Raw genomic sequence first — 54,292 nt, 5'->3', positions numbered from 1 at the left:
CACCGAGATCCTGCGGCGCATCGAAGAGCACGGCGTGACGATCCTGTGCGCCGCGCCGGCGGTGGTGACGGCCGCCCTCGACGGCGCCGCGACCTGGGACGGCGAGATCCCGGGCCGCGACCGCGTCCGGATCGTCGTGGCCGGCGCGCCGCCGCCGACGCGCACGATCGAGCGGGTGCGGGCGGAGCTGGGCTGGGAGTTCATCCAGATCTACGGGCTCACCGAGACCGCGCCGCTGCTGACGGTCAACCGGATGCGCAGCGAGTGGGCGGACCTCGACCCGCACGAGCAGGCCCGGCTGCTGGGCCGGGCGGGAACGCCCGCGCTGGGCGTGCGGATCGCCGTCGACACGGACGGCGAGGTGCTCGCGCAGTCGAACCACAACTTGGACGGTTACTGGGAGAACCCTTCGGAAACCGCGCGGGTCCAGGACGGCGGCTGGTTCCACACGGGTGACGGCGGGACCTTCTCGGAGGGCTACCTGACGATCGCGGACCGCAAGAAGGACGTGATCATCTCGGGCGGCGAGAACGTGTCGTCGATCGAGGTGGAGGACGCGCTCAGCTCCCACCCGGCGGTCCGCGAGGCCGCGGTGATCGGCATCCCGGACGAGAAGTGGGGCGAGCTGGTGACGGCGCTGGTCGTCACGTCGTCGTCGGTCACCTCGGAGGAGCTGATCCAGCACTGCCGCTCGTACCTGGCGGGGTACAAGTGCCCGAAGCGGGTGGAGTTCCTGGACGAGCTCCCCCGGACGGCGACGGGGAAGATCCAGAAGTTCAAGCTCCGGGAGCCGTTCTGGAAGGGCCAGTCGAGGCAGGTGAACTAGCGGACCAGGCGGAAGAACGTCCGCACCTCCTCGACGAACAGCTCCGGCTGTTCATAAGCCGCGAAGTGCCCTCCCCGCTCCAGCTCGTTCCAGTGCCGGATGTCCGTGTACCGCCGCGAAGCCCACCGACGCGATGGCCGTGGCATCTCCGCCGGGAAGATCGAACAGCCCGTCGGGACGTCCACCGTGTCGTCCGTGGCCTCCGCGAACCACTTCTGCACCTTCCGGATGCTCTCCCAGTACAGCCGCGCCGACGACGCCGCCGTGCCCGTGAGCCAGTACAGCGTGATGTCGTCCAGGAGCTGGTCGCGGGTGAACGGGAAGCCGTCCGACCAGGCGTGGAACTTCTCCACCAGCCAGCCGCACAGGCCGGCCGGGGAGTCGAGCAGGCCGTAACCCACCGTCTGGGGGCGGGTCGACTGCAGCACCGAATACCCGTCCTCCCAGCGCTGCGCGTGCTCCAACGCCGCCAGCGAAGCCCGCTCTGCCGGAGTCAGGTCGTCGAACGTCGCCGGGTCCGGGGCCGCGATCGGCGGGTTCAGGTGGATGCCCGCCAGGTGCGCCGCGTCCTGCTGGGCGAGGGACGTCGTGATCGACGTTCCCCAGTCACCGCCCTGGGCGCCGTAGCGTGAGTAGCCGAGGCGGGCCATCAGCACCGCCCACGCCGCCGCGATGCGCTCGATGCCCCAGCCCGGCGACGCCGGCTTGTCGCTGAAACCGTAACCCGGCAGCGAGGGGATCACCAGGTGGAACTCGCGCGACAGCGGCTCGATCACCGGCAGGAACTCGAACACCGAGCCCGGCCAGCCGTGCGTCAGGATCAGCGGCAGCGCGTCGGACCGGGCCGAGCGCACGTGCAGGAAGTGGATGCCCAGGCCGTCGATTTCCGTGCGGTACTGCGGAAACCCGTTGAGCCGCGCCTCCGCGCGCCGCCAGTCGTACCCGGACGCCCAGTACTCGCACAACGAGCGCAGGTAGCCCAGCGGCGTGCCCTGGCTCCAGTCGTCCACCGGCTCGGCCTCCGGCCAGCGGGTCCGGCGCAACCGCGCACGCAGATCGTCGAGGTCGGCCTCGGGCACCTCGACGCGGAACGGCGTGATCACGCCGGGACGTAGGTCAGCTGGACGACGCCGTTGGCGAACGTCGCCGACTTCGTGAGTTCCAGCGGGAAACTCGCGCCCTCCTGGGGGAACAGCCGCTTCCCGTGGCCGACGACGATCGGGTACAGCAGCAGGTTCAGCTCGTCGACCAGGCCTTCGGACAGCAGCCACCGCACCGCCGTGGTGCTGCCGCTGGTCATGATGTCGCCGCCGGGCCCGGCCTTCAGCGCGCGGACGGCTTCGGCCGGGTCGCCGGTCAGCAGCGTCGAGTTGTGCCAGCCGACCTCGGACAACGTCGACGACAGCACGTACTTGCGCACGTTGTTCATGAACTCGGCGCCTTCGTCGTCCTCGACGGTCCGGCCCGGCCACGCCTCGGCGAACCCCTCGTAGGTCACCCGCCCGAGCAGCATCGCGTCGGCCGCGGCCATCCCGCCGCCGACGGCCTGCCCGATTTCGTCGCTCCAGTACCGGAGTGACCACTTGTCCGGCGCCTCGACCACGCCGTCGAGCGAGATGAACAGGTTCGAAACGATCTTGCGCATGGGCCCCCTTCGGTCAGGGTCCCACTATAAACCGGCGAAACGCTACGACCGTCCACTTGCGACGGTTTCCCGCACGCGCGCGCTGTCCGCCTCGGCCCGGGCGCGTTCCTCCTCCGTCGCCGGCTCGAGCCGCGCCGGGACGTCCTTGTGGTGCGGGGTGCCCGCGATCGGGTCGCGGTCCAGTGCGTCCGTGAGCAGGTTGATCCGCGGGCCGCTGACCACCCGGCGGCCGTGCGCGTCCGGGTGCGCCATGCCGTAGCCGTGCGGCAGCGCGAGCTGGCCCGGCCGCAGCCCGGGATCGGCCTCCGCCCGGACCACCACCCGGCCCGACGCCGTCACGACCGCCACCCAGTCGCCCGGTGCCGCACCGATCGACGCCAGTTCCTCGGGACGCGCGCGCAGGGCGCCGTCCGGATCGGTGCGGCGCCAGCGCGGGTCACGCAGGATCTGGTTCGCGTTGTGCGCCCGCCGCTGCCCGTTGACCAGCGAAAACGGGTACGCCGGGTCCGGGCGTTCGGCGTCCGGGTCGAGCGCACCGAGCCAGTCCAGCAGTTCCGGCACGGCCAGCCGGACGCGCTCGCGGCGCATCAGGCTCCACACCTCGTCCTGCTCGTGGGTGGAGAACGGCGTCGGGCCCGACAGCACCCGCGAGAACAGCTCCTCGCCGAGCCGCGCCCCGGTGGCGTCGCTGCCCAGCGCGCGCTGCACCGGCACGGTCATCGACTTCGCCGCGCGGTGGCAGCCCGCCCACAGCGGCGCGATCGACGCCGCGCCGCCGGGCAGCGACGCGCCCAGCGTGCGGTAGAGCAGCACGGGCAGGATCGCCGCGCGTTCGGGCATCGCCTGGACCAGCGCCGCGATCCCGGGCTGCAGCTCCGAACGCGGCCGCGAGGCCAGCGACGCGAGGACGTCCGGCGCCGGCAGCACGCCGAGGGCGTCGAACAGCCGCGTGTAGATCTCGGCTTCGACGAGCGTGCCCGGCAGCGGGTCCAGCAACGGCGGCCGCAGCTGGAAGTAGTTCGTCGGCCACTCGAAGGTGAAGAGCGTGAACTCCCACTTCTCGTGCTGGGACGCCGCGGGGAGCACGTAGTCCGCCAGCGCGGCCGTCTCGGTGTAGGCGACGTCGACAACCACGGACAGCTCCGCCGCCCGCAGAGCGCGTTCGACGTCCCGCGTGCCCGCGAAGGTGTTGGCCGGGTTCGACGACTCCACCCACACCGCGCGGACGCGGTTCGGGTGGTCGGTGAGGATCTCCTCGGCCAGGGTGTTCGCCGGCAGCAGGCCGCCGATGTACTCGAACCCGGTGACCTCCGACCGCTGCCCGGTGGTCGAGCCCCACAGCGGCAGCAGCCACGAGTGCAGGTTGTTCGTGCCGCGGCGGCCGAAGTGCCCGGTGAGCAGGTACAGCAGCTTCTCGAGGTAGCTGTTGAGCGTCGAGTGCCTGCCCTGCTGGATGCCCAGCTCGACGCGCACGGTCATCGCGCGCGAGGCCAGGATCAGGTCGACCGCCCGCTCGACGTCCACACGGGACACTTCGGCGTGCGCGATCCACTCGTCCACCGGCACTTTCGCCAGCACGGCGGCGACCTCGTCGAACCCTTCGGTTCGGGTGGCGAGGAACTCCTCGTCGGCGCCGCCGCGCTCGAGCAGCAGCGCCAGCACCGCGCCCAGCAGGTAGGCGTCGGTGCCCGGGCGCAGCGGGAGGTGCAGGTCGGCGATCTCCGCGGTCTCGGTGCGCCGCGGGTCGATCACGATCATCTTGCGCGAGGGGTCGTTCTTGATCGTGTTGAGCGCGTGCCGGGCGTTGCTGAACCCGTGGGCCTGCCAGGGGTTGCAGCCCAGGACGAGCAGCAGGTCGCAGTGCTCGACGTCCTCGGCGGTGTGGACGAGCGTCGAGCCGAACATCTGCCCGTTGACCCAGAAGTCGCCGGTCTTCTCCTGCGACAGCGCGTTGAAGTGGCGCGTCGAGTTCATCCACTTCAGCAGCGACGCGCCGTACGCGCCGCCGGAGTGGTTGCCCTGACCACCGCCGCCGACGTAGGCGAACGAGCCGGGCCGCCCGGCCGCGGTGTCGGCGTCCCGGATCGCGCGCAGCTTGGCGGCGATCTCGGTGAGCGCGGTGTCCCAGTCGATCGGCTCGTGCGTGCCGTCGGGGCGTCGGCGCAGCGGCGTCGTCAGCCGGTCGTCGTGGTCGCCGTACCAAGTCAGGCGCTGGGCCTTCTGGCAGAGGTACCCCGCCGACCGCGGGTGCGCCTTGTCGCCGCGGACGCGGGTGATCTGCCGGCCGTCGAGCTGCACCTCCAGCCCGCAGTTGAGGTAGCAGAGGCTGCACGCGGTGCGGTGCCACTCGCTCATGGCGTTCCCCTTCACAGCAGGTCCAGCGCGCGGCCGAGGGTGGTCAAGCGCGCTTCGAGCGTTTCGCCGGCCGGGTACAGCCGGACGGTGTCGATCCCGGTGGCGCGCCAGACGCGCAACCGCTCGCGGACCATCTCTTCGGTGCCGATCAGCGTCGTGCCGAGCACCATTTCGTCGGTGACGAGCGCGGTGGCGCCGTCGCGGTCGCCGGCCTGCCAGCGCTCGCGGACCTCGGCGGCGACGTCCGCCCAGCCCTGGCGGCTGTAGGCGTTGTTGTAGAAGTTCGTGGTGGCCGAGCCCATCCCGCCGAGGCTGAAGGCGAGTTCCTTCTTGCGGCCGCCGACCATGACGCGCAGTTCGTCCTCGTTGTCGGCGAAGGCGACTTCGGCGCCCTGGCAGACGTCGATGTCCTTGCGCGTGCGGCCCGCCTTCGCGAGCCCGGCGTCGAGGTGGCTGAAATACGCGTCGGCGCCTTCGGGGACGAAGCTGGTGCCGAGCCAGCCGTCCGCGACCTCGCCGGTGAGCTCCAGCAGCTTCGGCGACAGCGTCGCGAGGTAGATCGGGATGTCCGGGTTCGCCGCGGTGGACAGCCGCATCGGCCGGGTCTCGCCGGGCAGCGGGATTTCGAACGCCTGGCCGGAGAACGAAATCTTCTCCCCGGCGAAGGCCTGGCGGATGATCTCGACCGTCTCCCGCATCCGCGTCAGCGGCTTCGCGAAGCCGACGCCGTGCAGGCCTTCGATCACCTGCGGCCCGGACGGGCCGAGGCCGAGCGCGAACCGGCCGCCGGACAGGTCGGCGAGGGTGAGCGCGGCCTGCGCGATCGCGACGGGCGTGCGCGTGCCGAGCTGGATGATCCCGGAGCCGAGCCGGATCCGGTCGGTGCGGGCGGCGAGGTAGCCGAGCGCGGACGGCGCGTCCGAGCCCCACGCTTCGGCGACCCAGCAGACGTCGAGGCCGAGTTTCTCCGCCTCCAGCACGAAGTCCAGCGTCGTGCGGGTGTCCTTGGAGAACTCGACGGTGGTCGCGGTCCTCATCGGCGTTCGATCCGGTCCTTGATCGCGGCGAGGTTGCCGGTCATCGCCGTTTCGAACTCCCGCATGCGGACGAAGACGATCTTCTGTTCCTTCTCCGGCATCCGGTCGATGGCGAACGACAGCCCGGACCGGCCGGGGCCCATCCGCATCCACTGCGAAAGCCGCGTGCCGCCGTCCTCGGGTTCGAGGGTGAACTTCCAGACCGCGCTGGGCTCGTCCGGGTCCGCGACGGCCCACGCGAACACGCGCGGCGCTTCGCACTCGACGACGTACGACGTCGTCTCCCACTCGCCGAACGCGTCGTGCTTGCTGCGGCCGACGAACTTGCGGCCGACCGCGCCGTCGCACCACGCGACGGACTGCAGTTCGGCGCTCATCTCGGGCATCAGCCCGATGTCGGCGACCACCGGCCAGACGTCCTCGGGAGCGGCGTCGATCCACGTCGACACCTCGGCCGTCGGCAGGTCGGCGTACCTCGCCCCGGTCCACTCCATCGTGGTCGCACCCCTTTCGAAGAGCCGCTTGACCACGATAGTTGCGTAGATAGACCTACCCTGTCAACGTCACTCCTGCTGCGCGAACCGCGCTTCGACGTCCGGGCGCTGCGCCAGCCGGGGCGGGAAGCCGGGGCCGCGGCGCATCCGCGTGTCGTCCGGCGACATCGGTTCGCCGCACTCCGCGCAGGTGATTTCGGCGTGGGTGTCGTGCCCGCAGGCGAGGTGGTGCACGGTGATCGGCGGGCCGGCCTCGGTGGCGAGCCACTTGTCGCCCCAGCGGGTCATCGCGAGCAGCACCGGGTAGAAGTCGCGGCCCTTTTCGGTGAGCACGTAGTCGTAGCGCACCGGCTCGGTCTGGTAGGCGACCTTCTCCAGCAACCCCTCGTCGACCAGCCGCTTGAGCCGGTCGGCGAGGGTGTTGCGCGCGATGCCGAGCGCCTGCTGGAACTCGTCGAAGCGGCGCACGCCGTAGAACGCGTCGCGCAGCACCAGCGGGGTCCACCAGTCCCCCAGCAGATCCATGGTGCGCGCGATCGAGCACGGCCACTGCGCGAACGATGTCCGTTTCATGCGGCCGAGAGTACGCCGTTTCGGAGAAAGACTCAGCAGGTCAGCCGCATGACGGCCCGACGCGCGGTCGGACGGCTCACCTCGGCGAACCCCGCGGCGGCGAAGATCCCGGTGGTCCCGACGAACAGTTCGCCGGGCCACGCGAGCTTCTGCCCCGGCTCGACGACCATCGGGTAGCCCTCGACCGCCCGGGCACCGCGGTCGCGGGCGAAGTCCACGGCCGCCTTCGCCAGGGCCGTGCTCACCCCGCGGCGCCGGAACCCCTTGCGGGTGACGAAGCACGTCACGGCCCAGACGCCGTCGTCCGCCGGGTCCTCGTCACGGCCGGCCCAGACCAGCCGGCTGCCGAGGAGCCGCCGGTACTCGGTGCGCGGCTCGACCGCGCACCAGCCGGCGGGCTCGTCGTCGAGGAAGGCGACGAGCCCGGTGGCGTGGTCGGCGGTCTGGGCGCGCAGCCGCCCGGCGCGTTCCTCCGCGGTACCGGAACGCCATTCGGCGGGCGTGTCCTTGAAGTACTGGCACCGGCAGCGGGCCGGATCGCCGCGGTCGCCGAAGATCGCCTGCAGGTCCGCCCAGGACGCCTGGTCCACGGGTACGACAGTGAGCCCCATACCCCCGACGCTAGACCAGGTGGCCGGTGGTCACGTCCACGTGGTCGGGGACGTCGTCGTGCGCGTCGCCGACCGAGAGCGTCCCCGCCGGTTCGACGAGGAGCACGCTCGCGCCCGTCTTCGACGACGGCTTGTGGAACGTGCCCTTCGGCACGACGAACACCTGCCCGCGCGCCAGCGTCACCACCCGCTCCTCCGGGTCGCGCACGCCGATCTCGATCTCGCCGTCGAGGACCAGGAAGAACTCGTCGGTGTCCTCGTGGACGTGCCAGACGTGCTCGCCGTCGAACCGGGCGAGCCGGATGTCGTAGTCGTTGACGCGGGTGACGATCCGCGGGCTCCAGGCGGCGTCGAAGGTGGCCAGGACTTCGTTGAGGTCGATCGGGTTCATGCAGACCATCGTCGACCTGGCGTTTCGGCGGCGCGAGTGCTAGGAATCGCACATGCCGCAAGAATTCTCGCACCGGGTCGTCGCCCTCGTCACCGAGCAGTCGAACCCGTTCGAGATGGGCGTGGCGACCGAGCTGTTCGGGCTGCGGCGGCCCGAGCTGGAGCGGCCCTGGTACGACTTCACGCTGTGCTCCGCGACCCCGGACGTGCGGATGAACCTCGGCATGTTCACGCTCACCGGCGTCGCCGGGATCGAGGCCGCGGACACGGCGGACACGCTGATCGCGCCGGCCCGGCCGGACACCGGCGTCCCGACGGACCCGGCGGTGATCGCGGCGATCCGCCGGGCCGCGGCCCGGGGCGCCCGGCTGGTCAGCTTCTGCACCGGCGCGTTCGCCCTCGCCGAGGCCGGCGTGCTCGACGGCAGGCGCGCGACCACCCACTGGCAGTGGGCCGCCGAGTTCGCCTCGCGGTTCCCGGCGGTGCGCTGGGAGCCGGACGTGCTGTTCGTCGACGAAGGCGACGTCCTCACCGCGGCCGGCAGCGCGGCCTCGCTCGACCTCGGCCTGCACCTCATCCGGCGCGACCACGGCGCGGAGGTCGTCAACGCGGTCAGCCGCCGGCTGGTGTTCACCGGCCACCGCGACGGCGGGCAGCAGCAGTTCATCGCCCGGCCGGTGCCGTCGGTACCGGACACCTCGCTCGCGCCGGTGCTCGCGTGGGCCCTGAGCCGCCTGGACCGGCCCCTGACGGTCGCCGACCTCGCCGCGCACGCGGCGACCAGCCCGGCGACGCTGCACCGGAAGTTCCGCGCCGAACTCGGCACGACCCCGCTGGCGTGGCTGACGACGGAACGCGTGACGCTGGCCTGCCGCCTGATCGAACGCGGTGAGCTGCGCCTCGACCGGGTAGCCGAGGCGAGCGGCTTCGGCACGGCGGCCAACCTGCGGCTGCAGCTGCGCCGCCACACCGGCCTCAGCCCGAGCGCCTACCGCCGCCGCTTCGGCCCGGCCGCCTAGGCGGCTTCGGGCCTCCGCCTTCGCCGGGTAACTCCGCCGTCAGGACGCGCCGTGGCCGGGTTTCAGCTCGGTGAGCGCCTTCACCAGCGCGTCCTGCTGCAACCGCGCGGGATAGCCGTCCGGGTCGGCCGCCGCCAGCACGTTCAGGCCCTCGACCAGCGCTACGAGGCTCTTCGTCGTCAACTCGAGCCGTTCGTCCGTCCACTCCGGACAGCAGGCCGCGACCAGGCGGCGGATCCGCGCCACGAACGAGTGGTTCGCCGCGCGGTGGCGTTCGGCCAGTGCGTCGTCGGCCAGTGCCGCCGCGAGGAAGCCCACCCAGACGCGGGACTCCTCGTGGTGGCCGTGCGGCAGGTCGACCGCCTGGCCGAGGACCGCCGCCAGGGCGCCGAACGCGTCCCCGCTCGCGGCTTCGGCGGCATCGGCGCGGACGGCCGTGCGCTCGTAGAGGAGGTCGCGCGCGTGCAGCAGCAAGGCCTTCTTGGTGGGGAAGGCGTGCATCACCAAGCCGGTCGTGCAGCCGGCGCGCTCGGCGACCGCGCGCAGCGTCAGCCCCGGCAAGCCGTCGTCGGCGAGCACCTGCCACGTCGCGTTCGACAGCCGTTCCCGCTGCGCCTGCACGTCACGCTGCTTCGGCATCACGCCTCCCTTCCCCGGAAGCGTAACAGGTGCTACGGTAACGCTTGTTACGGAAAGGGGTGCACCGTGGCGACCGACCACCGCACGATCGAAATCACGCCCGTCACCTGGGACGATCCCGACGCCGTCCGCCTGCGCGCGGCCCAGCGCGTCGAACTCGACGCCCGCTACGGCACCGACGACCACGAGCCCGGCGCGGTCCCGACCGCCGAGACCGTCGCGGTGTTCCTCCTCGCGCGGGACGCCGGCGGGACGGCCGTCGGCTGCGGCGGGCTCCGGCTGCTCGGCCCGGGTTCGGGCGAGATCAAGCGCATGTACGTCGAACCGGCGGCCCGCGGCACCGGCGTCGCGGCCGCCCTGCTGCGCGCGCTCGAGGACCACGCGCGGGACCTCGGGATCACGAGGCTGCTGCTGGAGACCGGCACCGGCCAGCCGGACGCGATCCGCTTCTACCAGCGCGAAGGCTACGAGCCAATCGAGGCCTACGGGCCGTACGTCGGTGAACCGCTCTCGCGCTGCTTCGCGCGCAACCTGTGATCGGATTTCCGATGGCCACGCCAGCCTGAGCTATTGGCGGCCGGGGGCGCGGCGGGCCTACCGTCGGGGGCACGGCGATCTGGGGTTCTTTTCGCCGTTCCCCTCACGAACCGGAGTTTCCCTTGCGCATCAAGCAGATCGGCGCCGCGCTGGCCGCGGCCGCCGTGTTCGCCCTCCCCGCCGCGCCCGCGCAGGCGGCGTCGAGGATCGTTCCCCTCGACGCCGCCGCCGGGCAGCAGCCGGAGAACATCGCCCTGGAGCCCGACGGCTCCGCCGACCTCACCTTCGCCTGGAGCGGTGAGATCGGCCGCGTCACCCCCGCCGGACAGGTGAGCGTCATCGCCCGGATCCCGGTGCCCGAGGACGGCGACGTCCCGGTGGTGCACCGGAAGCTGTTCCTCGGCGGCATCGTGCGGGCGCCCGGCGGCGACCTGTACGTCGCCGTCTCGACCGGGACCGCGGCGACCGGCCTCTACCGGGTGCGGCCCGGCACCGAGCCGGTGCGGGTGGCCGCGCTGCCGCCGTCCGGCTTCCAGAACGGGGTCGCGCGCGACCCGTTCTCCGGCGATCTCTTCGTCGCCGACTCGGTCGGTTGGGCGGTCTGGCGGGTCGCCCCGCGCACCGGGCGCGTCACCGCCTTCGCCACCGGCGAGCTGCTCGCGCCGGTGAGCGGCTTCGGCGCCAACGGCGTCAAGGTCCACGACGGCGCGGTCTGGGTGTCCAACCTGGACCGCGGCACGCTGGTCCGGTTCCCGCTGAGCGGCAACCCGGGCCGGGTCGTCGCGTCGGGGCTCGGCCCGGTGGACGACTTCGCGTTCCACGGCGGCACGGTTGTCGCGGCGATCAACCAGGAGAACCGCGTCGTCACAGTCAGCCACGACGGCGCCCGGACCATCCTGTCCACTTCGGACGGTCTGGCCAACCCGACGTCGGTCGCCGTCCGCGGCGACACGCTGTACGTCACGGACGGCGCGTACTTCGGCGGCTCGCCCAACCTGCTGCGCACCCGCCTGCGGTGACCCGCGAGGCCGGGCGGGAACCCCTCCTCCCGCCCGGCATTTCGCTGAAACTTCAAGTATTTTGCCGTTCCGCTCGGCACGTGCAGCCGCACGCCCGCTGTGCACGCGCTTCACCGGACGTGTCGCAATCTCGTGAAGTGGTTGCTGCCAGCCAACTCCACCGGTATGTTGGCGGCGCCCCGAACGCTCGTCATCGGTCGTCGGGGTTCGTGCTGCTCGGCGGGAGCGGGGAGGCCACCGCCGAGAGAGCGCTTTCCGGCGGTATGGGTCGCCGCCGGTGTGCAGGAGGGAAGCAGTGCCTTGGTGTTCCGGGGAACAGTCGTGGCCGATCGGGTGACCGAGCCGTACCTGGTCGGCCTCGAAGCCATCGCGGGCGAGCTACACCGCGGCAAGTGGTGCGTCTACCTGCACGAATGGCTCGGCGACGACCACGATCTCACCTCATGGCGGGCCGAGGTGGCCGCCCACGCGGCCCAATCCGGGGTCGAGGTGTGTTTCGTGGAGATCCCGCGCAAGGACATGACGCTGGTGGCCAACATCCGGGCACTGCCGACGTTCGAGCAGGTCACCGAGTCAGTGGCGGCGCTGGAGCACTACCGGGGATTGGCTGCGGGACGCCGCCGGCGGGGCGGGACGGCCCGGCACCGCGCAGGTCGGCCGCCCGGGCCCGGCTGATTCCGGCACCACTTCAACCAAGTGACACCAGCGCGATCGCTGCACCAGCGCCAACCAACCCCGCCACCTGAGCCCGGCTGAGCCGCTCACGCAAAAAGACCAGGGCCAGCAGCACCGGCACCGCGGGGTACAACGCGGCCAGCACCGCCGCGATGGCGAGCACCTGCTGCTGAGCGGCAAGCAGATACAGCACCGTCGCAGCACTGCCGCACGCCCCGGCGAACGCCGCGGGCCCCATCAGCCGCGACCGAAGCCGCCACGGCTCTCGTGTGGCCGCGACCAGGCCCGCGATCGCCACCACGGACACCGCGCGGCTGACCACCACCGGCCAGAACCCCGCCTCGGCGGGGATCCGCGACAGCGCCACGAAATGCGCCGCGAAGCCGACCCCGGCGACGAACGCGTCCGGGATGCCCGCCGCCGTCCGAGCCTCTCCACCCGACCGCGAAACCAGCCACAACGCCGGGATCGCGCAACAGACCCCGGCGAGCGCGGCGAACGAGAGCCGCTGGCCCAGCAGGACCAGGCCGAAGACGACCGGGAGCACCACCGCCGCGACGTCGCTCGCGGGCACCACCAGGCTCATCGCCCCCTTGCCCATCGCGCGGTAGAGGAAGGCGACGCCGATCCCGGTGCCCGCGCCGGACAGCGCGCCCCAGCCGAGCGCGGCCGCCGTCGGCGAGCCCGAACCGGCGAACGCGGCGAACGGGACAGTCACGAGCGTGCCCGCGACCTGGGCGTACAGCGACACCGTCATGCCCGGCGCTCGCCGCGACACCAGCCCGCTGACGAAGTGCGTGACCCCGAAGAACAGGGCCGAGACGAGCGCGAGGACGTTGCCCATCAGGACCTCCTTCCGGCCTCACCCACCGGGCAGACCTGTTCCTGCGCGACGCAGCCGGGACGATCGCAGAGCCGGCACATCAGGTCGCCCGACCGGACCTCGGCGTGGAGGCCGGTCAGCAACTCCTCCAGCAGCGGCTCGAGCGCGGCCCGGTCGGACACGGTTTCCAGAGCGGCGGCCAGCACCTTTTCCCTCGCCGCGAGAGCGCGGGCGGCGGCGGTCCGCCCGGTGCGCGTCAGCACGACGGCGACCGCGCGGCCGGTCTTCCCCTGCCGTCGCACGAGACCGCGGGCCTCGAGCTGGTCGAGCATGCGCGCGCACGCCGGCTGGCTGAGCCCGATCCGGTGGCCCAGCTCGGTCCCGCCGAGGCCGGGGAACTCGGCGAGGACGACCAGGGCGGCGGTCCCGCTGAGGCTGACGCCGGTCGCCGCCGCGGCGGCGGCCGTCATCCGGTCGGACAGGTTCAGCACCGCCGCGCCGAGCAGGTTCGCCAGCCTCGACCCATGCATTACTCATGCATAGCACGAACCTCGGGCACCGGCAAGGGTCACGCTGCCGGCAAGAAACACCCGAAACCGGGGCGCGCCGCGCCCGTCTTGACTACTCTGTCCGCACAGCAGAAAAGCGGCAGAGAACGAATGGGGGAAATGATCATGTCAGTCGTCGACCCCGCCGACCTCAGAGCAGCGGCGCAGAAAGTGGACGAGGCCTGCGGACATTTCGAGGCGCAGCGGAAATCACTCCAGTACGTCGAAATCGACCGCGACCTCGACGGCGGACACGGCAAGACCGGCGCGTACCAGGCCGGGTTGCTGAAGTTCAAAAGCGCGTTCAACGAAACGTTGACGCAGACCCTGGCCGACGAACAGAAGTTCGTGACGTTCCTCGCGGGCTTCCGCGACCGGGTGCACCAGGCCGCCGGGATGTACGAGACGAACGAGCTGAACAACCAGCAGGTCTTCACCCGGATCGCCAGAATGCTCGGCGAAGACGGGCGGTGAGGCGCCGATGACCTGGGAAACCCCCGAGGACCACGGTGGCCCCGTCGCGCACCTCGACCACGTGTTCAGGGAGGGCAACGCCCCGCGGCTCCACGGCATGCTGAAGAACCTCGCCGAGGCGGACACCGGCGATCCCAACGTGCCCGTCCCGATGTACGTCGACGTCTGGAAGATCGACGTCCTCGGCCCGAACGACAACGAGTTCAAAGCCGGTCAGTTCATCGATTCGGGAGACTGGAACGCCTACTCGATCCTCGCCGGCTCGGCTCGCAAGGACCCGAAGCCGGACCTGGTGGTCGAGCAGTTCTTCCACCACGCCGACGTCTTGACCGGACAGGACGTCGGAACCGTTCCCCCGCACGCGAAAACGGTCCGTGAAGAGCTGAAGGTGATCTCCGGGGGCTGGGTCGAACACGCGCTCAACCGGATCGAAGAAGCGCGGATCTGCAAGCCCCACCAGAGTGCGACCGACGACGGCACGACGTTCACGATCTGGTCCGATCTCGTGAACTACTTCGGCATGGACAGCGAAATGTGGGAGAAGAGCTGGACCGAGGGCGGCGCCGCCCGGCAGCGGTTCGAAGATCTCCAGCGCTGGTACGACGGAAAGGGGATGCTCGACAACTACCGGCTGTCCGGCCTCGAGCAGCTGGCCAACTGCCTGGCCGGCTTCGCCGCGCTCATCCACGGCGCGCGGCTCGACATCGACAACCTGATGGGCGTGTGCGTCGACCGGGTCCACGCGTGGAACGACATCCGGCCCGACCCGTACGAGAACGGGTTCGGGTGGGCGATGCTGTCGAACATCGCGGGGTTCGCCACCGCGGAAAACGGGCTGGGCAAGGCCCTGGTCGCCGTCGACGTCATCAACGGGATCGCCGGGGAGATCAACCGCTCGAAGAAGACCGACAACTCCGATCAGTGCTACGACCTCCTGGCGGGCTACCTCTCCGAGGCGGACGCCGTGCTGGACGCCGCGATCGACGGCGTCGACGCGCTGGTGCGGCGGCTCGGGGCGATCCGCGATTCGTTCCCCACCGTCCCCACCTGGTGACGGAGCCGGGTCAGGACGGGGCCGCGCGCTGCTGCGCGGCCAGGAAGTGCGCCGTCTCCGCCGTCGCTTCGTAGAGCGCCCGGTAGTGCCGGTAGAACTCCTCGTACCGCGCCGCGTTCTCCGGGTCCGGCGTCACCGTCGTGGCGATCGGGTTGCCGCGCGCGGGATCGATCTCCGCCCCGGTCGCCTCCGCCGCCAGCAGCGCGTCGCCCAGGCAGGCCCCGATCGTCTCGGCCGGGATCTGCTGCGGCAGGCCGGTGACGTCCGAAACGATGCGCGTCCACAGCCCGCCCTTCGTCCCGCCGCCGACCGCGACCAGCCGCCCGGCCGCACCGCCCGCGGCGGCCATCGCCTCCAGGTTGTGCCGCACGCCGTACGCGATGCCCTCGAGCGCCGCGCGGTAGATCTCGGCGCGGCCGTGCGACGTCGTCAGCCCGGCGAGCACGCCTCGCGCGTCCGGGTCGAACAGCGGCGTGCGCTCCCCCGCGAAGTACGGCAGCAGCAGGAGCCCGCGGCTGCCGGCCGGCACCGAAGCCGCCTCCGCCACGAGGTCGGAGTACGCCGCGCCGGTCAGTTTCCGCAGCCAGTCGGTGACCGCGCCCGACGTCGCCATGCCCGCGGCGAGCGTGAAACTGCCCGGGACGACGCCGCGCGTGCCCCACAGGCCGGGGTGCGGGCGCGGTTCGGTGAGCACCTGGACGAGGAACATGGTGGTGCCGTACATGACCATGACGTCGCCCGGTTCGCGGACGCCGACGCTGGCGGCCTCGGCCCACGCGTCGACCGTCCCCGCCGTCACCGGCAGGCCCGGCGGCAACCCGGTCACCGAGGCCGCCGCCGCGGTGACCTCGCCCGCGACCTCCGTCGGCCACAGCAGGTCCGGCAGCGGCAACCCGGGCGCGACGCTTTCGGCCCAGTCCTTCGCCCATTCGCCGGCGGCGAGGTCGTACAACGGCGTGCACTGACTCGCCGAGTGGTGGTCCAGGACGTAGCGGCCGGTCAGCCGGTGCACCAGGAACGAACTCGCCATCAGGAGCTTCTTCGTGCGCGCGTAGACGTCCGGCTCGTGCCGGGCCAGCCACCGCACCTTCGGCCCGACGGCCTGGCTCGTCAGCGGCGACCCGCCACGGGCCAAGATCGCGTCAGCGCCGAATTCTTCGTTCAGCGAGGCGATTTCGGCACCCGCGCGGGTGTCGACGCCGTACAGGATGGCCGGCCGCAGCGGCGTGCCGTCCTCGCCGGCCGGGAGCAGGCACGGCCCGATGCCGCTGATCCCGAGGCCGGCGAGCGGCCGCCCGGCCGCGGCGCGCAGCAGGTCCGCGACGATGGCGGTGAAGTCGGCCCACCAAACCGTCTCGGCGTCGTGTTCGAACCAGCCCGGACGCGGTGTCGAGACGGCGTGTTCGCGGACGGACCGGGCGAGCACGGCGCCGCCGGCGTCCACGAGCACGCCCTTCGAGCTTGCCGTGCCGATGTCCACGCCGAGCAGCAGCCCCGTCATCCGCCCCTCCCACCGGACCGATCTGCGGGAAATCGATTACCACCACGCTATGGTGTGCCGGGAACACTGTCAACGACTCAAGTGAACGAGGGCGCGGGTGGCGACGATCTCCGACGTGGCGGCGCTGGCCGGGGTCTCGACCGCGACCGTCTCGAGAGCACTGAACGGCAAGTCCACTGTGGACCCCGTGCTGGCCGAACGCGTGGCCAGGGCGGTGGAGGAGCTCGGTTACACGCCGAACGGCCTCGCGCGCAGCCTCCGCCGCCGCGAAACCGCCGTGCTGGCGCTGATCATCTCCGACGTCGAGAACCCGTTCTTCACCGCGATCGCGCGCGGGGTCGAGGACACCGCGCAGGCCGCCGGCTTCTCGGTGATGCTCTGCAACTCCGACGAAAACACCGCCAAGGAACGCCGTTACGTCGAAGTCGCCGCGCAGGAACGGCTCGCGGGCGTGATCATGTCGCCGACCACCGGCGGCAGCGACGTCGGGCCGCTGACCGCCCACCGCACGCCCATCGTCACCGTCGACCGCCGGCTCGGCTCGGCGGACTGCGACGCCGTCCTCGTGGACTCGCGCGCCGCGGCGCGCGAAGCCGTGCAGCACCTGGTTTCGCAGGGTTACGCCCGGATCGGCTGCATCGCCGGCCCGCCGGGCATCACGACCGCCGACGAGCGTCTCGACGGTTACCGCGACGGATTGCGCGCGGCAGGCCGGAAATACTCGGCGAAACTGGTGCGCCGCTGCGAATTCCGGGAAAACGGGGGCCGCGAAGCGGCGACACAGCTGCTGACGAACCCGGATCCGCCGGACGCGCTCCTGGTGTCCAGCAGCACGATGTCGGTCGGCGTGCTGCAGGTACTGGCCGAGCGGGGCCTGCGACCGGGCCGTGACGTCGGGATCGTGTCGTTCGACGAAGCGCCGTGGGCAACGCTGATCTCGCCGGCGTTGACGGTCGTCGCCCAGCCGGCCCACGCGATGGGCCAGCTGGCGGCGCGCCTGCTCCTCGCCCGCATCGGCGAGGGCGGCACCCGCCCGGCGACCACGACGACGATGGCCGCGCAGCTCATCGTCCGGGGCAGCTCCGCCCGTTAGTCCGCCCGAAGTGACGCTTGACACACCCCCGCACCACGCTTAGCGTCTGGGTAATCGATTACTCCCATCTTCCGCCGACGCGAGGGGTGTCATGGAAGACCCGGGTTCCCCGCTGGTCGCCATGACCGGCGTCCGCAAGGCCTACGGCGGCACGCTCGCCTGCGACGACGTCGACTTCACCGTTCGGCGCGGCGAAGTGCACGCCCTGCTCGGGGAAAACGGCGCCGGCAAGTCGACGCTGATGCGGATCCTCTCCGGCGACGTCGCCGGCGACCGGGGCACCATCGAGGTCCACGGCGAGCCCGCCGTCTTCGGCTCCCCCGTGGACGCGCAGCGCCGCGGCATCGCGATGATCCCCCAGGAACTCGACCTCGTGCCCGGGCTTTCCGTCGCCGCCAACATCTTCCTCGGCCGCGAACTGCGCACCAAGGCCGGGACGGTCGCGCGGCAGCGCATGCACCACGAGACGCGCGAGCTGCTCGCCCGCACCGGGATCGCGCTCGACCCGAAACGCGCCGTCGGCGAACTGCGCACCGGCGAGCAGCAGCTCGTCGCCATCGCGAAGGCGCTCGCCCTCGACGCCCGCGTGCTGGTGATGGACGAGCCGACGTCCGCACTCACCGGCGCCGAGGTCGAGCGGATGTTCAAGGTGATCACCGAACTCCGCGACGCGGGCGCCGGGATCGTCTACATCTCCCACCGGCTCGAAGAGATCGGCCGCATCGCCGACCGCGCCACCGTGCTGCGCAACGGCCGCGTCGCCGCCGAATTCGCCGCCCGCGAACTGACCGCCGAGCAGGTCACCGAGGCGATGATCGGCCGCCCGGTCCAGGCGCTGTTCCGCGTCAAGCACGGCGAAACCGGTGGCGAGCTGCTCCGCCTCGACGACTTCGCGCTGCGCCCGCGGCGGCACCGGCCCGGCCGCCGTGAGCCCGCCGGGATCTCGCTCACCGTGCGCGCCGGGGAGATCGTCGGCCTCGGCGGCCTGCTCGGTTCGGGCCGCACCGAACTGCTGGAGACGCTCTTCGGGGCCGGGACACCCGGCCGCTGGCACGGCCGGGTTCTCCTGCACACCAAGGAGGTCCGGCCCCGCACCCCGAGACAGGCCGTCAAGCTCGGGCTCGCGCTGGTGCCCGAGGACCGCCGGGTCGCCGGGCTGGCCCTCCCCCACTCCGTCCGCGCGAACACCGCACTGTCCGTTGTGGACAGACTCGCCACGGCCGGCGTGCTGACCCGGAGACGCGAGAACGAGACCGTCGCCGAGGTGCTCGGCGAGCTGAAGGTGAAGGGTGCGCTCGCCGACCCCGTCGGCACGCTCTCGGGCGGCAACCAGCAGAAGGTGGTGCTCGGCCGGGCCCTGCTCACCCGGCCGAAGCTGCTGCTGCTCGACGAGCCGACCCGTGGTGTCGACGTCGGCGCGAAGGCGGAGATCTACCAGTTGCTCGCCGCCGCGGCCGCACGCGGCATCGGCGTGCTGCTCGCCTCGTCCGAACCCGCCGAGCTGGTCGGGCTGTGCGACCGCGTCGTCGTCCTGCACGACGGGCGCAGCAGCCAGGAGCTCGACACGCACGACGCGGGCGAGGCCGAGCTGCTCGCCGCCGCGATGGGGGAAACGCGATGACGACGACCGAGTTCCTGCCCAGCCGCGGCGCCGCGGTCACCGCCGCGTTGTTCCGCTTCCAGAGCCTGTTCGGCCTGGTGCTGGTGCTCGCCGCGGCCATCGCGTTCTCGCCGTCGCACGACGGCTTCCCGGACTTCCTCACCAGCGGCAACCTCTTCAACGTCGTCCGCGCGATCTCCGAGATCGGCATCATCGCCGTCGGCATGACGTTCGTGATCCTGATCGGCGGGATCGACCTGTCGGTCGGCGCGGTGCTCGGGCTCGCCGCCGTCGGCTCGGCCGTGCTGCTCGTCGACGACGGCCTCGGGGTGCTCCCGGCCGTGCTCGTCGTCCTCGCCGCGGGTCTGGTCTTCGGCTTGCTGCAGGGCATCGCGTCGGCGGTGTTCGGCATCCAGGCGTTCATCGTGACCCTCGCCGGGCTGCAGGTCGCCCGCGGGCTCGCCCGGATCTGGTCCGGCGGCCAGGGCGTCCAGATCTCCTACGGCGACGGCCCCGGCGAGGCGCCCGTCGCGTTCTCCCTGCTCGGCGAGCGGACGTTCAACGGGCTCGTGCCGATCCCGGCGGTCATCTTCGCCGTGGTCGCCGTCGCGGCCATCGCGTTCCTGCGCACCAGCGCGTTCGCCCGCCACGTCTACGCGATCGGCGGCAACGAGAAGGCCGCGCGCCTGTCCGGCGTCGCCGTCACCCGGGTCAAGGTGCTGGTCTACGGGCTGAGCGGGCTGCTGGCCGCGCTCGCCGGGATCATCCACGCCGGCCAGCTGAACCAGGGCAGCCCCAACGACGGCAGCGGCTACGAGCTCGACGCCATCGCCGCCGTCGTGATCGGCGGCACCGCGCTCTCGGGCGGCCGCGGGTCGGTGTCCGGCACGGTCGCCGGCGCGCTGCTGCTGGGCGTGCTCAACAACATCCTGGCGCTCAACAGCGTCGACCCCAACGTGCAGCTCCTGATCAAGGGCCTGGTCATCGTCGTCGCCGCGGGCCTGCAGCGACTGCGTCCCACGCCGTGACCGCCGAAGAGGGGAAGAAAGAGATGTCCGGCAAGCACTTCGCGATCCTCGTCCTCGTCCTGGCCGCGACCGCCTGCGGCACCACGCACGAGAACTCCGGCCAGGGCGCTTCGACGTCCGCCGCGGCCTGCCAGGGGGGCGGCGGGAAGTACACGATCGGGGTCAGCCAGGCCAACGTCGCCGAGCCCTACCGCAAGCAGATGGACGACGACATCGCCCGCGCCGCCAAGGACGTCCCGCAGTTCACCGTGAAGTTCGCCGACGCGCAGCAGGACAACGCGAAGCAGGTCGCCGACGTCGAGAACTTCCTGACCCAGCGGATCGACCTGCTCGTCATCAGCCCCAACGAGGCGACCCCGCTGACCGCGGTGGTGAAGAAGGCCTACGACAAGGGCATCCCGGTCCTCGTGCTGGACCGCAAGGTCGACGGCGACGCCTACACGCAGTGGATCGGCGCCGACAACGTCGACATCGGCCGGCAGGCCGGGCAGTACCTGGCGGAGAAGATGCTGCCGCAGGGCGGGAAGATCGCCGAGATCCGCGGGCTCGCCGGGTCGACCCCGGCCAAGGAACGCCAGGACGGCTTCGCGAAGGGCATCGAGGGCCGCGGCATCGACATCGTGACCACTGTGGACGGTGACTGGCTGCGCGAGAAGGGGCAGCAGCAGGCGGACGCGATCTTCAAGGCGCACCCGGAGATCCAGGCCGTCTACGCGCAGAACGACCCGATGGCCGAAGGCGCCTACCTCGCGGCGAAGGCCGCCGGGCTCGACCGGAAGATCCAGTTCCTCGGCATCGACGGCCTGCCGATCCCGTCCGGCGGGATCAAGGCGGTCGAGGCCGGGCGCCTCGCGGCGACGTTCGTCTACCCGACGGGCGGGCGCGAGGCGGTGGCGTCGGCGAAGAGCCTCCTCGTCGACTGCGCCGAGCCGGCGAAGACGCTGATGCTGCCGACCCAGCTCGTCACCCGGGCGAACGCCGCCGAGGTGTACGCGAAGGCCAACCGCTGACCCCCCACGGAAAGGATCCCGGCATGGCACGCATCGGCGTGATCACCCTCTCCGACGGCCGCGACTACGTCCACAGTGGAATCGCCGAATTCCTCCGCGGCACCGAGGACCGCCTGGTCGCGGCCCTCGCCGCGGCGGGCCACGAGGTCGTCCGGGCCACCACGCCGGTGTCCGCCAACACCCAGGCGACGTCGGTCGCGCGCGAGGTCGAGGCGGCCGGGGTGGACCTGACGGTGCTGCACTACTGCGTCTGGGCGTTCCCGCACTTCACGATGCTCGCCGCGGGCGCGCTCAGCGGGCCGCTGGTGCTGGTCGCCAACCTCGACCCGGTCCAGCCGGGCATGGTCGGGATGCTCGCGGCGGGCGGCGCGCTCGACCAGATCGGGCGGCCGCACACCCGGCTCTGGGGCGACCCGTCGGACGCGGACCTGATCGCGGCGATCGGGGTCCGGGCCAGTGCGGCCGCGGCCGTGGCGAAGCTGCGCGGCAGCACGTTCGGCCGGATCGGCGGGCGGCCGATGGGCATGAACACCGCCGTGGCCAACACCGACCAGTGGCAGCGCCGGTTCGGCGTCGACGTCGAGGAGATCGACCAGTGGGAGATCGTCCGGCGTGCCGAAGCGGCCGACCCGGCGGAGAAGCGGAAGGCGCGTGAGTGGCTGGAGCAGCACGCGACCGTCCGCTACGACGGCGTCAAGCTGACCCCGGAGCTGCTGGAACGCCAGATCGGCGCGTACGTGGCGATGCGTTCGCTGATCGAGGAGTGGCGGCTGGACTTCACCGGCATCAAGGGCCAGCCCGAGCTCACGCAGCACTTCGCGACGATGGACGTCGCCGAGGCGTTCCTCAACGATCCCTACGACTGGAACGGGCCCAAGGAGACCCACGTCTGCGCGACCGAGGCCGACATGGACGGCGCGCTCACCATGCAGCTGATGAAGCACCTCTCGGGCACGCCGGTGCTGTTCGCCGACGTCCGCCACTACCACGCCGACCGGGACGTCTGGGACCTCTGCAACTCGGGCCAGCACGCGACGTGGTTCGCCGCGCGCAGCGACGACCCGGCGGAGAACCTGGCCCGCGTGACCCTCCACCCGGAGGTGTTCTTCTTCCCGGCCGGCGGCGCCTCGGTGCACCACATCGCCGCGCCGGGGCGGATGACACTGGCCCGGCTGACCCGTCTCGACGGTGTCTACCGGCTGCAGCTGATGCTGGGCGAGTTCGAGAACTACGACGAGGCAACGACTTCGGCGCTGGAGGCACAGTCGACCCCGGAGTGGCCCCACGCCTTCGCCCGGCTCGACGCACCGGCGGAGACGTTCCTCTCGCGGTTCGGCGCCAACCACATCCATGCGGTCCCGGGCGACCGGCGGCCCGAGCTGCGAGCGGTGTGCGAGCTGCTGGGGGTGACCCTGGACGAGTTCACCCGCGGCTGAGCCGGACCCGGAGCTTGACTTCAACCTTGCTTCAGCTTTTACCGTCACTCCCATGAGTGATCTCCGCGAGAAAGCCGCACTGGCCCCGATCCCGCGCGCCGTCTGGATCGCCTCCGGGGTCATGGCGCTCGGGGGCTTCCTCGGCAACATGGACGGCTCGATCGTCGCCGTCGGGCTGGAATCGATGAGGCTGCACCTGGGGGTCAGCCTCATCGAGATCCAGTGGGTGGCCACCGCCTTCCTGCTCGGCCTGTCCGCGGCCCTTCCGCTCACCCCGTGGCTCGTGCGCAAGCTCGGCGCCGGACGGCTGTGGCTGTGGGCGCTGGCCGCGTTCCTGCTGACGTCGGTGGCGTGCGCCCTCGCGCCGGGCGCGGTCACGCTGATCGCCTTCCGCGCGGTGCAGGGCATGGCCGCGGGGATCATGGTCGCCGCCGGGCAGACGGTGATCGGGCTGGCCGTCGGGCCGGAACGGCTGGGCCGCACCATGGGCACGCTCGGCCTCGTCGTCGGGTTGGCGCCGGTCGTCGGGCCGAGCGTCGGCGGGTTCCTGCTCGCGCACTTCTCGTGGCCGGTGCTGTTCTGGCTGAACCTGCCGATCGGGCTGGTCGCGTTCGGCCTGGCGCTGCGGTACGTGCCGCGCGGCGAACGGCAGCAGCCGCCACCGGTGGACTGGCCGGGGTTGCTGCTCGTGTCGCTCGGCCTGCCGCTCGTGGTCTACGCGCTCACCGACCTCGGCCCGCTCACCGGTGTCCTCGCGGGCATCGGCGCCGCCGCGCTCGCCGGGTTCACCTGGTGGTCGCTACGCGTGCCGCACCCGGTGCTGCAGCTGCGGCTGGCCGCGCGGCCGGTGCTGGGCTCGGCGCTGGTGTCCGTGCTGCTCGCCGGTGCGGGCATGTTCGGCGCCGTCCTCCTGCTGCCGCTGTGGTTCCAGCTCCGGCTCGGCGCCGGGCCGGCCGAAGCCGGGGTCCTGCTCGCGCCGATGGGACTGGCCACGACGGTGTTCGTGCTCGTGGCCGGCCGGCTCACCGACCGCTACGGCGGCGGCACCGTCTCGCTCACCGGGGCACTGGTGGTGCTGGCGAGCACGGTGCCGCTACCGTGGCTCGGCCCGGACACGCCGATGTGGCTCACCCAGGCGCTGCTCGTGGTCCGCGGCGCCGGGCTCGGGCTTTCGATCATGCCCGCGTCGACGGCGGCGTACGCGTCGGTCCGCGCCGGCGAACTCGGCCACGCCACGGCGCTGGTCAACATCGTGCTGCGCGTGGGCGGCGCGGTCGGCGGCGCGTTGTGCGTGATCGTGCTGTCCCGCGGCCTCACCGTGGATCCGGCCACCGGCTTCGGCTGGGCCTTCGGGGTGCTGGGCGCGTTGTGCGTGCTCGGCACGGTGGCCACGGCGTGGCTCCGGCACGCGGAACGATCGTCCACACTGGACGTGACGGCCTGATCCACCAGGGAACCTGGCGCGATCACCGGAATGGTGATTTCCTGGAGCCGGTCAACCACTGTCGGTAAGGGGAAGGGCTGGCAATGTTGGGGGTAACCAAGCGGCTGCTGACGGCCGCGGCAGCGACGGCGGTACTGGGGAGCCTGCTGGCGGCGACACCGGCCTCGGCGGCGGAATCCGTCGACTGGAAGCCGTGCGCGGACGCGCCGGAGGTCGACTGCGGCACGGTGACCGTGCCGATCGACTGGGCGCACCCGGATCGCGGCACCACGACCATCGCGCTCGCCCGGCGCAAGGCCACCGATCCGCAGGCCAGGATCGGCTCGGTCCTGATGGACCCGGGCGGCCCCGGCGGCCCGGGCGCGGGCGAGGTCAAGGCCGGCTGGTCGCTCTCGGCCGAGATCACCAAGCGGTTCGACACCGTCGGCTTCGACCCGCGCGGCGTCGGCGACAGCACCCAGATCAAGTGCGGGCTCGACGAGCTGATCGCCGACCACCCGGAAGTCCCGCGCAACCAGGCCGAATTCGAGCAGCTGGCGCAGTACAACCGGAAGCTCGGCGAGAGCTGCAACCGGCTTTCCGGGCCGCTGGGGCAGTTCGCCGACACCAAGAGCGTCGCACGGGACATGGACGCCATCCGCGCCGCGCTCGGCGAGCAGAAGCTCACCTACTACGGCGTTTCCTACGGCACGCTGATGGGCCAGCAGTACGCTGAGCTGTTCCCGGACAAGGTCCGGGCGCTCGTGCTCGACAGCAACATGGACCATTCGCAGTTCACCGCGTGGGACTTCCTCAACAGCGAAACGCAGTCGGTGCAGGCCGAGTTCGGCGAGTTCGCCGCCTGGTGCGACCGGACGCCGAGCTGCGCGCTGCACGGCCGGGACGTCTCCAAGGTGACGCGCGACCTGCAGGACAAGGCCGCGCGCGGCGAGCTGAAGGACCCGCAGAGCGGCGAACCGATCACGCCGCTTTCGCTGGCGTCGATCATCCAGGGCAACTTCTACGGCCCGAGCTGGGATCGGCTCGCGTCGGTGTTCAAGTCCTTCGCGGACGGCACCGGGGCTTCGGCGCAGCTGCGGGAGGACATCCCGGTCAACAACGTCTTCCAGAGCGTGTTCTGCGACGACTGGCGCATGCCGGTGCACAACTTCGCCGAACTCGAGGCGTACCGCCGGACGGCCGCGGCCCTCGCGCCGGACGTCAAGGTCAACTCGCTGGGCTGGCGCGCGGTCACCGGCTGCATCGGCTGGCCCAACAAGACGAGCAACCCGCAACACCCGCTGCAGGTGCACGGCGCCCCGCCGCTGCTGATGCTGAGCAGCCGGCACGACCCGGCGACACCGTACGCGTGGTCGCAGGCCGCGGCCCGGCAGAGCGGCAGCACGCTGCTCACCTACGACGGCTGGGGCCACGGCGCGTACTCCAAGAACAGCCAGTGCGTGATCAAGGCGACCGACGACTACCTGATCACCGGCAAGCTCCCGGCCAGGGGCACGCACTGCGCCGCGGTCGAGCCGGGCTCGGCCGAGGCCCGGATCGCCGGCCCGAAACCGCCGTCGACGATCGGCTTCTGACGCTTCTGCCGCTTTCGTCGCGTGGCCGGACCGGGCACAATCGGTTCGGCCACGCGACGCCGCGGGGAAGGAGCCGGACATGGGGTTCAGGAACAGGACTTTCCGCCGATTCCTCGCCGGCGCGGCAGCGGCCGTCGCGCTGGCTTCCCTGGCGACGGCTCCGGCGGAGGCGACCGGCTACCACGGCCGGTACCTGGCGCTCGGCGATTCCGTCGCGTTCGGTTACCGCCCCGGCGCGGGAGCCGAGTACCTCAACGCGGCCAATTTCAGTGGCTACGCGGAGAAATACGCGTCGCTGCGCAAGCTCCGGCTCGCGAACGCGTCCTGCCCCGGTGAGACGACGGCGAGCATGCTGACCGCCGGTGCGCAGAGCAACGGCTGCGAAAACTCCCTCGGCTCGCCGACCGGCTACCGGACGGCGTTTCCCTTGCACGTCCCGTATCCCGGCACCCAGATCGACTACGCCGTGCAGTACCTGAAGGCCCACCAGGACACGCGGCTGGTGACGCTGACCATCGGCGCCAACGACATGTTCCTCTGCCAGAACACCACGCCGGACCACTGCACCGGTCCCGCGTCCTTCCAGGCCGCGCTCGGCCAGGCGAGCCGGAACCTGGCGGCCGTTCTCGGGGCGGTTCGCGCCCAGTACCGCGGCGATCTCGCGCTCGTCTCCTACTACTCGCTCGACTACCGCGATCCCGCCCAGGTCGCCCAGGTGAAGGCGATGAACACCGCCTTGGCCGAGGTGACGCGTCACTACCGCGGGTTCGTCGCCGACGGGTTCACGGCGTTCCGGCTGGCGTCCTTGCGTGCCGGTGGTGACCCCTGCGCGGCCGGATTGCTGATCGCGTTGCCTTCCGGCGGCTGCGACGTCCATCCGACTTCGGCCGGGCACCGGGCCCTGGCGGCGGCGCTCGCGGTGGCCGTGGCCGTTCATCGCGGGTGATTTCCCGGCCGGCACAAGAAAGGCCACCCTCGACGAGGGTGGCCCGCAATGGGTCCGCCTTACCGGGGCTTGCGCCGCCAAAGGCCGGTTACCGCCGCCAGTGCCCGGGCCCGGGCTGATGCCGTCCGCGCGGCGACCGGCTCCGGGCCGATCCGGCGGCGCATCCGGTAGGCCAGTTCGAGCACCTCGAGGTCTTCCGGGCGGCGTCTGCCGTGGACGTCCGGGCGCAGCATCAGCTCCCCGACCGTCACGGGCTTGCCACTGGCACGGTGCTCCGTGCGGGCCATCGGGAACCTCCGCGTGTTTCTGCCGACCGGGACCCCGATTCTATGAATCGGATTCGGGTTCGTCACCTTACTGACCAGTTGTGTCCAGTCTGTCCGCCGAACCGGTCAGCCGCGTTAGCCTCGGCGCATGATCACCCTCGGGGGCCTCACCGCGGACGACCGCGCAGCCTGGGAAAACCTGTTCGCCGGCTACAACGCGTTCTACGGCAGGACACTCGCGCCCGAACTGATGGACCGAGCCTGGCGTGAGTTCGCCAGTGGCGAGCGGATGCACGCGCTCGGCGCGCGGCTCGACGGCGAACTCGTCGGCATCGTCCACTTCTTCACGCACGTCAGCACGACCTCCGCCGACGTCTGCTACCTGCAGGACCTCTTCACCGACGCGAAAGCCCGCGGGCAGGGCGTCGGGCGGGCCCTGATCGAAGCCGTCGCCGACTGGGCGCGGGCACGGGGGTGCGTCCGCGTCTACTGGCACACGCAGACGTCGAACACCACCGCGCGGCGGCTCTACGACCAGGTCGCGCTCGACAAGGGGTTCATGCAGTACCAGATCCCGCTCGACTCCTAGCGGCGGTGGCGGCCGCCACCGCAGGGGTGGTGCCCGCCGTCTGGGTAACCCGCGTGGCGACGGCCGGAAAAGGCCGACGGCCAATCCGGAACCGGCGCGCGGCCGCGCGACCAGATCGGGACGTCCGGGATCTCGTGCCGCACCGGAGCCGCCTGCCGCGGCGGCTTCGCGGCCGCCTTCGGCGGTTTCACCGGGACCTTGCCGACGATCTTGACCGCCTTCGCGAGTTTCCCGCGATAGCTCGGCGAAGGTCCGGAATGCGCTTCCGTCACGACTGCGGCCGGAGAAATCGCCTCGGGCGCGCCAGGTGGCGCTACGGATTTCGGAGCCGGCTTGGCCGCCGGGACGACGACGTCCGCGGGCAACGGCAGCGGCACCAGCGCGACCGGCGGGGGTTCGAGCCCCACCGGGGGCCACGCCGGGCCCGCGCTCCGCTCGACCGGCATCGACACCGCCGCGCTGACCCCGCCGGTCAGCGCCAGTGCGCCGGCGACCACGGAGAGCACCCGCAGCCGGGCCAGCGAACGCAGGACCTGCGGTTTCTCCCGGTGCCGCGCCCGCGGGAGCACGAGCGTGTCTTCCGCGGACAGGCGGTCATCCGCCGCGGCGGACCGGACCAGCAGCTCGGCGACGGTGACCTGCTCTCGGCGCGGAGCCCTACGTGCCATCAAACCCTCCACCTTGGGCCGACCGGACCGCGGCGGTGCGTCCGGTCGGCCGATCATAGGAATCGTTCAGGTTCGTGTAAAGGTTCGTTCACCCACGGTTCCCGGCCAGCCGGCCGCCGCCGTCGACGTGGAGGATCGTGCCCGTCACGAACGGATTTGTCAGCACCTGCCGCGTGGCGGCCCAGATATCCGCCGTCCGGCCCACCCGGCGGGCCGGATTCTCTTCCGCGGTCCGGCGGAAGAACTCGTCCTTCCCGTCGCCGAGCCGATCCCACGCGCCGGAGTCGACGATGCCCGGCGAGATCGCGTTGACCCGGATCGGCGCGAGTTCCACCGCGAGCGCTTCCGCGAGGAACGCGACCGCGCCGTTCGTCGTGGCCATGACGGCCCGGCCGGGCACCGGGCGCCAGGCGGCGACCCCGGAGAACAGCACCACGGCGCCGTCTTCCCGGAACCGCGGCCCGAAGTGCTTGGCCAGCAGCAGCGGCCCGATGACCTTGGCGTCGAACGCCCGGGTGATCGCGTCCCGGTCCAGCGTCGCGATCGGACCGTTCGCGGGCGCCGCGGCGAGCGTGACCAGGTAATCGAGTTCACCCACTTCGGCGGCAAGCGCTTTCACCGACGATTCGTCCCCGAGATCCGCGAAAGCGGTGTGAATACCGGACTCGGCGAACTCCGCCGGATTCCGCCCGGCCAAAGTGACTTCGGCGCCTTCGGCGTGCGCGTCCGCCGCGATCCGGCGGGCGATCCCCGAACCACCGCCGACCACCACCAACCGCTTTCCTTCGAACGACATTTCCGTGCTCCTTTCGTCTCGCACACGGTCTTCAGCGCGCGATGAGCCGGGGATCATCCCTCAGCGATCCGAAGGTTTTCGATGGCTGGGATAGAATCGGCGAATGCCTACGCTGCGCGCGCTCGAGTGCCTGGTCGCGGTCCTGGACGCCGGGTCGATCACCGAGGCGGCCGCGCGCCTGCACCTCTCGCAGCCCGCGCTGTCCCACCAGATCGGCGCGCTCGAACGGGAACTCGGCACGCCGGTGCTGGAACGGCTGCCGCGCGGAGTCCGGCCGACCGCCACCGGGCGGGCGGTGCTCGCGGACGCGCGGGTGGCGCTGGCCGCCGCCGACCGGGTGGTCCGGACCGGCCGCGCGGTGGCCGCCGGCGGCGAAGGCACGCTGCGGATCGCGTGCGCGGAGAGCATGACCGCCGGGCTGCTCGCGCCCGTGCTGCGGGCCTGGCACCGCCACCGGCCGGAAGTGCGGATTTCGCTGACCGAGACCACGAGCGCGGACGCGCTGGCCGCCGCCCTGGAATCGGGCGAAGCGGACGTCGCGGTCGGGCCGCGGCCGAGCCGCTGGACCGGAGCGGCCGAGCTGGTGGGCCACGAGGAGATCGTCGTCGCGCTGGCCACCGACCACCCGCTTGCCACCCAGGCGGCGGTCCCGATGGCCGACCTGGCCGGGGAGCCGGTGGTGCACTACCACCCGGACAACGGCCTCGGCGGCTGGCTCGACGAGGAGGCGGCGCGGCGCGGAACCGTCCTCGAGGCGGTGATGCGGACGAAACAGGCAGCGACGGCGGCGCAGCTCGCGGCGGCCGGGCTGGGCGTGGCACTGGTCCCCACGACCGCGCTGACCCGCACCTTCGCCGGGGCGCTGCGGCGGCTCAAGCCCGCGCTGCACCGCGAAGTCGTCACGTTCACCGCGACACCGTCGGATTCGCTCGTCCGGCGGTTTTCCTCGGACGTACGGCACCGCGGGATCGCCCTTCCGGGCGTCCTGCAGGGCAAACTCTCCTCAGCACCGCGTTAAGTCCTGGTGAATGTGACAGATTCCCTACGAAGGTTTTGTGCCATCAGGACGAACTTCGCTTCGACGGCCCGATTTCGCTGTGCTATTCGCCAAAGTTTGGTTCCATCGGATAGCTTGCTCCTACCGGTCAGTACCGGTGGGTGAGGCCGATCGGGTGAGGCGATCAGCGAAGATCGAGGGAAGCGGGGACGACCATGCCGAAGCACCGGCCACGTCGCAAGGGTTCGCGGGTGGTCCGCCGGACCGCGGCTGCGCTCGCCGGCGGCGCGCTCGTCGTGTTGCCGACGCTGACCACCGGCCTGCCGACGCCGGTCGTGGTCGCCGACGCCGGCGACGCCCTGCCGGACCAGGCCGCGGGCCCGCTGCAGCAGCCGAACATCGTCATGCCGCCGATCGCCGTCGACGGCAGCCTGCCCCAGCCGCCGCTGCCCACCCCGCTCGTCGTGCCGGGCGGGCGCGCCGGCTCGGCCGGCATCTCCGGGCCGCTCGGCATCCCGGCGAGCATGCTCAAGGCGTACAAGAACGCCGCCGACATCCTCGCCAAGGAGCAGCCGAACTGCCACCTCGACTGGGCGCTGATCGCGAGCATCGGCCGGATCGAGTCGAACCACGCCCGCGGCGGGTACGTCAACGCCAACGGCGACACCCTGGAGCCGATCCTCGGCCCGGTGCTCAACGGCGCCGGCGCGTTCGCCGCGATCCCGGACACCGACGGCGGCAAGTACGACGGTGACGCGGTGTGGGACCGCGCGGTCGGCCCGACGCAGTTCATCCCGTCGACCTGGCGCGGCTACGCCTCCGACGGCAACGGCGACGGCGTGTCGAACCCGAACAACATCTACGACGAGGCGCTGGCCACCGCGCGCTACCTGTGCTCGGGCGGCCTCGACCTGTCGACGGACGCGGGCCAGCGCATCGCCGTGCGCCGGTACAACAACTCGCAGTCCTATGTGGACACCGTGATGGCGTGGGCCGCGGCCTACCGCGGCGGCGTCGCCCAGCTGCCGGACAGCGACGTGCCGATCGGCACCCCCAACGCCCCGGACACCGCCGCGGCCGGCAGCCCGGTCGGGGCGCCCGCGCCGCCGGCCCCGGACGTCGAGACCCCGCCGCCGGGCACGACGATCCCGCCGACCAGCGAGACGCCGACGTCGACCACCCCGACGTCCACCACGCCGGCCACCCCGACCACGCCGACGACTCCGACCACGCCGACAACCGACCCGACGACGCCGCCGCCGACGTCCACCACGCCGCCGGCGACGACGACCAGCACCACGCCGCCGGCGACCACGACGGCCGCCGACTCGGCGGGCACCGCCACCGAAACCACGACGCCCAGCCCGGCGGGCTGAGCCCGGTGGAGCCGTTCCTGGTCCACATCCGCTGCGACACCGACGGCTACACCCACGCCGTCACCGAAGACGAGTTCGCGGCGGGGCGGCACGACGGACGGTTCCGGGCGGTGTGCGGGCACGTGGTGCTGGCCGCGCCGATGATCGAGGCGCCCGGCCGGTTCGACCCGGTGTGCCGGGACGTCCTGCGCGGGGACCCGGCGGAGCCGTCGGTGCCCCGGCAGGAGCGCCGCCGGTCGCGGTGGCGCACCCGGCGCTAGGGCGTGTCCTCAAGGCTGGTGGGTGCCTGCTTTGATCTTGGGTTGTGGTGCGTGGGCATGAGCTGACTGATGAGCAGTGGCCGGTGATCGAGCCGTTGCTGCCCGCTTCGGGGGCGAAGGGACGCCCGCGGGTGGGTGACTGGCGGGTGATCAGCGGGATGTTGTTCAAGGCCAAGACTGGGGTGGCCTGGCGAACGGTATGGGCCGTGGAAGACGGTCTGCAACAGGTTCTGGCGCTGGTCGCGCACCGGCACCCTGGCCGCGCTGGTGGCGCAGGTCCGTGTGATCGCCGAAGCGATCGACAGCGAGGTCTCCGTCGATTCCAGCATCGTGCGGGCGCATCAGCACGCTGCCGGCGCCGACCGCACGACCGCGTCTCACACAGGGGAAGCACACGCGCGCGGCGGACACAGCGAGCCAGACGATCACGCCATCGGCCGGTCCCGCGGCGGACCCACCACCAAGATCCCTCTCGCCTGCGACGGTCACGGACGGCCGTTGTCGGTCGTGCTGACTGGCGTCAACGTCAACGACTGCACCGTTTTGTCCAGGTCATGGCGGGCATCGAGTTCCGCCGGCCAGGTCCCGGCCGTCCGCCGACCCGGCCGAGCCGGCTCCTGGCGGACAAGGGCTACTCCAGTCGCGCCATCCGCTCCTACCTGCACCGACGGCACACCCCGGCGACGATTCTCGAACGCCGGGATCAGCAGGCCAACCGGTTGCGCCGTGGCCGGGCGGCGGACGCCCACCCGTCTTCGACCGCACCACCTACCGGCGCCGCAACATCGTCGAACGCTGCTCCAACCGGGGCAAACAATTCCGTGCCATCGCCACCCGATCCGACAAAACCGCCATCTCCTACCGGGGCCCGATCGACCTGGCCCCGCTGCTCATCTGGCTTCGAGGACAGGCGCTAGCCGACCAGTGCCTCGATGCCGTCGAGCATCCGGTTCAAGCCGAACTCGTACGCCTTGTCGCCCTGAGCCTTCGCGCTCTCGTCGAACCCGCCGCCGAGCCACATGCGGTTCATCGCCGGGTGCGCGTCCACCACGAAGTAGTTCTCCCAGAACGAAGACCGCTGGTGCCACCAGGCCTCGGTCGACTGCCCGGTGCTGCGCTCGAGGCGGGTGTTCTCCGCGCCGAGCGCGGCGTTCGCGTCGACGTACGTGCCGATCCCGTTGGCCGCCGCGACCGCCTGCCGCGGGGGCAGCCCCAGCTCGTCCATGATCGACAGCAGGTACTCCTGCCCGGCCAGCTGACCGGGTCCGAGCGGCGGCCGGACGCGCGAAACCTCGCACAGCCACGGGTGGTTGCGGTACGCCTCGCGCGTCCGCTCCGCGTACAGCGCCACCTGCTCGCGCCAGTCCCCGGGCCGCGGCTCGCCCGGGCCGGGCAGCCGCCGCTCGACGAGCACGTCGTCGACCATCAGGTCGACCAGCTCGGCCTTGCCGGGGACGTACGTGTAGAGCGTCATCGTGCCGGCGCCGAGCTCCTTGGCGACGCGGTGCATCGACGCGGCGGCCAGCCCGTCGGCGTCCGCGACCGCGATCGCCGCGGCGACGATCCGCTCGATCGTCAGCGTCGGACGGCGGCCCCGGGTCGGTTCGGCAGCGCCGCCGCGGGCTCGCCAGAGCAACGCGAGCGTCCGGTCGACGTCTTCGGCGCCAGTGCGTTCGGCGGTCATGCGCTCCCCTCGCTCCTCCGTCCGGCGATCCTACCCGGCGACCGCGCTCACCTGGGTTTTCCGGGACCTTGGTCCCGTGATTCACCGCGGCGCGCTGCCTACCCTGGAAAGCATGACCCGACGCAAGCCGCCCAAGGTCTCCTTCCGCTGGTGGGTCGACCGGCAGATCGACGAGGCCCGCGACCGCGGCGAGTTCGACGACCTGCCCGGCACCGGGAAGCCGCTGCCGAAGCCCACCGGCAACGACGCGGCGACCGACTGGGTGCTCCGGCAGGTCCGGGCCGGCGGCCACGACACGAAGGCGTTGCTGCCGCCGGCGCTCGCGCTCAAGCGCGAAGTCCAGGACCTGCCGGCGACACTCGCCGCGGAGCGGACCGAACCGCGGGTGCGCGAGCTCGTCGAGGACCTCAACGAGCGGATCCGCGCCGCCTACCGCAACCACCACAACGGACCGCCGCTCACGGTGGCGCTGGTGGACGTCGAAGAGGCCGTCGCGGACTGGCGGCGCTCACGAGCCGCGTCGTAGCAGCGCCCGTTCCGCCGCGGTCCACGCGGTCGTGGTGAGCAGGTAGATCCCGGCGGCCTGCGGGACGACCAGTGTCGCGAGCACGGTCCCGTAGGGCAGCAGCCGCAGCAGCTTCGCGCCCGGCACCTCGGCCGTCGCGTCCCGGTGGCGGTCCTGCCAGCGGACGGAGAACCACGCGACGACGGCGAGCCCGGCCGCGATCACGACCACGAGCGGGCCGCCGGCCAGGCCGTGCGCGCCCAGCGGCGTGCCAAGCAGGGTCGCGCCGAGCAGCGAGTTGGGTTCGCCGCCGATCGTGGCCGTCGTGAAGAGCCGGTACATGACCGTGAAGAACGGCAGCTGCAGCAGCATCGGCAGGCAGCCGACGAACAGCGAGGTCCCGGACTCCTGCTGCAGCTTCGTCACCTCCGCGGCCAGCCGCTCCCGGTCACCGGCGTGCTTCGTCTGCAGGGCCCGGATCTCCGGCAGCAGAGCGGCGCGGGCGCGCTCGCCGCGGGCCGCCGACCGGGCGAGCGGGTGCAGCAGCAGCCGCACGCCGAGGGTGAACAGGACGATGGCCAGGGCCGCCGACAGCGGGCCGGTGAACGCCGTGGCGTCGAGCAGCCAGTGGATCAGGTGGTACGCGCCGGAAACGGGCACGTCGAGAAAGCCGAACATGGGCAGCACTCCGCGAGAGTGAGAAGGAAAGGGGCAGGCGGAAGGGCTGCGTCGGGGAGGTTCCTACGCAGCCGTGCTGCGGGAACCGGGTGCTCGTGGCCTGCTGCGGCCGGGCGCCGCGGGGTCGCGGAGCCGGATCGACTCGGCGCGCCGGGCGCGGCGGCGCAGGGCGGTGGCGCGGCTGCGCACCGGCGCCGACCACAGCGCGAGCTCGCTGCCGTGGGTGCTGCCGACGAGCAGCACGACCAGGAGGCTCGCGGCGGCGAGCGAGGCGAAGGCGACCAGCGCGGTCGGGCTGGTCACGACGGGGAACGCCAGCTCCAGCAACGTGTTCACGGCGGCCGTCCCCCTTTCCCCTCCGAGATCCCAGGGTAGCGGAATCGCGACCCGCGGGTCCGGGCTAACAGCCCGTTGGGCTGTAACCTGGTTCGATGAGAGGCCAATTCGTCGTCGTGCCGATCCTGGCGCTGCTCCTGCTGTTCACCGTTCCGTGGTGGACGCTCGTGCTCGCGCCGGACTGGGGCGTCGCCGGCACGATCGCCGGGACCGCGCTGTTCGCGCTGGGCCTGGTGACCATGCCGGTCGCCACGGTCTTCGGGCACGGCCGGCGCCAGCGCGACGGCGCCGCGCGCCTCGGCGACTCGCTGCTCGCCGTGATCTGGGTGCTGTTCAGCTGGTCGGTCCTGAGCCTGGTGCTCCGCGTCGCGCTGCTCGGCGTCGACGACCCGGCGCGGTCGCGGATCGTCGCGGGCGTCACGGCACTGGTCGCCGTCTCGCTGCTGGTGCACGGCAACCGCGTCGCCATGCGCGTGCCGCCGGTCAAGGCGGTCGACGTCGTCATCCCGCGGCTGGGCCCGGGCCTCGACGGCCTGCGCGTCGCCGTGCTGACCGACACCCACTTCGGGCCGATCGACCGGACGAAGTGGTCGGAGAACGTCGTCGCGGCCGTCAACGCCCTGGAGGCGGACGTCGTCTGCCACGCCGGCGACCTCGCCGACGGCTCGGTGGCGCGGCGCCGCAAGCAGGTCGACCCGCTCGGCGGCGTCCAGGCCGGGCTCGGGCGGTTCTACATCACCGGCAACCACGAGTACTTCGGCGAGGCGCAGGCCTGGCTCGACCACATGGCCGGGCTCGGCTGGGACACCCTGCACAACCGCTCGACGCTGCTCGAGCGCGGCGGCGACCGGATCCTGTTCGCCGGCATCGACGACCCGACGGGTACGGCGTCCGGCCTGCCCGGCCACGGCCCCGACCTGGCGGCGGCCCTCGACGGCGTCCCGTCCGACGTGCCGGTGGTGCTGCTGGCGCACCAGCCGAAGCAGGTGCGGGAGGCCCGCGAAGCCGGCGTCGACCTGCAGATCTCCGGCCACACGCACGGCGGCCAGATCTGGCCCTTCCACCTGCTGGTGCGGTTCGACCAGCCGACGCTGTCCGGCCTGACCCGGCACGGCCCGACCCAGCTGTACAACAGCCGCGGCACGGGGTTCTGGGGCCCGCCGTTCCGCATCTTCGCGCCCAGCGAGATCACGCTCCTCACCCTGCGCTCGGCCTGATCCGCTCGCCCGCCGCCGCGGGGTCGAGCCACACGTGCCGCCGACAATTTTTTTTGTCTTGACAGTTTGAACGGTCGGATGCCACGCTGTCCGCATGACCACCACCACACTTCCCGCCAGCGTCCACACCTCCACTCGCACCCTGCTGACCTGCGGAATCCTCGCCGGCCCGCTGTTCGTCGGCACCGGGCTGCTCCAGGGCCTCACCCGCGCCGGCTTCGACTTCACGCGGCACCCGGCGAGCGTTCTGGCGAACGGCGACCTCGGCTGGATCCAGATCGCGAACTTCGTCGGCACCGGCCTGCTGACGCTCGCCGCCGCGGCCGGCATCCGGCGTGCCCTGCCCGGCCGGTGGGGGCCGAGACTGCTCGCCGCGTACGGCGTCAGCCTGATCTGCGCGGGCCTCTTCCGCGCCGACCCGCAGGACGGCTTCCCGCTGGGCACCCCCGCCGGGCCGCCGTCGCCGGTGAGCTGGCACGGCGTGCTGCACTTCGTCTCCGGCGGCCTCGGCTTCGCCGCGCTGGTCGCGGCCTGCTTCGCGGTCGGCTCGCACCTGGCTCCCGCCCGGGCGTGGTACTCGCGGATCACCGGAGTGCTGTTCCTCGCCGGCTTCGGCGGCGTAGCGTCCGGGTCGACGAGCCCGGTCGTCATCCTCGGCTTCTGGGCGGCGGTGGCGCTCGCCTGGGCCTGGCTCGCCACGACGTCCGCCCACCTGCTGCCGCGAGGAGAGTCCCGATGAGCACGACGGTTTCCGCCGACGGCACGAAGATCGCCTACAGCGCCACCGGGTCCGGCCCCGCGCTCGTCCTCGTCGACGGCGCGATGTCCTACCGCGGCTCGTCGATCAACGACGCGCTCGCGAAGGAGCTGGCCGCGCGCTTCACCGTGTACACCTACGACCGCCGCGGGCGCGGCGAGAGCACCGACACCGGGCCGTACTCGGTCGAGCGTGAGGTCGAGGACCTCGCGGCGGTGGTCAAGGAGGCGGGCGGCGAGGCGTTCCTGTTCGGCATCTCCTCCGGTGCCGCGCTGGCCCTCGAAGCGGCTCGCAGCCTCCCGGTGCCGAAGCTGGCGCTGTACGAGCCGCCGTTCGTCGTCGACGACACCCGCGCCCGCGTCCCGGCCGACTACGCGGCCCGGCTCGACGAAGCACTGCGGGAAGGCAAGCGCGGCAAGGCGGTCAAGATGTTCATGACCGAAGGCGTCGGCCTGAGCGGCGTGACGGTGGCCATGATGCGGATCATGCCGTTCTGGCCGAAGCTCAAGCGGGTGGCCCACACGATCCCGTACGACACGGCGGTGATGGGCGACCACCAGTCGGGCCGTCCCCTGCCGGCCGCCTGGCCGGAGGTGAAGGTCCCGACACTGGTGCTCGACGGCGGCCGCAGCCCGGACTGGATGCGCCACGGCGTGGCGTCGCTGGCGAAGGTGCTGCCCTCGGCGGAGTACCGGACGCTGCCGGGCCAGACGCACATCGTGAAGGCACCGGCTTTGGCCCCGGTGGTGGCGGAGTTCTTCCTCGCCTAGCGGGCAGGTACCCGATCTGCACGGCTCCGCCCGAGGGTGGCCGCCAACGGCGGGGGTAGACCAGGGCTGCTGACCGGCCGTCGCCACCACCGCCGGGAAGCTGCCCACGAAGTGGGTCGTGCACACCATCGGCCCCGGTGTGGTCGGCCACCGAAGACGCGGCCATGCAGGCCTTTCGGTCTCGTCACAACTCCCTTGCCTGAACGATCACCGAGCGGGCAGGGTGCAGGCGTGCCCACCCGCGCCCTGGTCTTCGACTTCGACGGCACGCTCGCCGACACCGAGTCCGCCGTCCTGCAGTCGTGGCAGGAGGTCTTTCGCGAGCACGGGGCCGAGCTGCCGCTCGAAGCGTGGTACGCCGTCATCGGCACGCAGCACACCACGCCCGCGATGTTCGCCCTGCTCGCCGAGTACGCGCCGGGCATCGATCCCGAGGCGCTGCGGCCGGTCACGAAGGCCCGGGTCATGAAGCTCCTCGAAAAGCTCGGGCCCCGCGAAGGCGTCCGAACCTACCTGGAGACCGCGAAAGACCACGGCCTGAAGCTGGCCGTCGCGTCCAGCTCGTCCGGGGGCTGGGTGAACCCGCACCTCGAACGGCTCGGCATCGGCCACTACTTCGACGCCGTCCTCACCGGGGACCTCCACAAGGCCAAACCCGACCCCGACCTCTACCTCGCCGCCCTCGACGCGCTCGGAGCAGAGGCGACGGAAGCCATCGCCTTCGAGGACACCCCGCACGGCGTCACCGCCGCCAAGGCCGCCGGCCTGACGTGCGTCGCCGTCCCGAACGCGATCACCGAGAGCCTCGACTTCGGCCAGGCCGACGTCGTGCTGCCGTCCTTCACGGCCAAGCCGCTGGAAGCCCTGCTCAGCCGCTGACCAGCGCCAGCAGCCGGTCCAGGAACGGCAGCTGGCCCTTCAGCAGCTTCTCCCGGGCGACCGCCACCGGGAACCACTCGACCCGGTCCACCTCGGGGAACTCCTGCTGCTTGCCCGAGCGCGGCGGCCACTCCATGGTGAACGTCCCGGGCACCACCGCGGCCGGGTCGAGGTCGGCCTCGACCGCCCACGCCGTGACGACCTTGCCGCCCGACTGCTTCACCTCGCCGAGCGGGACGTACTCACCGGAAGGCGCGGGCAGGCCCAGCTCCTCCTCGAACTCGCGCCGCGCCGCCCGCTCCGGCGGTTCGTCCGGGTCGAGCTCACCCTTGGGCAGCGACCACGCCGCCGCGTCCTTCTTCGCCCAGAACGGCCCGCCCATGTGCCCGAGCAGCACTTCGACGTCCTCGCCCCGCCCGCGGTGGAGCAGGAGCCCGGCACTGCGTTTGCCCGCCATCCGACCAGTCTGCCGAAACCCGTCCAAGATTTTTCCACGAGGGTGTCGAACCGGCGGTGGCCCGAACGACGCGTAGGCAGAAGGCCAAGGAGAACCCAGGGAAGGAACCCGAAATGACCACCACCATCGCCCCCAAGACCCAGACCGCCGCCGCCACCACGGAGACCCGGGCCAACCCGGTCACCGGCCTGGTCGTCGGGGCCTCGCGGATCGTGATCTCGTTCCTGTTCGGCTTCCACGGCCTGCAGGGATTCGGCTTCTTCGGTGGCATCGACGGCCAGGGCGGCGGCGTCCCCTTCGGCTCGTGGCCCGGCTGGTGGGGCAGCCTGCTCGAGCTCGCCGGGGCCGTCCTGCTGCTCATCGGGCTCGCCAGCCGGCCGGCCGCGCTGGTGCTGTCCGGCGTGATGGCCTACGCCTACTTCACCGTGCACGCCCCGATGGGCCTGCTGCCGCTGCAGAACATGGGCGAGCCCGCCGCCGTCTACTCGTGGATCTTCCTGCTGTTCGCGGCCGTCGGCCCCGGTCGCTTCGCCGTCGACGCGCTGATCAAGCGCCGACGCCGCTGAGCGGGACCACCGCGGAGCGCGGTCCGATCAGTAGCCGCCCTGGGCGGCTGCCAGGTCGGACCGCGCCATCACGTGTTCCATGAGACTGGTCAGCACCTGCTTCGTCGACTCCCGCTCACGGGCGTCGCACAGCAGCAGCGGGACGTCCATGCCGACGTCGAGCGCCTGCCGGACCTCCTCGGTGCCGTAGCGGTACGCGCCGTCGAAGCAGTTCACGCCGACGACGAACGGCAGGTTGCGGCGCTCGAAGAAGTCCACCGCCGCGAAGCAGCTGTCGAGCCGCCGGGTGTCGGCCAGCACGACCGCGCCGAGCGCGCCCTCCGCCAGCTCGTCCCACATGAACCAGAACCGGTCCTGGCCCGGCGTGCCGAACAGGTACAGGATCAGGTCCGGGTTGATCGTGATGCGCCCGAAGTCGAGCGCGACCGTCGTGGTGGTCTTCTGCTCGACCCCCGACAGGTCGTCCACGCCCTCGGACGCGGTCGTGATGACTTCTTCGGTGCGCAGCGGCGGAACTTCGCTCACCGAACCGACCATCGTGGTCTTGCCGACCCCGAAGCCACCGGCGATCAGCACCTTGACCGCGGTAGCGGTCAGGTTCCGCCGGGGATCAGAGTTTCCGGATGCCATCAAGAACCGCCTGGAGTACGTGTTTGTTGGGGGTTTCGTTCACCGGCGCCGCGGTACGGAACAGCACCAGGTTCTGCTCGATGAGATCGCTCAGCATCACCTTCACCACGGGCAGCGGGAGATCGACCCGCGCGGCCACCTCGGCCACCGAGACCGGCCGCTGGCACAGGGCGATGATGCGCGCGTACTCCGGTTCGAGCATGCCCGCTTCGTGCGCGGTGCGCAGCGCGACCACGAGCGTGATGAGGTCGAGCCCGAGGGTGTCCGACCGGGTGCGGCCGCCCGTGACCGCGTACGACCGGACCAGGGGGCCGGCCTCGTCGTCGAACCAGGCTTCGTGCCGTGCGCTCATGGCGACGTGGGCGAGACGCCGGCGCCGGTCCGCGGGGCCGAGGTGAGGACCTGGCCGACCCGCTTCACCATCAAGTTCATCTCGTACGCGACCAACCCCATGTCGGCGTCCTCGCGAGCCAGCAGGGCGAGGCAGGCGCCCCGCCCGGCCGCCGTCACGAACAGGAACGCGTGGTCCATCTCGACCATCGTCTGGCGGACGTTGCCGCCGCCGAAGTGCCGTCCGGTGCCGCGGGCCAGGCTCTGGAACGCCGAAGCGACCGCGGACAGGTGTTCGGCGTCCTCCTCGGAAAGGTTGCCGGACCTGCCGATGAGCAGGCCGTCCGAGGACAGGACCACCGCCCGGTCCGCCCCGGCGACCCGTTTGACGAGGTCGTCCAGCAGCCAGTCGAGCTCGTGGGCGCCTGAGTTGACCATTACTCGCGCTCTCCGTACCTGTCGTCGTTCTCGGGAAACTCTTCGTCTCGGGCCCGGCGGGTGCCCTGCTGGAAGGCGGACAGCCTGCTGCGGGCGGCCTCCGGGGAGTCCAGCCGGACCTCTTCGCGCTCCGCGACGGCCGCGGGCTTGTCCTCCCGCAGCTGGGGAACGAGGTTCTGCTGGCGTCGCCGCTGCGGCAGCGGCGGGCGGCCGGGTGCCTCCGGGCGGCGCGGCTGCTGCGGCCGTCCTTCGGGCACCGAAGCACGCGGCTCCTGCGGCGGCCACACCGGCTGCTGCGCGGCCGGCCGCGCCGGGCGCGAGGTCCGGGCGGGCGGCGCAGGCGGCCGCATTGGTGCGGCGGTTGCGGCGGTTGCGGCGGGCTGTGCCTGGGTCGGCTGGGCCTGCGTCGGCTGGCTCATCGGCTCCGAGACGGACCCGACCGGGACCGGCGTCGGCACGGACGGCGGCTGGGCCGGGGCCGGCGGCGGCACGGCCGCGGGTGGCGGCGGCACGGAAACCGGCGGGGCGGGCGGCTCGGTGCGGTGGCGGGCCGGGCGGCGCGGCTGCCGCTTGAGCGGCATGACCTCGTCGTTCACCGGCTCCGGCTCGACCGGGTTCGGGACGAGCTCCGGCTTCGGCGGGGTGATCGGCTGCTCCGGCTCGGTCTCGGCGAGCGGGGCGAGCAGGTCGGTGCGCACCAGGACGATGGCCCGGGTGCCGCCGTAGGCCGACTCCCGCAGGTGCACCTGGATGCCGTGGCGCGCGGCCAGCCGCGCGACCACGAACAGGCCGAGGCGCGGTTCGTCGGACAGCGCCATGATCCCGAAGTCCGGCGGGTCGGCCAGCATCGCGTTGATCTCTTCGGTCTGGTCCGGCTCGAGCCCGAGGCCCTGGTCCTCGACCTCGATCACGACGCCCTTGCCGACCACGTTGCCCCGGATCTCGACCCGCGACTGCGGCGGCGAGAACGACGTCGCGTTGTCGATCAGCTCGGCGAGCAGGTGCACGAGGTCGCCGACGACCGGGCCGCGGACGGCGATCTGCGGCAGCACCGCCGTCTTGACCCTGGCGAAGTCCTCGGTCTCGGCGGACGCGCCGCGGACCAGCTCGGCCAGCCCGACCGGGTTGCGCCACTGGCGGCCCGGCTGCCCGCCACCGAGGATGATCAGGTTCTCGGCGTTGCGGCGGGCGCGGGTGGAGAGGTGGTCCAGCTGGAACAGCGTGTCCAGCTGGTCCGGGTCCTCCTGCTTGCGCTCGGCCTGGTCGAGCACCTTGAGCTGGCGGTGCACGATGACCTGGCTGCGGTGGGCGATGTTGAGGAACACCGTCTTGGTGCCCTCCCTGACCTTCGCCTCGTCGATGGCGGCCGCGATGGCGGTCTGCTGCGCCTTGTTGAACGCGTCGGCGACCTGGCCGATCTCGTCGGTGCCGTGGTCGAGGAAGTGACCGCCCTCTTCGAGGTCGACCGGCTCGCCCGCCCGGACCCTGGCGACCAGCTCCGGCAGCCGGACCTCGGCGGCGTCGAGGGTGTCCTCGCGCAGCCGGTGCAGCCGTCCGATGAGCCGGTTCGACAGCCGGACGGCGACGAACACCACGAAGACCGCGAACAGGACCGCGATCACACCGGCGATCAGCGACTCGGTGAACGTCGAGTCGGCGTCCTCGATCGCGGCCTGGCTGGCGCTCGCGCTCTGCGCGACGAAGATGCCCATCAGCGCGTCGCCGACCTGGCGGGCGGCGGTGCGCCACTGGTCCTGCGCCACCGGGAGCTTGCTCAGGTCACCGCGCAGGAACGCGGTCTCGACCTGGGTCACCGTCTGCCACGGCTGGCTCGCCAGCAGCTGGTCGTACTTCGCCTTGACCTCGGGGATCATCTTCGGCGCCGACGCGTCGAGCTGGGCGTGGTAGGCACCGACCTGACCGCTGTAGGCGCGGAAGTCCTCGTTGCTCAGGCTGCCCGCGGCCGCGCCGGCGGCGGCGAGCGCGTCCGAGCGCTGCATCGCGTCCGCCGCGGTGAACAGCGGGATGGCGGTCAGCCGGTCGAACGCGTTCTGGGCGCCGCGGGCGTTCTGCGCCAGCCCGGCCACGCCGTCGGTGAACTGGTCGAGCATCTTGTTGTAGTAGGTGAAGGCCTGGCCGATCGGGATCTGCCCGCTGTCGACCGCCTGCCGGGTCTGCGGCAGCTGCTGGTACAGCCCGAAGAACGTGGCGATGTTCTTCTGCACGCTCGGAGGCGTGTCGTCGTAGTCGGCGAAGCTGTCCCGGAGGTACCCGATCACCTTCGCGGCGTTCTGGTCCGTCTTGGGGCGGACGGCCGCGAGCACGGCGCGCTGGTTGCCCTGACCGGCGAGCAGGCTCAGCGTCGCCTGGCGCTCCTGCTGCAGCGCGGCGAAGAACGGGATGGACGGCGCTTCCGAGCCGCGGATCCGGTTCGTGTAGTCACGCCCCGTCACGGCGTCGTAGATGAGGTAGCCGGCGAGCGCCACGCCCACCAGCAGCAGGGCCACACTGGGGATGAGCGCGATCGTGAGCACGCGCTTCCGAATCGAGGATCCCTGGTTGCGTCGAAGAGAAATCTGCTTCACCTGGGTCCGTTTTCCTTCCGGCAGTACATGGTTTCGGGTCGCCCGAGGCGGTCAACACCCGGATTCCGACCAGCCGGATCAACATCACCGTGGTCTGCTTCGCCCGCGACGACGTTAGGCAGCCCTCCAGGGCGCGTCAAGTCCGTGGCGATAACGTGATCTTGGAACGGTGACCCATCCACACTCGCTGCCTGCGCTTGGAAAGTCCACCACCGAAAGTCGTGACGTTCGTCCCAGCTCCGCATCCGTTCCGCGCCATGGGGTGCAGCCTGGAACCGGTGCCGGTCCCGCCGGTCGCCCCCGCCGGGGCCGCTACGTACGACAGCGGCGAATCGTTCGGTGAGAAACGTCACGGTCTCGCCGTCGCGACGCCGCCGCGCCCCTCCGTTCGGGCCGGACGGCGCCCGGAAAGCGGAAATGCGCGGGATTCGCGTTCGTCACCACGGATTCCCCGGACGGCGCCGCCGAATTCCCGCCATTTCGCAAAGACGGCGGTCCCGCCCCTCTCCGCGGCGCCGGTACCGGTTCCGCGACGGCGCCCCGCGCGTCAGCCCGGGAACTCGTCGGCGAGGGTGTTCCAGAACAACAGCTCGTAGCTCTGGAACAGCCGGGCGCAGCGGTGCGCTTCACGCCGGTCGAGCCGGTGCGCGTCGAGGCCGGCCTGGATCGCGGCGAGCGCTTGTTCTTCTATTTCCGGCACGTCCGCGGCGAAGAAGTCGAAGAACGCGCACTCGGCGTCGCCGAAGCCGTAGTGCTCGCGCATGCCGGCGGCGACGTCCTTGCAGTACCGGCCGAACGCGGCGAAGTTCGCGAAGATCCCGGCCGCGGTCGCCGACGATTCGCCGTTCAGCGCGAGCCAGGCGACGTACGCCGGGTAGGCCTGGCAGCCCGCGCGCGGCAGCTCGTCCCCGTGGTCCGGACCAACCGCCTCGAGCAACGCGTCGAGCATGCCGTTCGCCTGCTGCTCGCCCGGCGCGAGGCCGCCGAAGAAGGTGCGCGCGGCCGGCTCGTCGGCCCGGGCGGCCAGCGCGTGGAAGCTCCGCCAGTCGCTGAGCGTGATCAGCTTCTCCTCCGCGGCGAGCGCGGAAAACACCGCCCGCGGCGCGCGGCCCGCGGTGATCAGCGGCACGAGCCGGTTGTCGCCGTCGCGCGGCGCGAGTTCGGCCTGGATCTCTTCGAGCAGCTTGCGCGCCGACCGCGTCATCGGTTCCCCCTGGAGTCCGTGGTCCCCCCATTGAAGCGTGGTTCGCGCGCGGCCGCCCGTGTACACAGTGGACAGTCGTGGGGACCTGACCGCTATGTCCGTTTCGACGGCGACGGTTGACCTGGCCGCGATTCTCTATCCACCCGCGCCGGGAGCCCCTACAGTGTGGCCATCCGGAGCACCCGAGGAGGCCAGCGTTGACCACCCCGTCCGTCGCCGAGCAGACCGAAGGCCAGACGATCCCGCGGCTGCTGCACCGCAACGCGGCCGAATACCCCGACCTGCCGGCGATCACCTCGCTCGACCTCGACGGCCGGCCGACGCTGACCTGGCTGGAGTTCCGCACCGCGATCGCCGAGGTCTCGCGCGGCCTGGCCGGGCTCGGGCTCGCCGCGCGCGACCGGATGCTGATCATGGCGCCCGGCTGCCCGGACCACATCATCGCCGACCTCGCCGCGACGCACCTGTCCGCGATCCCGTGCACCGCCTACGCCACGCTCAGCCCGGACCAGATCCGGTTCGTCGCGCGGCACAGCGCGGCGCCGGTCGTGGTGCTCGGCGGCGAGAACGAGCTGGCGCGCTGGCGGCCGGTGCTCGACGACCTCCCGGCCGTGCGCCACATCGTCGTCATGGACGAAGCCGCGATCCCCGAGGGCGACGACCGGTTCCTCTCCTTCGCCGCCCTTCGCGCCCAGGGCCGGGAAGCGCTTGCCGCCGATCCCGAGGCGTTCGAACGGTCCTGGCAGGGCATCCGGCCGGACGACCCGCTGTCCATGATCTACACCTCCGGCACGACCGGCGACCCCAAGGGCGTCGTGCTGTCGCACCGCAACGCGATCCACCAGGCGTACGCGGTGACGGAGCTGCACCACCCGCCGATGCACGCGACCAACATCGCGTACCTGCCGCTCGCGCACATCGCCGAGCGCGAGCTGTCGGTGTACCTGCCGATCGTGTGGGCGGGCCACGTGCACACCCTCGCCGACCCGTCGGGCGTCGTCGGCGCGCTCGGCCAGGTGCACCCGCAGAGCTTCTTCGGCGTCCCGCGCGTGTGGGAGAAGATGGTCGCCGGGCTGAAGAACATGCTCGCCGGCGTGCCGGAGGACCGGCGCACCGCGTTGCTGCAGGCGAACGAGCTGCTGCAGCAGGGCTACAAGCTGCGCAGCGCCGGGCAGCCCGTGCCGGCCGAGCTGGCCGAACGGATCGCGAAGACCGACGAAGCCGTGCTGGCGCCGGTGCGCGCGCTGCTCGGGCTGGACAAGGTGCTGGTCGCCTCCAGCGGCGCGGCCGCCCTGCCGGTGGAGATCATCTACTTCCTCGCCGGTCTCGGCCTCGAGATCTGCGAGGTCTGGGGCCTGTCGGAGACGACCGGCGCGGCGACGTCCAACTCCGGCGAGTCGTTCCGCGCGGGCACCGTCGGCAAGCCGCTCGCCGACGTCGAGGTGCGTGTCGCCGACGACGGCGAGCTCCTGGTGCGCGGGCCGATCGTGTTCCTCGGCTACCTGCAGGAGGACGGCACGATCGCCGACGCCACCGACGCCGACGGCTGGTACGCCACCGGCGACATCGGCACGATCGACGAAGACGGCTTCGTGACGATCACCGACCGCAAGAAGGAACTGATCATCACCTCGAGCGGCAAGAACATCGCGCCGACCCGGATCGAGGGCCTGCTCAAGGAGCACCCGCTGATCGGCCAGGCGGTCGCGATCGGCGACGACCGGCCGTACGTGACGGCGCTGATCGTGCTCGACGACGAGATCGCGCCCGGCTGGGCCGCGGCGAACGGCGTCGAAGCCGCGCCGGAGGAGCTGGCGAGCCACCCGGCGGTGCGGGCCGAGCTGGAGCGCGCGGTCGAGTCGGCCAACAGCAGGCTGGCCCGGATCGAGCAGATCAAGCGCTACCACGTGCTGCCGAAGACGTGGACGCCCGAGTCCGGCGAGCTGACCCCGACGCTGAAGCTCAAGCGCCGGGTCATCAACGACCGGTACTCGGCCGACATCGAAGCCCTCTACGCGGCCGTGCGCGACCCGGAACCGGCAGCAGGCTCGTAGCGGGTCAGGCGGTGCGCGGCGAGGTCGTGTCCGTCCACTTGCGCAGCCGCGGCGGGACGCGCTTCTCCAGGCCGTAGTTCTCCAGGTGGGCGGCGAACACCTCGTCGAACGCCTTCTGCACGGTCTCGGTGTCCCACACGGGACGCTCGAGGATCGGCTGCTTGAGGAACGGCTGCCCCATGATGTGCAGCTGCGGGCCGTTGCACCGGATCATCTGGCCGGTGATGCCGTGCGAGCCGTCGCCGAGGAGGAACAGCACGACCGGCGCGATCCGCGACGGCGTCCGGTCCGGCGGGCAGGCGCGCAGGGAGCGTTCGGACTTCCACACCATCCGGGTGTGCGCGAGCGGGCAAACGGCGTTCACGCGGATCCCGGCCTCCTCGAGGTCGAGGGCCCACGAGTAGGTGAGGGACGCGACCGCGCCCTTGCTCGCCGCGTACACGCCGAGCTTGCGCTGACCGAGCGAGGCGCCCGAGGAGATGTTGACGATCGAGCCGCCGGTGCCCGCGCCGACCATCGCCTTGATCGCGGCCAGCCCGGTGTTCACCACGCCCATGACGTTGACGGCGACCAGCTCGCGCGCCTGCTCGGCGTCGTCCTCCCAGGGCAGCGCCTCGTAGTTCAGCCCGGCGTTGTTGACCAGCCCGTCGATCCCGCCGAACTCCTTGACGCACAGGTCGACGATGTCCTGCGCCTCGCCGGCGTCGGCCACGCTGTGCCCGCTGGCCACGGCCCGGCCGCCGTGCACCCGGATGTTCTCCGCCGTCCGCTCGGCCAGCTCGACGTCGATGTCGTTGACGACCACCGCCCCGCCCGCGCGCGCGACGTGCACCGCGAACGCCTCACCCAGCCCCCGCCCGGCGCCGGTCACCACGACCGACTTGCCCTGCATCAACCCGTCCATCGTCTTCTCCCCGCTCTGCGGCGCCGGCGGCGCGCGGTCCGTCCACCCCGGCCGGCTCTGCTTTCCAGTCTTGGCCCATTCGGTCCAACGCGGCATCGCCGGAGACGACGAGCGGCCGCCGCTCTGCGCCGAGCGAGTCCGGTTCGATCAGCCCGGAGGTACCCGCGCACCGGTCACGGCCACCGCCCGCCCCTCGTCGGTGGGCGTCATCCGATCGGTTTCCCCAGGGAGTGAGGGGTGCGCGTTCCGAAGACATCGGGGTGTAGCCGGCGGCATACTGTTAGTGCTTCCGGGAGGGCGGCGGTGACTCCCCCGGACGAGGCCGTCACTGGCGAGGCACAATGCGGACGGTCCATGTTCACTCGATCGGGGGACGGTGGTGACGAGGTGACGACGCGCGCGACCCCCCGGCTCCGAGCCGTCCTGGCCAACCGGGAGTTCCGCGCGCTGTGGTTCGCCGAGACGCAGTCGATGCTCGGCGACCAGCTGACCATCGTCGCGCTGGCCATCCTGATCTTCGACCGGACCGGGTCGCCGCTGCTCTCGGCCGTCGTCTACTCCCTGACGTTCCTGCCCGCGCTCGCCGGCGGGCTCGGGCTCTCCCAGCTCGCCGACCGGTTCCCCCGGCGCGCGGTGCTGGTCACCGGCTCGTTCGCGCAGGCCGTGCTGGTCGGGCTGATGGCCGTGCCCGGGACGCCGATGGGCTGGCTGTTCGTGCTGTTCGTCTTCGCGCGGCTGGCGAACGCGCCGTGCAACGCGGCGCAGAACGCGCTCGGCCGCGAGATCTTCGCCGACGACGACGTCTACCTGCAGAGCCAGGACCTGCGCGGGATCACGAACAACACGGCGATGCTGGCCGGGCTGGCCGCCGGCGGCCTGCTGGTGACCTCCATCGGCACGTCGTGGGCGCTGGCGATCGACGCGCTGACGTTCCTGGTCGCGGCCGTCGCGGTGCGGCTGATGGTGCTGCGGCGGCCGTCCGCCGGGAACGGGGGCGCCCCCTGGTTCGGCGCCGTCCGGCAGGTTTTCGGCGACGAACGGCTGCGGGTGCTGCTCTACCTGTCCTGGCTCGTCGGCCTGGCGGTGATCCCGGAGGGCCTCGCCGCGCCGCTCGCCGCCCAGCTGGGCGCGGGTGACCAGGCGGTCGGCTGGCTGCTGGCGGCCGACCCGCTGGGCTTCGTGGTCGGCACGTTCGTGCTGTCGCGGTTCGTCTCGACGGAACACCGCCGCAAGCTGCTGGGGGTGCTGGCCGCGCTGCCGCTGGCCGCGCTGGCGGCCTTCGCGCTGCGGCCGAGCCTGGCGCTCGCGCTGGTCCTGCTCGCGCTGGCCGGTGCGACGGGTGCGTACGTCATCACGGTGTCCGCCACGTTCATCACGTGGGTCCCCAACGACATCAGGGGCAGCGCCGGCGGGCTGTACCGGACCGGCCTGCGGGTCGCCCAGGGGGTGGGCGTGGGCATCGGGGGGCTGGTGGCCCAGGCGATCGGTTCGGCGGACACGACCATCGCGCTCGCCGGGGTGGTGGGACTGCTCGTGGCCGTCCCGGTGGGGTTCGCCTGGCGCCGGGTCGGCGGGGCGGAACCGGAACCACAGCCGTCATGAGCGGGGGTTCAGAGGTCACGGTTGGCCATCGGGAGCCACCTCTCCGTGCAGTCAAGATCATGAATGGTATTCAGCCGGTCACAGGTCGCGGTTGCGCACAGCTGCCACCTCTCGGGGTAATCGACGGACGACAATTCGACGGCTCATCAGAGATCGCGGTTGGTCAACGGTGCCACCTCCGTGTGGGGAGCCTGAAGATGCTTTTGGTCCGCGTTCCCGGCAGTTCCACCGAGGACTCGGCAGTTCCGTTGCAGTGGGATGATACCCGCCGACGGAATGCGTGAACACTCTGGCAGGTACCGATGAGATTACTCAAGGACCCCAGTAGCCTGGAAAGGAGGTGACCAATTGCATCCCGGAGCAGACGACGCCGCGACCGGCGACGGCGAGCAGGCGGGCCGGAGCACACCGCGGCCGCCGGCGCCACGCGAACAGGCAGACCAGGCGACCACGGCCGGTGGTCCACCCCGGACGGTCCGGCGCGAGCACCCCTTCTCCCCGCGGAACTGGGCGCTGTGGCGACGCCGCCCCCGCGTCGTCGCTTTCATGCTCGGGAGCGAAGCGCTCGCCGTCGCCGTGCTCGCCATTTCCCTGGCCCATTCACAGACCCTCGTCCCCCGTGACTGGATAAACTTCGGAATACTCGCCGCCGGCGCCACCGTCCACATTCAGCTGACCCAGCGCCAGGAAGAACGCCGCCGGAACCGCAAAAAGACGGTGCTGATCGACCTCACCGCCGTGTGGACTTTTTCGGCCGCGATGATCCTGCCGGTACCGCTGACCCTGCTCGTCATCTTCGTCGTCCGGCTCCAGCATTGGTTCATCGCCCGCCGCCCGGCCCACAACTTCATTTTCTCCTCGATCACGCACGGTCTCGCCGGCGTGCTCGCGCACCTCACCTACACCGCGCTCGGGCCCCATTTCCTGGGCTTCGGCTGGGGCGACTTCCTCCGCGAGTTCGGCACGATCCTGCTCACCGGCCTCATCTACGAGGCGATCCAGATCGTCTACGTCGGCGGGGCGCTCGCGCTCGGCATGTCCTCCGAACCGACGGTGCGTAACGTCCTGGGCAGCCCGGCCGACAACATGCTCGAAGCGATCACCATCGGCCTCGGCGCGGTGACCGCGATTCTGCTCGCCGTCGTCCCGCCGATGGTCGTCGTGATGGCGGTGGCCACCGTGGTCTTCAATCGCCTCGCGGAACTCGACCAGCTCCAGAACGACGTCCGGACGGACCCGAAAACCGGCATTCTCAACATGCGCGGCTGGTCGGAGTCGGCCGAGCGGGCACTCGAACGGACTGCTCGATCGGGTGATCAGCTGGCGCTCCTGATGGTCGATCTCGACCACTTCAAGTGGATTAACGACACCTATGGACATCCGGCGGGTGACGACGTGCTCCGCACGGTTGCGCAAACCCTCGACGAAGTGACCAGACCGAGCGACTTGGTCGGCCGTTTCGGCGGCGAGGAATTCCTCATTCTGCTGCCGGACATCGACGAAGAGGCGACCTGGGACGCCGCCGAGCGCATACGCGTTGCGATTGCCAAGTTGCATATCGTGACAACGGACAAACGCGGCGACCCGGCCACGATCGCCGACCGGACAACGTCGATCGGCGTGGCCCGCCACCCGAGGCACGGCGACACCCTGGAACGCCTGCTCCACTCCGCGGACGCGGCCGTCTACCTGGCGAAGGAGAACGGCCGCGACCAGGTCTGTTTCGCTCCGGACACGCCCGGCGGGCTCACGCCGCCGGCCGCACCGTGAGCGTCAGCGCCTCGGCGAACGCGGCCGCCGCCGGATCGAGCACCTCGGCGAACACAGCCGCCGCCAGATCGAGCACCTCGGCGGACGAGGCCGCCGCCGCGCCGGGCCGAGCCACCGCCGCCGCGCCGGGCCGAGCCGCAGCCGCTTGCCGCGGTAACCCGCGGGCTCCAGCCGCAGCACCCCGGCGCCGTCTACCCGGCGAAAGCACGGCCGCGACCTGCGCCGGCCGGCTCACGCCCCCAACCGCACCGTGAGCTCCAGCTTCACCACCACCTCGGCCGACGTGCCCGCCGCCGCCGGGTCGAGGCGCAGCCGCTCGCCGCGGTAGCCCGCCGACTCCAGCCGCAGCACCCTCGCGCCCGGGGCCGGGCGGGGGTGGCACCAGTGCCGGACCGTCCCGGTCCCGGCCGCGTCCTTGGCCAGGACCAGGTACTCGTACCCGAGGTCGTCGGCCACCCGGCCGAGGCCGTTCCACCACAGCGCCCGCAGGGTGAGGCCGTCGGCGTCGTGCACGAGCTCGACCGGCGGGACGGCGTCCACGTCGACGCGGAACCCGCGCTCGCCGACGTGCACCGAACGAACGCTGAGGAAAGCGCTGCCGGCCCGCGGCACCGGGACGTCCCGGCCCACGTCGGCGGGGTCGGGCCGCGGCAGCAGCGCGGCCACCGCGAGCTCCGCCGCCCGCCGGCCGTCCTCGGCCGACGGGACCACCGGCGCGCCACGCAGCTCCCCGGCGAGGATCCGGTGGCGGGTGACGTCCGCCCAGCCCAGCGCCGCCGCCCGCAAGCCCGGCTCGGCGCGCAGCCAGGCGAGCGGGCCGCCCGCCCCCCGGAACCTGCTGTAGCGGGCGGCCCGGACCAGCCGGGCCACCTCCGGACAGTGCGCGTCCGGGCCGAACAACCCGGTTGTCGCCCGGTCGAGGGCGCGCAGCTGGTCGGCCAGCACCACGCGGACGACCTCGCCGGGATGCGTCCGGATCGGCTCGGCACCTTCGCGCAACGCCCGGGCGAGCACCCGCAGGTCCGCGTCGCGCGGTTCGCGCAGGACGGCGCCGGGCGCGAGCCGGCGCAGCGCGCGCACGGTGTTCTCCACGGGCACGGCGGGCCGCTCGCCGCCGGGATCGGTCGAGCCCACAGCACGCCCTCCTGGTCGCCGCGCCCCCCCTGTGCCCAGTGTCCGGGGCGGTGGCCGGCGGCGGAACGTAAGAACGGGCAGTCTCGGAGGCCCTCGTGTCACCCGATCGGGCAGCATGGGGAAAAGCCGCAATGAACTCCTGGGGTTATCCCCATGTCGGCGTCGTGACGGGGCTGGCACCCTTGAAGCCATGCCAGCCCCGACCGAGCCCCGTGTCCGCCGACCCTGGTCGACGTCCGGCTGGCTGCTGCTGGTCCTGCTGGTGGTGTTCGCGTTCGGGCTGATCAGCTCGCGCCCGCCGTCCCCGCCGGACCAGGGGCCGCCCACCGGTGACGTGCTGGCCGCGCAGAACGCGATCGAGGCGCTGGTCCACCCCGGTCCGCACCCCGACGCGCTGGCGCGGCTGCCGAAGGACTTCACCGCGCTCAGCGGCGTCACCCCGGGCGTGCTGACAGCCCGCGACGGCACGGTCCGCGCCGTCCACGTGGACGGCGGCTGCTCGACGCCGTGGGGCGACGACAACACGAAGTGGGACTACGCCGTGCCGTGCAAGTCCCACGACCTCGGCTACGACCTGCTGCGGTACGCCGACCGCAAGGGCCACCCGCTCGGCCCGGAGGTCCGCGAGGCCCTGGACGACCGGCTCTCGGCCGACATGCACCACGCCTGCGACCTCAACCCGATGAACTCGGCGGTCACCTGCCGGGTCGTCGCGTCCCTCTACTCGGCCGGGCTGGTGGTCAACTCGTGGCACCAGCGCTGGGGACCGCCGGTCGGCGACCCGATCGGCCCGATGGTCGCCGGGGTGCTGGTGATCGGCTGCCTGCTGGTGTTCCGGCTGCGCGGCTGGCTGCACACCCGCCGCCAAACCCCGGTCCGGTCACCCGTCACCCCGGTGTCAGTGAGCGCCTGGGCGCTGCTCGGCGCGGGCGGGGTGGTCCTCCTGCTGCTCGGCGAGTCGGTGACGGCGCTCGCGCACTGGGCCGGCACGCCCGAAGCGGCGCTGTGGCCGCTGACCTGGCTCGCCCAGCTCGCGCCGCTGATCTTCTTCGCCGGCGGCCACCTCAACGCGGCCGGCTGGCGCTCCGAACAGGAAGAAGGCGGCGGCTACCGCCACTACCTGGCCGAACGCGCCAGCCCGCTGCTGCGCCCGGCGTTGATCTTCGCCGTCGTCGCGCTGCTGACCCCGCTCGCGCTCGAGCTCCTCGGCATCCCGGCGGGGACGACGGCCACGGTCATGCGGATCGCCCTGCACCCGCTCTGGCTGCTCGGGGTCTACCTGCTGACGATCGTCTGCGCACCGCCGCTGCTGGCCCTGCACCGCCGGGCGCCGGTGAGCGCCGGCGCCGGGCTCCTGGCCCTGGTCGCCGCGGGCGAACTGGCCGCGAGCTGGTCCGGCTCGCCGTTGCCGCGCTACGCGGCGACGTTCGCGCTGGCGCTCCTCGCCCAGCAGCTCGCCTTCGCGCACGCTGACGGCGTACGTCCTTCTCGGCGTTTTCTCGGCTTCGCGGTCTTCGCCGGTGTCGTGGGCCTTGCCGGGATGAGCGTCCTGCGGGACGGGCCACCCGTCCTGCTCGGCAGCCCGGGCGCCCCGGCGGCGTTCTCGGCACCGCCGTGGGGCGTGCTGCTGCTCGGCCTGGTCCAGCTCGGCCTGCTCGGGCTCCTGGCCGGGCCCCTGAACCGGCTCGGCGAGCGACCCGGCGTCGCCACCGCCTGCCGGTTCGTCCTCCGCGCGCCGATGAGCCTCTACCTGGCGTTCCTCGCCGGGATGCTGCTGCTGGTCGCCGTCGTCTACCTCCCCGGCCGGATCGCCGACGGGCTGAGCTGGCTGGTCCGGCCCCGCACGCTGGTCGCGGTCGGGCTGCTCGCGGTGCCCGCGACCTGCGTCTTCTGGTGGTTCGAACGGCACGCCCACGGGGAGCGCGCGCCCCGCGCGGCCGAGCACCCGGGCCGCCGGACGGCGGTGCTCACCCGGGCCGCGGCCGGGCTCGGCATCGGCTACGCGACCCTCGGGGTGTTCGGCTTCGCGCTGACCCGCTTCGGCGGGGTCGCCGCCGACGCCGACCTGCTCGGCCTGCGGCTCGACCCGATCCAGAGCCTGGTCCACCTGCTGCTCGGGGTGTTCCTGCTGCACACGATCCGGATCGGCGCCGGCGCGGCGACCGGCACCTGGCTGGCCACGGCGCTGGCCTGCGCGCCTTCGCTGCTGTTCGCCGCCGACGGCAGCACGCCCGGCTTCCTCGGCGTCACGCTGCACGCGGTGACGGCCGGATTCGCCCTGCTCGCGGCCGCGGGGACCCTCCTGCCCGTCCGGCGACCGGCGAATGTGACGTCCTGACCAGGCGAAACCATCGAACATGCGGGAAACTGGGTGGTGCATGACACATTCGTGGGGGGATGTGTAACGCTACGGCAACCCGGGGACGGCACCATGCGTCCCAACCCCTAGCACCACCCGATCGATGGAGTGAGGAGTCGCCCGCGTGGAT

General features: G+C 72.0%; 57 protein-coding genes and 1 pseudogene (2 of these 58 cut by a window edge). 31 read left to right on the top strand and 27 right to left on the bottom strand.

Annotated elements, in window-relative coordinates; all coding sequences use genetic code 11:
- A protein-coding gene (locus tag ACH54P_RS38725; RefSeq protein ID WP_489908242.1) for an AMP-binding protein crosses the window boundary here: on the top strand, positions 1 to 826 show its 3' portion. The gene continues 698 nt to the left of window position 1, outside the view; 826 of the gene's 1,524 nt are visible here — the last part of the coding sequence; the start codon falls outside the window, past its left edge; its stop codon occupies positions 824 to 826.
- Here the strand turns inward: ACH54P_RS38725 and ACH54P_RS38720 are convergent.
- The 8 genes from ACH54P_RS38720 to ACH54P_RS38685 form a co-directional block, all read right to left on the bottom strand.
- A complete protein-coding gene (locus tag ACH54P_RS38720) occupies positions 823 to 1,929 on the bottom strand; it encodes an epoxide hydrolase family protein (protein WP_489908241.1) in 1,107 nt (368 codons plus the stop codon). The genes ACH54P_RS38725 and ACH54P_RS38720 overlap by 4 nt on opposite strands.
- The gene (locus ACH54P_RS38715; RefSeq protein WP_489908240.1) at positions 1,926 to 2,471 is read right to left on the bottom strand and encodes a dihydrofolate reductase family protein; all 546 of its coding nucleotides are present in this window, start codon (positions 2,469 to 2,471) and stop codon (positions 1,926 to 1,928) included. The genes ACH54P_RS38720 and ACH54P_RS38715 overlap by 4 nt, the downstream gene beginning before the upstream one ends.
- A 42-nt stretch (positions 2,472 to 2,513) precedes the next feature.
- The gene (locus ACH54P_RS38710) at positions 2,514 to 4,826 is read right to left on the bottom strand and encodes a molybdopterin-dependent oxidoreductase (RefSeq protein WP_489908239.1); all 2,313 of its coding nucleotides are present in this window, start codon (positions 4,824 to 4,826) and stop codon (positions 2,514 to 2,516) included.
- Positions 4,827 to 4,837: 11 nt separating this feature from the next.
- Complete coding sequence (locus tag ACH54P_RS38705) at positions 4,838 to 5,863, bottom strand: LLM class flavin-dependent oxidoreductase (protein WP_489908238.1); 1,026 nt, start codon at positions 5,861 to 5,863, stop codon at positions 4,838 to 4,840.
- Complete coding sequence (locus ACH54P_RS38700; RefSeq protein WP_489908237.1) at positions 5,860 to 6,357, bottom strand: SRPBCC family protein; 498 nt, start codon at positions 6,355 to 6,357, stop codon at positions 5,860 to 5,862. Before ACH54P_RS38700 ends, ACH54P_RS38705 begins: the two co-directional genes overlap by 4 nt.
- Positions 6,358 to 6,426: 69 nt before the next feature.
- Positions 6,427 to 6,930, bottom strand: coding sequence for a winged helix-turn-helix transcriptional regulator (locus ACH54P_RS38695; RefSeq protein ID WP_489908236.1), 504 nt, complete (start codon positions 6,928 to 6,930; stop codon positions 6,427 to 6,429).
- Positions 6,931 to 6,962: 32 nt separating this feature from the next.
- A complete protein-coding gene (locus tag ACH54P_RS38690) occupies positions 6,963 to 7,541 on the bottom strand; it encodes a GNAT family N-acetyltransferase (protein WP_489908235.1) in 579 nt (192 codons plus the stop codon).
- A 10-nt stretch (positions 7,542 to 7,551) separates the two neighbouring features.
- Positions 7,552 to 7,941, bottom strand: coding sequence for a cupin domain-containing protein (locus ACH54P_RS38685; RefSeq protein WP_489908234.1), 390 nt, complete (start codon positions 7,939 to 7,941; stop codon positions 7,552 to 7,554).
- 43 nt (positions 7,942 to 7,984) lie between these two features.
- On the opposite strand from ACH54P_RS38685, the gene ACH54P_RS38680 reads away from it, so the two are divergent.
- Complete coding sequence (locus tag ACH54P_RS38680) at positions 7,985 to 8,950, top strand: GlxA family transcriptional regulator (RefSeq protein WP_489908233.1); 966 nt, start codon at positions 7,985 to 7,987, stop codon at positions 8,948 to 8,950.
- Positions 8,951 to 8,989: 39 nt separating this feature from the next.
- Here the strand turns inward: ACH54P_RS38680 and ACH54P_RS38675 are convergent, their stop codons facing one another.
- On the bottom strand, positions 8,990 to 9,589 hold the full coding sequence (locus tag ACH54P_RS38675) for a TetR/AcrR family transcriptional regulator (protein ID WP_489908232.1): 600 nt from the start codon (positions 9,587 to 9,589) through the stop codon (positions 8,990 to 8,992).
- A gap of 66 nt (positions 9,590 to 9,655) precedes the next feature.
- Between ACH54P_RS38675 and ACH54P_RS38670 the strand changes: the two genes are divergently transcribed.
- From ACH54P_RS38670 to ACH54P_RS38660, 3 genes are all read left to right on the top strand, one after another.
- Entirely contained in the window at positions 9,656 to 10,126 is a 471-nt protein-coding gene (locus tag ACH54P_RS38670) for a GNAT family N-acetyltransferase (protein WP_489908231.1), read from the top strand.
- A gap of 122 nt (positions 10,127 to 10,248) precedes the next feature.
- Positions 10,249 to 11,145, top strand: coding sequence for an NHL repeat-containing protein (locus ACH54P_RS38665; RefSeq protein WP_489908230.1), 897 nt, complete (start codon positions 10,249 to 10,251; stop codon positions 11,143 to 11,145).
- Between the two features lie 321 nt (positions 11,146 to 11,466).
- Positions 11,467 to 11,820, top strand: coding sequence for a hypothetical protein (locus ACH54P_RS38660; RefSeq protein WP_489908229.1), 354 nt, complete (start codon positions 11,467 to 11,469; stop codon positions 11,818 to 11,820).
- Positions 11,821 to 11,833: 13 nt separating this feature from the next.
- Here ACH54P_RS38660 and ACH54P_RS38655 read toward each other — a convergent pair whose 3' ends face one another.
- On the bottom strand, positions 11,834 to 12,664 hold the full coding sequence (locus ACH54P_RS38655) for an EamA family transporter (RefSeq protein WP_489908228.1): 831 nt from the start codon (positions 12,662 to 12,664) through the stop codon (positions 11,834 to 11,836).
- Entirely contained in the window at positions 12,664 to 13,173 is a 510-nt protein-coding gene (locus tag ACH54P_RS38650; RefSeq protein ID WP_489908227.1) for a MarR family winged helix-turn-helix transcriptional regulator, read from the bottom strand. Before ACH54P_RS38650 ends, ACH54P_RS38655 begins: the two co-directional genes overlap by 1 nt.
- A 144-nt stretch (positions 13,174 to 13,317) precedes the next feature.
- Here ACH54P_RS38650 and ACH54P_RS38645 point away from each other — a divergent pair, with 144 nt between their 5' ends.
- Positions 13,318 to 13,665 (top strand): hypothetical protein, encoded by a 348-nt coding sequence (locus ACH54P_RS38645; RefSeq protein ID WP_489908226.1) that lies wholly within the window; start codon positions 13,318 to 13,320, stop codon positions 13,663 to 13,665.
- A 7-nt stretch (positions 13,666 to 13,672) separates the two neighbouring features.
- On the top strand, positions 13,673 to 14,719 hold the full coding sequence (locus ACH54P_RS38640) for a hypothetical protein (RefSeq protein ID WP_489908225.1): 1,047 nt from the start codon (positions 13,673 to 13,675) through the stop codon (positions 14,717 to 14,719).
- A 10-nt stretch (positions 14,720 to 14,729) separates the two neighbouring features.
- On the opposite strand, the gene ACH54P_RS38635 is transcribed toward ACH54P_RS38640, so the two are convergent.
- On the bottom strand, positions 14,730 to 16,220 hold the full coding sequence (locus tag ACH54P_RS38635) for an FGGY-family carbohydrate kinase (RefSeq protein WP_489908224.1): 1,491 nt from the start codon (positions 16,218 to 16,220) through the stop codon (positions 14,730 to 14,732).
- Between the two features lie 97 nt (positions 16,221 to 16,317).
- Here ACH54P_RS38635 and ACH54P_RS38630 point away from each other — a divergent pair, with 97 nt between their 5' ends.
- The 8 genes from ACH54P_RS38630 to ACH54P_RS38595 all read left to right on the top strand — a co-directional run bounded on the left by ACH54P_RS38630 (position 16,318) and on the right by ACH54P_RS38595 (position 26,351).
- Complete coding sequence (locus ACH54P_RS38630; RefSeq protein ID WP_489908223.1) at positions 16,318 to 17,313, top strand: LacI family DNA-binding transcriptional regulator; 996 nt, start codon at positions 16,318 to 16,320, stop codon at positions 17,311 to 17,313.
- 91 nt (positions 17,314 to 17,404) lie between these two features.
- Positions 17,405 to 18,934, top strand: coding sequence for a sugar ABC transporter ATP-binding protein (locus ACH54P_RS38625; RefSeq protein WP_489908222.1), 1,530 nt, complete (start codon positions 17,405 to 17,407; stop codon positions 18,932 to 18,934).
- Positions 18,931 to 19,941 carry an ABC transporter permease gene (locus ACH54P_RS38620; protein WP_489908221.1) on the top strand — a complete coding sequence of 337 codons (1,011 nt, stop codon included), beginning with the start codon at positions 18,931 to 18,933 and terminating at the stop codon, positions 19,939 to 19,941. The genes ACH54P_RS38625 and ACH54P_RS38620 overlap by 4 nt, the downstream gene beginning before the upstream one ends.
- The gene (locus ACH54P_RS38615) at positions 19,938 to 20,951 is read left to right on the top strand and encodes a substrate-binding domain-containing protein (protein WP_489908220.1); all 1,014 of its coding nucleotides are present in this window, start codon (positions 19,938 to 19,940) and stop codon (positions 20,949 to 20,951) included. The genes ACH54P_RS38620 and ACH54P_RS38615 overlap by 4 nt, the downstream gene beginning before the upstream one ends.
- 23 nt (positions 20,952 to 20,974) lie before the next feature.
- Positions 20,975 to 22,387 (top strand): L-fucose/L-arabinose isomerase family protein, encoded by a 1,413-nt coding sequence (locus tag ACH54P_RS38610; protein ID WP_489908219.1) that lies wholly within the window; start codon positions 20,975 to 20,977, stop codon positions 22,385 to 22,387.
- 52 nt (positions 22,388 to 22,439) lie between these two features.
- The gene (locus ACH54P_RS38605; RefSeq protein WP_489908218.1) at positions 22,440 to 23,831 is read left to right on the top strand and encodes an MDR family MFS transporter; all 1,392 of its coding nucleotides are present in this window, start codon (positions 22,440 to 22,442) and stop codon (positions 23,829 to 23,831) included.
- 83 nt (positions 23,832 to 23,914) lie between these two features.
- Positions 23,915 to 25,405 (top strand): alpha/beta hydrolase, encoded by a 1,491-nt coding sequence (locus ACH54P_RS38600; RefSeq protein ID WP_489908217.1) that lies wholly within the window; start codon positions 23,915 to 23,917, stop codon positions 25,403 to 25,405.
- A gap of 79 nt (positions 25,406 to 25,484) precedes the next feature.
- Positions 25,485 to 26,351 (top strand): SGNH/GDSL hydrolase family protein, encoded by an 867-nt coding sequence (locus ACH54P_RS38595; RefSeq protein ID WP_489908216.1) that lies wholly within the window; start codon positions 25,485 to 25,487, stop codon positions 26,349 to 26,351.
- A 59-nt stretch (positions 26,352 to 26,410) separates the two neighbouring features.
- Here the strand turns inward: ACH54P_RS38595 and ACH54P_RS38590 are convergent, their stop codons facing one another.
- On the bottom strand, positions 26,411 to 26,638 hold the full coding sequence (locus tag ACH54P_RS38590; RefSeq protein WP_489908215.1) for a hypothetical protein: 228 nt from the start codon (positions 26,636 to 26,638) through the stop codon (positions 26,411 to 26,413).
- A gap of 127 nt (positions 26,639 to 26,765) precedes the next feature.
- Here ACH54P_RS38590 and ACH54P_RS38585 point away from each other — a divergent pair, with 127 nt between their 5' ends.
- Entirely contained in the window at positions 26,766 to 27,206 is a 441-nt protein-coding gene (locus ACH54P_RS38585; RefSeq protein ID WP_489908214.1) for a GNAT family N-acetyltransferase, read from the top strand.
- Here ACH54P_RS38585 and ACH54P_RS38580 read toward each other — a convergent pair.
- Together ACH54P_RS38580 and ACH54P_RS38575 are read right to left on the bottom strand one after the other, a co-directional pair.
- A complete protein-coding gene (locus ACH54P_RS38580) occupies positions 27,203 to 27,874 on the bottom strand; it encodes a hypothetical protein (protein WP_489908213.1) in 672 nt (223 codons plus the stop codon). The two genes, ACH54P_RS38585 and ACH54P_RS38580, sit on opposite strands and share 4 nt — an antisense overlap.
- An 88-nt stretch (positions 27,875 to 27,962) precedes the next feature.
- The gene (locus tag ACH54P_RS38575) at positions 27,963 to 28,670 is read right to left on the bottom strand and encodes an SDR family oxidoreductase (RefSeq protein ID WP_489908212.1); all 708 of its coding nucleotides are present in this window, start codon (positions 28,668 to 28,670) and stop codon (positions 27,963 to 27,965) included.
- Between the two features lie 103 nt (positions 28,671 to 28,773).
- Here ACH54P_RS38575 and ACH54P_RS38570 point away from each other — a divergent pair, with 103 nt between their 5' ends.
- From ACH54P_RS38570 to ACH54P_RS38555, 4 genes and pseudogenes are all read left to right on the top strand, one after another.
- The gene (locus ACH54P_RS38570) at positions 28,774 to 29,688 is read left to right on the top strand and encodes a LysR family transcriptional regulator (protein ID WP_489908211.1); all 915 of its coding nucleotides are present in this window, start codon (positions 28,774 to 28,776) and stop codon (positions 29,686 to 29,688) included.
- A 194-nt stretch (positions 29,689 to 29,882) separates the two neighbouring features.
- Positions 29,883 to 31,043: a lytic transglycosylase domain-containing protein gene (locus tag ACH54P_RS38565; protein ID WP_489908210.1), complete on the top strand. Its 1,161-nt coding sequence runs from the start codon at positions 29,883 to 29,885 to the stop codon at positions 31,041 to 31,043.
- Positions 31,044 to 31,048: 5 nt separating this feature from the next.
- Complete coding sequence (locus tag ACH54P_RS38560; protein ID WP_489908209.1) at positions 31,049 to 31,303, top strand: hypothetical protein; 255 nt, start codon at positions 31,049 to 31,051, stop codon at positions 31,301 to 31,303.
- Between the two features lie 44 nt (positions 31,304 to 31,347).
- A pseudogene (locus tag ACH54P_RS38555) lies at positions 31,348 to 32,204 on the top strand (IS5 family transposase); the annotation flags it as partial.
- A gap of 12 nt (positions 32,205 to 32,216) precedes the next feature.
- On the opposite strand, the gene ACH54P_RS38550 reads toward ACH54P_RS38555, so the two are convergent.
- On the bottom strand, positions 32,217 to 32,987 hold the full coding sequence (locus ACH54P_RS38550) for a TetR/AcrR family transcriptional regulator (RefSeq protein WP_489908208.1): 771 nt from the start codon (positions 32,985 to 32,987) through the stop codon (positions 32,217 to 32,219).
- A gap of 112 nt (positions 32,988 to 33,099) precedes the next feature.
- Here ACH54P_RS38550 and ACH54P_RS38545 point away from each other — a divergent pair, with 112 nt between their 5' ends.
- Positions 33,100 to 33,513, top strand: coding sequence for a DnaJ family domain-containing protein (locus ACH54P_RS38545; RefSeq protein ID WP_489908207.1), 414 nt, complete (start codon positions 33,100 to 33,102; stop codon positions 33,511 to 33,513).
- Here the strand turns inward: ACH54P_RS38545 and ACH54P_RS38540 are convergent.
- Positions 33,496 to 34,170: a YidC/Oxa1 family membrane protein insertase gene (locus ACH54P_RS38540; protein WP_489908206.1), complete on the bottom strand. Its 675-nt coding sequence runs from the start codon at positions 34,168 to 34,170 to the stop codon at positions 33,496 to 33,498. The genes ACH54P_RS38545 and ACH54P_RS38540 overlap by 18 nt on opposite strands.
- Before the next feature lie 63 nt (positions 34,171 to 34,233).
- Positions 34,234 to 34,506 (bottom strand): DUF6412 domain-containing protein, encoded by a 273-nt coding sequence (locus ACH54P_RS38535; protein WP_489908205.1) that lies wholly within the window; start codon positions 34,504 to 34,506, stop codon positions 34,234 to 34,236.
- Positions 34,507 to 34,601: 95 nt separating this feature from the next.
- On the opposite strand from ACH54P_RS38535, the gene ACH54P_RS38530 reads away from it, so the two are divergent.
- The 4 genes from ACH54P_RS38530 (at position 34,602) to ACH54P_RS38515 (ending at position 38,129) form a co-directional block, all read left to right on the top strand.
- On the top strand, positions 34,602 to 35,723 hold the full coding sequence (locus ACH54P_RS38530) for a metallophosphoesterase (RefSeq protein WP_489908204.1): 1,122 nt from the start codon (positions 34,602 to 34,604) through the stop codon (positions 35,721 to 35,723).
- A gap of 94 nt (positions 35,724 to 35,817) precedes the next feature.
- On the top strand, positions 35,818 to 36,462 hold the full coding sequence (locus ACH54P_RS38525; protein WP_489908203.1) for a DUF998 domain-containing protein: 645 nt from the start codon (positions 35,818 to 35,820) through the stop codon (positions 36,460 to 36,462).
- Positions 36,459 to 37,250 (top strand): alpha/beta fold hydrolase, encoded by a 792-nt coding sequence (locus ACH54P_RS38520; RefSeq protein ID WP_489908202.1) that lies wholly within the window; start codon positions 36,459 to 36,461, stop codon positions 37,248 to 37,250. The genes ACH54P_RS38525 and ACH54P_RS38520 overlap by 4 nt, the downstream gene beginning before the upstream one ends.
- Before the next feature lie 231 nt (positions 37,251 to 37,481).
- Positions 37,482 to 38,129, top strand: a complete 648-nt coding sequence (locus ACH54P_RS38515) for an HAD family hydrolase (protein WP_489908201.1) — start codon at positions 37,482 to 37,484, stop codon at positions 38,127 to 38,129.
- Here the strand turns inward: ACH54P_RS38515 and ACH54P_RS38510 are convergent.
- Positions 38,119 to 38,586: an NUDIX hydrolase gene (locus ACH54P_RS38510; RefSeq protein ID WP_489908200.1), complete on the bottom strand. Its 468-nt coding sequence runs from the start codon at positions 38,584 to 38,586 to the stop codon at positions 38,119 to 38,121. The two genes, ACH54P_RS38515 and ACH54P_RS38510, sit on opposite strands and share 11 nt — an antisense overlap.
- A gap of 113 nt (positions 38,587 to 38,699) precedes the next feature.
- Here ACH54P_RS38510 and ACH54P_RS38505 point away from each other — a divergent pair, with 113 nt between their 5' ends.
- A complete protein-coding gene (locus ACH54P_RS38505) occupies positions 38,700 to 39,152 on the top strand; it encodes a DoxX family protein (protein WP_489908199.1) in 453 nt (150 codons plus the stop codon).
- Between the two features lie 27 nt (positions 39,153 to 39,179).
- Here the strand turns inward: ACH54P_RS38505 and ACH54P_RS38500 are convergent, their stop codons facing one another.
- The 5 genes from ACH54P_RS38500 to ACH54P_RS38480 all read right to left on the bottom strand — a co-directional run bounded on the left by ACH54P_RS38500 (position 39,180) and on the right by ACH54P_RS38480 (position 44,339).
- The gene (locus ACH54P_RS38500; RefSeq protein WP_004561734.1) at positions 39,180 to 39,782 is read right to left on the bottom strand and encodes a GTP-binding protein; all 603 of its coding nucleotides are present in this window, start codon (positions 39,780 to 39,782) and stop codon (positions 39,180 to 39,182) included.
- A complete protein-coding gene (locus ACH54P_RS38495) occupies positions 39,763 to 40,134 on the bottom strand; it encodes a DUF742 domain-containing protein (protein WP_364721849.1) in 372 nt (123 codons plus the stop codon). The genes ACH54P_RS38500 and ACH54P_RS38495 overlap by 20 nt, the downstream gene beginning before the upstream one ends.
- Positions 40,131 to 40,550: a roadblock/LC7 domain-containing protein gene (locus tag ACH54P_RS38490; protein ID WP_489908198.1), complete on the bottom strand. Its 420-nt coding sequence runs from the start codon at positions 40,548 to 40,550 to the stop codon at positions 40,131 to 40,133. Before ACH54P_RS38490 ends, ACH54P_RS38495 begins: the two co-directional genes overlap by 4 nt.
- Entirely contained in the window at positions 40,550 to 43,084 is a 2,535-nt protein-coding gene (locus ACH54P_RS38485) for a sensor histidine kinase (protein WP_489908197.1), read from the bottom strand. The genes ACH54P_RS38490 and ACH54P_RS38485 overlap by 1 nt, the downstream gene beginning before the upstream one ends.
- 598 nt (positions 43,085 to 43,682) lie before the next feature.
- Positions 43,683 to 44,339, bottom strand: coding sequence for a transcriptional regulator (locus tag ACH54P_RS38480; RefSeq protein WP_489908196.1), 657 nt, complete (start codon positions 44,337 to 44,339; stop codon positions 43,683 to 43,685).
- A 197-nt stretch (positions 44,340 to 44,536) separates the two neighbouring features.
- Between ACH54P_RS38480 and ACH54P_RS38475 the strand changes: the two genes are divergently transcribed.
- Positions 44,537 to 46,393, top strand: a complete 1,857-nt coding sequence (locus ACH54P_RS38475; protein WP_489908195.1) for an AMP-dependent synthetase/ligase — start codon at positions 44,537 to 44,539, stop codon at positions 46,391 to 46,393.
- Between the two features lie 4 nt (positions 46,394 to 46,397).
- Here the strand turns inward: ACH54P_RS38475 and ACH54P_RS38470 are convergent, their stop codons facing one another.
- Positions 46,398 to 47,297: an SDR family NAD(P)-dependent oxidoreductase gene (locus ACH54P_RS38470; RefSeq protein ID WP_489908194.1), complete on the bottom strand. Its 900-nt coding sequence runs from the start codon at positions 47,295 to 47,297 to the stop codon at positions 46,398 to 46,400.
- A gap of 354 nt (positions 47,298 to 47,651) precedes the next feature.
- Here ACH54P_RS38470 and ACH54P_RS38465 point away from each other — a divergent pair, with 354 nt between their 5' ends.
- Together ACH54P_RS38465 and ACH54P_RS38460 are read left to right on the top strand one after the other, a co-directional pair.
- On the top strand, positions 47,652 to 48,899 hold the full coding sequence (locus ACH54P_RS38465) for an MFS transporter (RefSeq protein ID WP_489908193.1): 1,248 nt from the start codon (positions 47,652 to 47,654) through the stop codon (positions 48,897 to 48,899).
- Positions 48,900 to 49,247: 348 nt separating this feature from the next.
- Entirely contained in the window at positions 49,248 to 50,669 is a 1,422-nt protein-coding gene (locus ACH54P_RS38460; RefSeq protein ID WP_489908192.1) for a GGDEF domain-containing protein, read from the top strand.
- Here the strand turns inward: ACH54P_RS38460 and ACH54P_RS38455 are convergent.
- Together ACH54P_RS38455 and ACH54P_RS38450 are read right to left on the bottom strand one after the other, a co-directional pair.
- The gene (locus ACH54P_RS38455; protein ID WP_489908191.1) at positions 50,647 to 50,784 is read right to left on the bottom strand and encodes a hypothetical protein; all 138 of its coding nucleotides are present in this window, start codon (positions 50,782 to 50,784) and stop codon (positions 50,647 to 50,649) included. The two genes, ACH54P_RS38460 and ACH54P_RS38455, sit on opposite strands and share 23 nt — an antisense overlap.
- A 116-nt stretch (positions 50,785 to 50,900) precedes the next feature.
- The gene (locus tag ACH54P_RS38450; RefSeq protein ID WP_489908190.1) at positions 50,901 to 51,803 is read right to left on the bottom strand and encodes a hypothetical protein; all 903 of its coding nucleotides are present in this window, start codon (positions 51,801 to 51,803) and stop codon (positions 50,901 to 50,903) included.
- 190 nt (positions 51,804 to 51,993) lie between these two features.
- Here ACH54P_RS38450 and ACH54P_RS38445 point away from each other — a divergent pair, with 190 nt between their 5' ends.
- Together ACH54P_RS38445 and ACH54P_RS38440 are read left to right on the top strand one after the other, a co-directional pair.
- A complete protein-coding gene (locus tag ACH54P_RS38445) occupies positions 51,994 to 54,141 on the top strand; it encodes a phospholipase A2 (RefSeq protein WP_489908189.1) in 2,148 nt (715 codons plus the stop codon).
- Positions 54,142 to 54,286: 145 nt separating this feature from the next.
- Positions 54,287 to 54,292: the beginning of an LCP family protein gene (locus tag ACH54P_RS38440; RefSeq protein ID WP_489908188.1), read on the top strand. 1,671 nt of this gene lie beyond the right edge of the window; only the first 6 of its 1,677 coding nucleotides appear in the window; it begins with the start codon at positions 54,287 to 54,289; its stop codon lies off the right edge, out of view.

It is taken from the genome of Amycolatopsis sp. N2S4-7, assembly GCF_058119595.1.
The sequence above is the reverse complement of the archived record's forward strand: the minus strand, read 5'-3'. Positions and strand labels throughout refer to the sequence as shown.

What these genes read in the sequence shown, in the direction of transcription:
- ACH54P_RS38715 (WP_489908240.1), bottom strand. Translation starts at nt 2,471, where the DNA reads ATGCGCAAGATCGTTTCGAACCTGTTCATCTCGCTCGACGGCGTGGTC.
- ACH54P_RS38710 (WP_489908239.1), bottom strand. Translation starts at nt 4,826, where the DNA reads ATGAGCGAGTGGCACCGCACCGCGTGCAGCCTCTGCTACCTCAACTGC.
- ACH54P_RS38705 (WP_489908238.1), bottom strand. Translation starts at nt 5,863, where the DNA reads ATGAGGACCGCGACCACCGTCGAGTTCTCCAAGGACACCCGCACGACG.
- ACH54P_RS38700 (WP_489908237.1), bottom strand. Translation starts at nt 6,357, where the DNA reads ATGGAGTGGACCGGGGCGAGGTACGCCGACCTGCCGACGGCCGAGGTG.
- ACH54P_RS38695 (WP_489908236.1), bottom strand. Translation starts at nt 6,930, where the DNA reads ATGAAACGGACATCGTTCGCGCAGTGGCCGTGCTCGATCGCGCGCACC.
- ACH54P_RS38690 (WP_489908235.1), bottom strand. Translation starts at nt 7,541, where the DNA reads ATGGGGCTCACTGTCGTACCCGTGGACCAGGCGTCCTGGGCGGACCTG.
- ACH54P_RS38685 (WP_489908234.1), bottom strand. Translation starts at nt 7,941, where the DNA reads ATGGTCTGCATGAACCCGATCGACCTCAACGAAGTCCTGGCCACCTTC.
- ACH54P_RS38680 (WP_489908233.1), top strand. Translation starts at nt 7,985, where the DNA reads ATGCCGCAAGAATTCTCGCACCGGGTCGTCGCCCTCGTCACCGAGCAG.
- ACH54P_RS38675 (WP_489908232.1), bottom strand. Translation starts at nt 9,589, where the DNA reads ATGCCGAAGCAGCGTGACGTGCAGGCGCAGCGGGAACGGCTGTCGAAC.
- ACH54P_RS38655 (WP_489908228.1), bottom strand. Translation starts at nt 12,664, where the DNA reads ATGGGCAACGTCCTCGCGCTCGTCTCGGCCCTGTTCTTCGGGGTCACG.
- ACH54P_RS38650 (WP_489908227.1), bottom strand. Translation starts at nt 13,173, where the DNA reads ATGCATGGGTCGAGGCTGGCGAACCTGCTCGGCGCGGCGGTGCTGAAC.
- ACH54P_RS38645 (WP_489908226.1), top strand. Translation starts at nt 13,318, where the DNA reads ATGTCAGTCGTCGACCCCGCCGACCTCAGAGCAGCGGCGCAGAAAGTG.
- ACH54P_RS38640 (WP_489908225.1), top strand. Translation starts at nt 13,673, where the DNA reads ATGACCTGGGAAACCCCCGAGGACCACGGTGGCCCCGTCGCGCACCTC.
- ACH54P_RS38635 (WP_489908224.1), bottom strand. Translation starts at nt 16,220, where the DNA reads ATGACGGGGCTGCTGCTCGGCGTGGACATCGGCACGGCAAGCTCGAAG.
- ACH54P_RS38625 (WP_489908222.1), top strand. Translation starts at nt 17,405, where the DNA reads ATGGAAGACCCGGGTTCCCCGCTGGTCGCCATGACCGGCGTCCGCAAG.
- ACH54P_RS38620 (WP_489908221.1), top strand. Translation starts at nt 18,931, where the DNA reads ATGACGACGACCGAGTTCCTGCCCAGCCGCGGCGCCGCGGTCACCGCC.
- ACH54P_RS38610 (WP_489908219.1), top strand. Translation starts at nt 20,975, where the DNA reads ATGGCACGCATCGGCGTGATCACCCTCTCCGACGGCCGCGACTACGTC.
- ACH54P_RS38605 (WP_489908218.1), top strand. Translation starts at nt 22,440, where the DNA reads ATGAGTGATCTCCGCGAGAAAGCCGCACTGGCCCCGATCCCGCGCGCC.
- ACH54P_RS38600 (WP_489908217.1), top strand. Translation starts at nt 23,915, where the DNA reads ATGTTGGGGGTAACCAAGCGGCTGCTGACGGCCGCGGCAGCGACGGCG.
- ACH54P_RS38595 (WP_489908216.1), top strand. Translation starts at nt 25,485, where the DNA reads ATGGGGTTCAGGAACAGGACTTTCCGCCGATTCCTCGCCGGCGCGGCA.
- ACH54P_RS38590 (WP_489908215.1), bottom strand. Translation starts at nt 26,638, where the DNA reads ATGGCCCGCACGGAGCACCGTGCCAGTGGCAAGCCCGTGACGGTCGGG.
- ACH54P_RS38585 (WP_489908214.1), top strand. Translation starts at nt 26,766, where the DNA reads ATGATCACCCTCGGGGGCCTCACCGCGGACGACCGCGCAGCCTGGGAA.
- ACH54P_RS38580 (WP_489908213.1), bottom strand. Translation starts at nt 27,874, where the DNA reads ATGGCACGTAGGGCTCCGCGCCGAGAGCAGGTCACCGTCGCCGAGCTG.
- ACH54P_RS38575 (WP_489908212.1), bottom strand. Translation starts at nt 28,670, where the DNA reads ATGTCGTTCGAAGGAAAGCGGTTGGTGGTGGTCGGCGGTGGTTCGGGG.
- ACH54P_RS38570 (WP_489908211.1), top strand. Translation starts at nt 28,774, where the DNA reads ATGCCTACGCTGCGCGCGCTCGAGTGCCTGGTCGCGGTCCTGGACGCC.
- ACH54P_RS38565 (WP_489908210.1), top strand. Translation starts at nt 29,883, where the DNA reads ATGCCGAAGCACCGGCCACGTCGCAAGGGTTCGCGGGTGGTCCGCCGG.
- ACH54P_RS38550 (WP_489908208.1), bottom strand. Translation starts at nt 32,987, where the DNA reads ATGACCGCCGAACGCACTGGCGCCGAAGACGTCGACCGGACGCTCGCG.
- ACH54P_RS38545 (WP_489908207.1), top strand. Translation starts at nt 33,100, where the DNA reads ATGACCCGACGCAAGCCGCCCAAGGTCTCCTTCCGCTGGTGGGTCGAC.
- ACH54P_RS38540 (WP_489908206.1), bottom strand. Translation starts at nt 34,170, where the DNA reads ATGTTCGGCTTTCTCGACGTGCCCGTTTCCGGCGCGTACCACCTGATC.
- ACH54P_RS38530 (WP_489908204.1), top strand. Translation starts at nt 34,602, where the DNA reads ATGAGAGGCCAATTCGTCGTCGTGCCGATCCTGGCGCTGCTCCTGCTG.
- ACH54P_RS38525 (WP_489908203.1), top strand. Translation starts at nt 35,818, where the DNA reads ATGACCACCACCACACTTCCCGCCAGCGTCCACACCTCCACTCGCACC.
- ACH54P_RS38520 (WP_489908202.1), top strand. Translation starts at nt 36,459, where the DNA reads ATGAGCACGACGGTTTCCGCCGACGGCACGAAGATCGCCTACAGCGCC.
- ACH54P_RS38510 (WP_489908200.1), bottom strand. Translation starts at nt 38,586, where the DNA reads ATGGCGGGCAAACGCAGTGCCGGGCTCCTGCTCCACCGCGGGCGGGGC.
- ACH54P_RS38505 (WP_489908199.1), top strand. Translation starts at nt 38,700, where the DNA reads ATGACCACCACCATCGCCCCCAAGACCCAGACCGCCGCCGCCACCACG.
- ACH54P_RS38500 (WP_004561734.1), bottom strand. Translation starts at nt 39,782, where the DNA reads ATGGCATCCGGAAACTCTGATCCCCGGCGGAACCTGACCGCTACCGCG.
- ACH54P_RS38495 (WP_364721849.1), bottom strand. Translation starts at nt 40,134, where the DNA reads ATGAGCGCACGGCACGAAGCCTGGTTCGACGACGAGGCCGGCCCCCTG.
- ACH54P_RS38490 (WP_489908198.1), bottom strand. Translation starts at nt 40,550, where the DNA reads ATGGTCAACTCAGGCGCCCACGAGCTCGACTGGCTGCTGGACGACCTC.
- ACH54P_RS38480 (WP_489908196.1), bottom strand. Translation starts at nt 44,339, where the DNA reads ATGACGCGGTCGGCGCGCAAGCTGCTCGAAGAGATCCAGGCCGAACTC.
- ACH54P_RS38470 (WP_489908194.1), bottom strand. Translation starts at nt 47,297, where the DNA reads ATGGACGGGTTGATGCAGGGCAAGTCGGTCGTGGTGACCGGCGCCGGG.
- ACH54P_RS38465 (WP_489908193.1), top strand. Translation starts at nt 47,652, where the DNA reads ATGTTCACTCGATCGGGGGACGGTGGTGACGAGGTGACGACGCGCGCG.
- ACH54P_RS38445 (WP_489908189.1), top strand. Translation starts at nt 51,994, where the DNA reads ATGCCAGCCCCGACCGAGCCCCGTGTCCGCCGACCCTGGTCGACGTCC.